Origin of the sequence: Prochlorococcus marinus str. MIT 0917, assembly GCF_027359575.1 — a bacterium.
GTDB lineage: Bacteria > Cyanobacteriota > Cyanobacteriia > PCC-6307 > Cyanobiaceae > Prochlorococcus_B > Prochlorococcus_B marinus_D.
In genome coordinates this window covers 1,756,579-1,811,769 of the sequence record NZ_CP114784.1, presented here as the reverse complement: position 1 = coordinate 1,811,769, position 55,191 = coordinate 1,756,579, and the positions used below count along the sequence as shown (strand labels likewise).

72 protein-coding genes (2 of these 72 cut by a window edge) are annotated in these 55,191 nt (G+C 36.8%); 30 read left to right on the top strand and 42 right to left on the bottom strand.

The window, feature by feature from the left end; translation table 11 throughout:
- The 4 genes in view from O5637_RS10135 to topA are tightly spaced (at most 43 nt apart) and all read right to left on the bottom strand, a layout consistent with a single transcriptional unit that may run on beyond the window.
- Positions 1-1,142 carry the 5' portion of a nicotinate-nucleotide--dimethylbenzimidazole phosphoribosyltransferase gene (locus O5637_RS10135; RefSeq protein WP_269604711.1) on the bottom strand. The gene continues 58 nt to the left of window position 1, outside the view, so 1,142 of the gene's 1,200 nt are visible here — the first part of the coding sequence; it begins with the start codon at positions 1,140-1,142; its stop codon lies off the left edge, out of view.
- A gap of 6 nt (positions 1,143-1,148) precedes the next feature.
- Complete coding sequence (locus O5637_RS10130) at positions 1,149-1,796, bottom strand: DUF2232 domain-containing protein (RefSeq protein WP_269604709.1); 648 nt, start codon at positions 1,794-1,796, stop codon at positions 1,149-1,151.
- A 43-nt stretch (positions 1,797-1,839) separates the two neighbouring features.
- Positions 1,840-2,319: a hypothetical protein gene (locus O5637_RS10125; RefSeq protein WP_269604707.1), complete on the bottom strand. Its 480-nt coding sequence runs from the start codon at positions 2,317-2,319 to the stop codon at positions 1,840-1,842.
- A 4-nt stretch (positions 2,320-2,323) separates the two neighbouring features.
- Positions 2,324-5,230 (bottom strand): type I DNA topoisomerase, encoded by a 2,907-nt coding sequence (topA, locus tag O5637_RS10120; RefSeq protein ID WP_269604705.1) that lies wholly within the window; start codon positions 5,228-5,230, stop codon positions 2,324-2,326.
- Positions 5,231-5,360: 130 nt separating this feature from the next.
- Between topA and O5637_RS10115 the strand changes: the two genes are divergently transcribed.
- Positions 5,361-6,923 (top strand): NAD(P)H-quinone oxidoreductase subunit N, encoded by a 1,563-nt coding sequence (locus tag O5637_RS10115; RefSeq protein ID WP_269604702.1) that lies wholly within the window; start codon positions 5,361-5,363, stop codon positions 6,921-6,923.
- Positions 6,916-7,623: an ABC transporter ATP-binding protein gene (locus O5637_RS10110; protein WP_269604701.1), complete on the top strand. Its 708-nt coding sequence runs from the start codon at positions 6,916-6,918 to the stop codon at positions 7,621-7,623. Before O5637_RS10115 ends, O5637_RS10110 begins: the two co-directional genes overlap by 8 nt.
- A gap of 9 nt (positions 7,624-7,632) precedes the next feature.
- Here O5637_RS10110 and O5637_RS10105 read toward each other — a convergent pair whose 3' ends face one another.
- Positions 7,633-8,397, bottom strand: a complete 765-nt coding sequence (locus O5637_RS10105) for a biotin--[acetyl-CoA-carboxylase] ligase (protein WP_269604699.1) — start codon at positions 8,395-8,397, stop codon at positions 7,633-7,635.
- Between the two features lie 29 nt (positions 8,398-8,426).
- The gene (locus tag O5637_RS10100) at positions 8,427-9,203 is read right to left on the bottom strand and encodes a PspA/IM30 family protein (RefSeq protein ID WP_269604697.1); all 777 of its coding nucleotides are present in this window, start codon (positions 9,201-9,203) and stop codon (positions 8,427-8,429) included.
- Between the two features lie 73 nt (positions 9,204-9,276).
- Here O5637_RS10100 and O5637_RS10095 point away from each other — a divergent pair, with 73 nt between their 5' ends.
- Positions 9,277-9,759 carry a DUF721 domain-containing protein gene (locus tag O5637_RS10095; protein ID WP_269604695.1) on the top strand — a complete coding sequence of 161 codons (483 nt, stop codon included), beginning with the start codon at positions 9,277-9,279 and terminating at the stop codon, positions 9,757-9,759.
- A gap of 11 nt (positions 9,760-9,770) precedes the next feature.
- Here O5637_RS10095 and ubiE read toward each other — a convergent pair whose 3' ends face one another.
- Positions 9,771-10,469, bottom strand: coding sequence for a bifunctional demethylmenaquinone methyltransferase/2-methoxy-6-polyprenyl-1,4-benzoquinol methylase UbiE (gene ubiE, locus O5637_RS10090; protein ID WP_269604693.1), 699 nt, complete (start codon positions 10,467-10,469; stop codon positions 9,771-9,773).
- Between the two features lie 80 nt (positions 10,470-10,549).
- The gene (gene hisF / locus O5637_RS10085; RefSeq protein ID WP_269604691.1) at positions 10,550-11,320 is read right to left on the bottom strand and encodes an imidazole glycerol phosphate synthase subunit HisF; all 771 of its coding nucleotides are present in this window, start codon (positions 11,318-11,320) and stop codon (positions 10,550-10,552) included.
- Between the two features lie 27 nt (positions 11,321-11,347).
- Between hisF and O5637_RS10080 the strand changes: the two genes are divergently transcribed.
- Together O5637_RS10080 and chlG are read left to right on the top strand one after the other, a co-directional pair.
- Positions 11,348-11,596 (top strand): DUF2862 domain-containing protein, encoded by a 249-nt coding sequence (locus tag O5637_RS10080; RefSeq protein WP_420063713.1) that lies wholly within the window; start codon positions 11,348-11,350, stop codon positions 11,594-11,596.
- Between the two features lie 15 nt (positions 11,597-11,611).
- A complete protein-coding gene (gene chlG, locus O5637_RS10075; RefSeq protein WP_011294392.1) occupies positions 11,612-12,562 on the top strand; it encodes a chlorophyll synthase ChlG in 951 nt (316 codons plus the stop codon).
- Between the two features lie 47 nt (positions 12,563-12,609).
- Here chlG and O5637_RS10070 read toward each other — a convergent pair whose 3' ends face one another.
- Positions 12,610-13,968 (bottom strand): 16S rRNA (cytosine(967)-C(5))-methyltransferase, encoded by a 1,359-nt coding sequence (locus O5637_RS10070; RefSeq protein ID WP_269604689.1) that lies wholly within the window; start codon positions 13,966-13,968, stop codon positions 12,610-12,612.
- 201 nt (positions 13,969-14,169) lie between these two features.
- Between O5637_RS10070 and O5637_RS10065 the strand changes: the two genes are divergently transcribed.
- Both O5637_RS10065 and trmH read left to right on the top strand, forming a co-directional pair.
- On the top strand, positions 14,170-15,180 hold the full coding sequence (locus tag O5637_RS10065) for a porin (RefSeq protein ID WP_269604687.1): 1,011 nt from the start codon (positions 14,170-14,172) through the stop codon (positions 15,178-15,180).
- A 178-nt stretch (positions 15,181-15,358) separates the two neighbouring features.
- Positions 15,359-16,048, top strand: coding sequence for a tRNA (guanosine(18)-2'-O)-methyltransferase TrmH (trmH, locus tag O5637_RS10060; protein WP_269604685.1), 690 nt, complete (start codon positions 15,359-15,361; stop codon positions 16,046-16,048).
- Positions 16,049-16,069: 21 nt separating this feature from the next.
- On the opposite strand, the gene O5637_RS10055 is transcribed toward trmH, so the two are convergent.
- Positions 16,070-16,828 carry an ABC transporter permease gene (locus O5637_RS10055; RefSeq protein ID WP_269604683.1) on the bottom strand — a complete coding sequence of 253 codons (759 nt, stop codon included), beginning with the start codon at positions 16,826-16,828 and terminating at the stop codon, positions 16,070-16,072.
- A gap of 190 nt (positions 16,829-17,018) precedes the next feature.
- Between O5637_RS10055 and O5637_RS10050 the strand changes: the two genes are divergently transcribed.
- Positions 17,019-17,186 (top strand): hypothetical protein, encoded by a 168-nt coding sequence (locus O5637_RS10050; protein ID WP_269604682.1) that lies wholly within the window; start codon positions 17,019-17,021, stop codon positions 17,184-17,186.
- 16 nt (positions 17,187-17,202) lie between these two features.
- On the opposite strand, the gene lepA is transcribed toward O5637_RS10050, so the two are convergent.
- Entirely contained in the window at positions 17,203-19,014 is a 1,812-nt protein-coding gene (gene lepA / locus O5637_RS10045; protein ID WP_269604680.1) for a translation elongation factor 4, read from the bottom strand.
- A gap of 84 nt (positions 19,015-19,098) precedes the next feature.
- On the bottom strand, positions 19,099-20,589 hold the full coding sequence (locus O5637_RS10040; protein WP_269604678.1) for a malate:quinone oxidoreductase: 1,491 nt from the start codon (positions 20,587-20,589) through the stop codon (positions 19,099-19,101).
- Positions 20,590-20,663: 74 nt separating this feature from the next.
- Between O5637_RS10040 and O5637_RS10035 the strand changes: the two genes are divergently transcribed.
- Positions 20,664-20,909, top strand: coding sequence for a NifU family protein (locus tag O5637_RS10035; RefSeq protein ID WP_011294385.1), 246 nt, complete (start codon positions 20,664-20,666; stop codon positions 20,907-20,909).
- 27 nt (positions 20,910-20,936) lie between these two features.
- On the opposite strand, the gene O5637_RS10030 is transcribed toward O5637_RS10035, so the two are convergent.
- From O5637_RS10030 to O5637_RS10010, 5 genes are all read right to left on the bottom strand, one after another.
- Positions 20,937-21,197, bottom strand: a complete 261-nt coding sequence (locus O5637_RS10030) for a hypothetical protein (RefSeq protein ID WP_269604674.1) — start codon at positions 21,195-21,197, stop codon at positions 20,937-20,939.
- A gap of 85 nt (positions 21,198-21,282) precedes the next feature.
- Positions 21,283-21,420 carry a hypothetical protein gene (locus O5637_RS10025; protein WP_269604673.1) on the bottom strand — a complete coding sequence of 46 codons (138 nt, stop codon included), beginning with the start codon at positions 21,418-21,420 and terminating at the stop codon, positions 21,283-21,285.
- Complete coding sequence (locus O5637_RS10020; RefSeq protein WP_269604671.1) at positions 21,417-22,100, bottom strand: hydantoin utilization protein A; 684 nt, start codon at positions 22,098-22,100, stop codon at positions 21,417-21,419. Before O5637_RS10020 ends, O5637_RS10025 begins: the two co-directional genes overlap by 4 nt.
- A 144-nt stretch (positions 22,101-22,244) precedes the next feature.
- Positions 22,245-22,481 carry a photosystem II reaction center protein PsbN gene (gene psbN / locus O5637_RS10015; RefSeq protein ID WP_225866589.1) on the bottom strand — a complete coding sequence of 79 codons (237 nt, stop codon included), beginning with the start codon at positions 22,479-22,481 and terminating at the stop codon, positions 22,245-22,247.
- Between the two features lie 484 nt (positions 22,482-22,965).
- Positions 22,966-23,100 (bottom strand): hypothetical protein, encoded by a 135-nt coding sequence (locus O5637_RS10010; protein WP_269604666.1) that lies wholly within the window; start codon positions 23,098-23,100, stop codon positions 22,966-22,968.
- Between the two features lie 176 nt (positions 23,101-23,276).
- On the opposite strand from O5637_RS10010, the gene O5637_RS10005 reads away from it, so the two are divergent.
- On the top strand, positions 23,277-24,479 hold the full coding sequence (locus tag O5637_RS10005; protein WP_269604664.1) for an aminotransferase class V-fold PLP-dependent enzyme: 1,203 nt from the start codon (positions 23,277-23,279) through the stop codon (positions 24,477-24,479).
- Between the two features lies 1 nt (position 24,480).
- Here the strand turns inward: O5637_RS10005 and O5637_RS10000 are convergent, their stop codons facing one another.
- The 3 genes from O5637_RS10000 to yidD all read right to left on the bottom strand — a co-directional run bounded on the left by O5637_RS10000 (position 24,481) and on the right by yidD (position 26,777).
- A complete protein-coding gene (locus O5637_RS10000) occupies positions 24,481-26,010 on the bottom strand; it encodes a UDP-N-acetylmuramoyl-L-alanyl-D-glutamate--2,6-diaminopimelate ligase (protein WP_269604662.1) in 1,530 nt (509 codons plus the stop codon).
- Positions 26,011-26,229: 219 nt separating this feature from the next.
- Positions 26,230-26,541: a glutaredoxin family protein gene (locus O5637_RS09995; RefSeq protein ID WP_269604660.1), complete on the bottom strand. Its 312-nt coding sequence runs from the start codon at positions 26,539-26,541 to the stop codon at positions 26,230-26,232.
- Positions 26,538-26,777, bottom strand: a complete 240-nt coding sequence (gene yidD, locus O5637_RS09990) for a membrane protein insertion efficiency factor YidD (RefSeq protein ID WP_269604658.1) — start codon at positions 26,775-26,777, stop codon at positions 26,538-26,540. Before yidD ends, O5637_RS09995 begins: the two co-directional genes overlap by 4 nt.
- A 91-nt stretch (positions 26,778-26,868) precedes the next feature.
- Between yidD and rpsD the strand changes: the two genes are divergently transcribed.
- Both rpsD and O5637_RS09980 read left to right on the top strand, forming a co-directional pair.
- Entirely contained in the window at positions 26,869-27,477 is a 609-nt protein-coding gene (rpsD, locus tag O5637_RS09985) for a 30S ribosomal protein S4 (protein WP_269604644.1), read from the top strand.
- A gap of 89 nt (positions 27,478-27,566) precedes the next feature.
- Positions 27,567-28,994, top strand: a complete 1,428-nt coding sequence (locus O5637_RS09980) for a tyrosine-type recombinase/integrase (protein ID WP_269604642.1) — start codon at positions 27,567-27,569, stop codon at positions 28,992-28,994.
- A gap of 39 nt (positions 28,995-29,033) precedes the next feature.
- Here O5637_RS09980 and O5637_RS09975 read toward each other — a convergent pair whose 3' ends face one another.
- A complete protein-coding gene (locus O5637_RS09975) occupies positions 29,034-29,243 on the bottom strand; it encodes a hypothetical protein (protein ID WP_269604640.1) in 210 nt (69 codons plus the stop codon).
- Positions 29,244-29,815: 572 nt separating this feature from the next.
- Between O5637_RS09975 and O5637_RS09970 the strand changes: the two genes are divergently transcribed.
- The 5 genes from O5637_RS09970 (at position 29,816) to O5637_RS09950 (ending at position 32,193) form a co-directional block, all read left to right on the top strand.
- Positions 29,816-29,980, top strand: coding sequence for a hypothetical protein (locus tag O5637_RS09970; RefSeq protein ID WP_269604639.1), 165 nt, complete (start codon positions 29,816-29,818; stop codon positions 29,978-29,980).
- 177 nt (positions 29,981-30,157) lie between these two features.
- Positions 30,158-30,331 (top strand): hypothetical protein, encoded by a 174-nt coding sequence (locus O5637_RS09965; protein ID WP_269604637.1) that lies wholly within the window; start codon positions 30,158-30,160, stop codon positions 30,329-30,331.
- A gap of 696 nt (positions 30,332-31,027) precedes the next feature.
- Positions 31,028-31,447 (top strand): hypothetical protein, encoded by a 420-nt coding sequence (locus tag O5637_RS09960; RefSeq protein WP_269604635.1) that lies wholly within the window; start codon positions 31,028-31,030, stop codon positions 31,445-31,447.
- Positions 31,448-31,662: 215 nt separating this feature from the next.
- The gene (locus O5637_RS09955; protein ID WP_269604634.1) at positions 31,663-31,863 is read left to right on the top strand and encodes a hypothetical protein; all 201 of its coding nucleotides are present in this window, start codon (positions 31,663-31,665) and stop codon (positions 31,861-31,863) included.
- Between the two features lie 168 nt (positions 31,864-32,031).
- The gene (locus O5637_RS09950) at positions 32,032-32,193 is read left to right on the top strand and encodes a hypothetical protein (protein ID WP_269604632.1); all 162 of its coding nucleotides are present in this window, start codon (positions 32,032-32,034) and stop codon (positions 32,191-32,193) included.
- Between the two features lie 124 nt (positions 32,194-32,317).
- Here O5637_RS09950 and O5637_RS09945 read toward each other — a convergent pair whose 3' ends face one another.
- Both O5637_RS09945 and O5637_RS09940 read right to left on the bottom strand, forming a co-directional pair.
- Complete coding sequence (locus O5637_RS09945; RefSeq protein ID WP_269604631.1) at positions 32,318-32,593, bottom strand: cupin domain-containing protein; 276 nt, start codon at positions 32,591-32,593, stop codon at positions 32,318-32,320.
- 292 nt (positions 32,594-32,885) lie between these two features.
- Positions 32,886-33,308, bottom strand: coding sequence for a hypothetical protein (locus tag O5637_RS09940; RefSeq protein ID WP_269604630.1), 423 nt, complete (start codon positions 33,306-33,308; stop codon positions 32,886-32,888).
- Positions 33,309-33,592: 284 nt separating this feature from the next.
- On the opposite strand from O5637_RS09940, the gene O5637_RS09935 reads away from it, so the two are divergent.
- Positions 33,593-33,766: a hypothetical protein gene (locus tag O5637_RS09935; protein ID WP_269604628.1), complete on the top strand. Its 174-nt coding sequence runs from the start codon at positions 33,593-33,595 to the stop codon at positions 33,764-33,766.
- Positions 33,767-33,924: 158 nt separating this feature from the next.
- Complete coding sequence (locus O5637_RS09930; protein ID WP_158466094.1) at positions 33,925-34,032, top strand: high light inducible protein; 108 nt, start codon at positions 33,925-33,927, stop codon at positions 34,030-34,032.
- A 97-nt stretch (positions 34,033-34,129) separates the two neighbouring features.
- Here the strand turns inward: O5637_RS09930 and O5637_RS09925 are convergent, their stop codons facing one another.
- From O5637_RS09925 to O5637_RS09885, 9 genes are all read right to left on the bottom strand, one after another.
- Positions 34,130-34,300 (bottom strand): hypothetical protein, encoded by a 171-nt coding sequence (locus O5637_RS09925; protein ID WP_269604626.1) that lies wholly within the window; start codon positions 34,298-34,300, stop codon positions 34,130-34,132.
- Positions 34,301-34,570: 270 nt separating this feature from the next.
- Positions 34,571-34,771, bottom strand: coding sequence for a hypothetical protein (locus O5637_RS09920; RefSeq protein ID WP_269604625.1), 201 nt, complete (start codon positions 34,769-34,771; stop codon positions 34,571-34,573).
- Positions 34,772-34,817: 46 nt separating this feature from the next.
- Positions 34,818-35,018, bottom strand: a complete 201-nt coding sequence (locus O5637_RS09915) for a hypothetical protein (protein WP_269604624.1) — start codon at positions 35,016-35,018, stop codon at positions 34,818-34,820.
- 56 nt (positions 35,019-35,074) lie between these two features.
- Positions 35,075-35,209, bottom strand: a complete 135-nt coding sequence (locus O5637_RS09910; RefSeq protein WP_269604623.1) for a Photosystem I reaction center subunit IX — start codon at positions 35,207-35,209, stop codon at positions 35,075-35,077.
- A 172-nt stretch (positions 35,210-35,381) separates the two neighbouring features.
- On the bottom strand, positions 35,382-35,507 hold the full coding sequence (locus tag O5637_RS09905) for a chlorophyll a/b-binding protein (RefSeq protein ID WP_269604622.1): 126 nt from the start codon (positions 35,505-35,507) through the stop codon (positions 35,382-35,384).
- Entirely contained in the window at positions 35,507-35,653 is a 147-nt protein-coding gene (locus tag O5637_RS09900; RefSeq protein ID WP_269604621.1) for a high light inducible protein, read from the bottom strand. The genes O5637_RS09905 and O5637_RS09900 overlap by 1 nt, the downstream gene beginning before the upstream one ends.
- The gene (locus O5637_RS09895; protein WP_269604620.1) at positions 35,653-35,799 is read right to left on the bottom strand and encodes a high light inducible protein; all 147 of its coding nucleotides are present in this window, start codon (positions 35,797-35,799) and stop codon (positions 35,653-35,655) included. The genes O5637_RS09900 and O5637_RS09895 overlap by 1 nt, the downstream gene beginning before the upstream one ends.
- Complete coding sequence (locus O5637_RS09890) at positions 35,799-35,918, bottom strand: high light inducible protein (RefSeq protein ID WP_011294968.1); 120 nt, start codon at positions 35,916-35,918, stop codon at positions 35,799-35,801. The genes O5637_RS09895 and O5637_RS09890 overlap by 1 nt, the downstream gene beginning before the upstream one ends.
- 172 nt (positions 35,919-36,090) lie before the next feature.
- Positions 36,091-36,300, bottom strand: coding sequence for a high light inducible protein (locus O5637_RS09885; protein WP_158466743.1), 210 nt, complete (start codon positions 36,298-36,300; stop codon positions 36,091-36,093).
- A gap of 237 nt (positions 36,301-36,537) precedes the next feature.
- Between O5637_RS09885 and O5637_RS09880 the strand changes: the two genes are divergently transcribed.
- Complete coding sequence (locus tag O5637_RS09880) at positions 36,538-36,840, top strand: hypothetical protein (RefSeq protein WP_269604614.1); 303 nt, start codon at positions 36,538-36,540, stop codon at positions 36,838-36,840.
- A 100-nt stretch (positions 36,841-36,940) separates the two neighbouring features.
- On the opposite strand, the gene O5637_RS09875 is transcribed toward O5637_RS09880, so the two are convergent.
- The 4 genes from O5637_RS09875 to O5637_RS09860 form a co-directional block, all read right to left on the bottom strand.
- Complete coding sequence (locus O5637_RS09875) at positions 36,941-37,126, bottom strand: hypothetical protein (protein WP_269604612.1); 186 nt, start codon at positions 37,124-37,126, stop codon at positions 36,941-36,943.
- 510 nt (positions 37,127-37,636) lie between these two features.
- Positions 37,637-37,777 carry a hypothetical protein gene (locus O5637_RS09870; protein WP_269604610.1) on the bottom strand — a complete coding sequence of 47 codons (141 nt, stop codon included), beginning with the start codon at positions 37,775-37,777 and terminating at the stop codon, positions 37,637-37,639.
- Complete coding sequence (locus O5637_RS09865) at positions 37,770-37,901, bottom strand: hypothetical protein (RefSeq protein ID WP_269604608.1); 132 nt, start codon at positions 37,899-37,901, stop codon at positions 37,770-37,772. Before O5637_RS09865 ends, O5637_RS09870 begins: the two co-directional genes overlap by 8 nt.
- 1 nt (position 37,902) lies before the next feature.
- A complete protein-coding gene (locus O5637_RS09860) occupies positions 37,903-38,076 on the bottom strand; it encodes a hypothetical protein (RefSeq protein ID WP_269604606.1) in 174 nt (57 codons plus the stop codon).
- 792 nt (positions 38,077-38,868) lie between these two features.
- Between O5637_RS09860 and O5637_RS09855 the strand changes: the two genes are divergently transcribed.
- The 6 genes from O5637_RS09855 to cysK all read left to right on the top strand — a co-directional run bounded on the left by O5637_RS09855 (position 38,869) and on the right by cysK (position 45,369).
- Positions 38,869-39,066 carry a hypothetical protein gene (locus tag O5637_RS09855; RefSeq protein WP_269604604.1) on the top strand — a complete coding sequence of 66 codons (198 nt, stop codon included), beginning with the start codon at positions 38,869-38,871 and terminating at the stop codon, positions 39,064-39,066.
- 20 nt (positions 39,067-39,086) lie between these two features.
- Positions 39,087-39,617, top strand: a complete 531-nt coding sequence (locus O5637_RS09850) for a PAP/fibrillin family protein (RefSeq protein ID WP_269604602.1) — start codon at positions 39,087-39,089, stop codon at positions 39,615-39,617.
- A 94-nt stretch (positions 39,618-39,711) separates the two neighbouring features.
- Positions 39,712-39,852, top strand: a complete 141-nt coding sequence (locus O5637_RS09845; RefSeq protein ID WP_269604600.1) for a hypothetical protein — start codon at positions 39,712-39,714, stop codon at positions 39,850-39,852.
- A gap of 1,810 nt (positions 39,853-41,662) precedes the next feature.
- On the top strand, positions 41,663-42,832 hold the full coding sequence (locus O5637_RS09840; RefSeq protein ID WP_269604598.1) for a trans-sulfuration enzyme family protein: 1,170 nt from the start codon (positions 41,663-41,665) through the stop codon (positions 42,830-42,832).
- Positions 42,829-44,295 carry a PLP-dependent transferase gene (locus O5637_RS09835; protein ID WP_269604596.1) on the top strand — a complete coding sequence of 489 codons (1,467 nt, stop codon included), beginning with the start codon at positions 42,829-42,831 and terminating at the stop codon, positions 44,293-44,295. Before O5637_RS09840 ends, O5637_RS09835 begins: the two co-directional genes overlap by 4 nt.
- 87 nt (positions 44,296-44,382) lie before the next feature.
- Positions 44,383-45,369: a cysteine synthase A gene (cysK, locus tag O5637_RS09830; protein WP_269604594.1), complete on the top strand. Its 987-nt coding sequence runs from the start codon at positions 44,383-44,385 to the stop codon at positions 45,367-45,369.
- A gap of 9 nt (positions 45,370-45,378) precedes the next feature.
- Here cysK and queA read toward each other — a convergent pair whose 3' ends face one another.
- The 5 genes from queA to lipB all read right to left on the bottom strand — a co-directional run bounded on the left by queA (position 45,379) and on the right by lipB (position 51,355).
- Positions 45,379-46,476, bottom strand: a complete 1,098-nt coding sequence (gene queA, locus O5637_RS09825; RefSeq protein WP_269604593.1) for a tRNA preQ1(34) S-adenosylmethionine ribosyltransferase-isomerase QueA — start codon at positions 46,474-46,476, stop codon at positions 45,379-45,381.
- 53 nt (positions 46,477-46,529) lie between these two features.
- On the bottom strand, positions 46,530-47,900 hold the full coding sequence (locus O5637_RS09820) for a dihydrolipoamide acetyltransferase family protein (RefSeq protein ID WP_269604591.1): 1,371 nt from the start codon (positions 47,898-47,900) through the stop codon (positions 46,530-46,532).
- 191 nt (positions 47,901-48,091) lie between these two features.
- On the bottom strand, positions 48,092-48,526 hold the full coding sequence (locus O5637_RS09815) for a YlqD family protein (protein ID WP_413677368.1): 435 nt from the start codon (positions 48,524-48,526) through the stop codon (positions 48,092-48,094).
- A gap of 80 nt (positions 48,527-48,606) precedes the next feature.
- Entirely contained in the window at positions 48,607-50,583 is a 1,977-nt protein-coding gene (locus tag O5637_RS09810) for an AMP-binding protein (protein WP_269604590.1), read from the bottom strand.
- A gap of 49 nt (positions 50,584-50,632) precedes the next feature.
- Positions 50,633-51,355: a lipoyl(octanoyl) transferase LipB gene (lipB, locus tag O5637_RS09805; RefSeq protein ID WP_269604588.1), complete on the bottom strand. Its 723-nt coding sequence runs from the start codon at positions 51,353-51,355 to the stop codon at positions 50,633-50,635.
- On the opposite strand from lipB, the gene hpf reads away from it, so the two are divergent.
- The 4 genes from hpf (at position 51,338) to O5637_RS09785 (ending at position 54,812) form a co-directional block, all read left to right on the top strand.
- Positions 51,338-51,922, top strand: a complete 585-nt coding sequence (gene hpf / locus O5637_RS09800) for a ribosome hibernation-promoting factor, HPF/YfiA family (protein ID WP_269604586.1) — start codon at positions 51,338-51,340, stop codon at positions 51,920-51,922. The two genes, lipB and hpf, sit on opposite strands and share 18 nt — an antisense overlap.
- 14 nt (positions 51,923-51,936) lie before the next feature.
- Positions 51,937-52,620, top strand: a complete 684-nt coding sequence (gene deoC / locus O5637_RS09795) for a deoxyribose-phosphate aldolase (RefSeq protein ID WP_269604584.1) — start codon at positions 51,937-51,939, stop codon at positions 52,618-52,620.
- Positions 52,620-53,420 carry a DNA repair protein RecO gene (gene recO / locus O5637_RS09790; RefSeq protein WP_269604582.1) on the top strand — a complete coding sequence of 267 codons (801 nt, stop codon included), beginning with the start codon at positions 52,620-52,622 and terminating at the stop codon, positions 53,418-53,420. Before deoC ends, recO begins: the two co-directional genes overlap by 1 nt.
- 117 nt (positions 53,421-53,537) lie before the next feature.
- The gene (locus tag O5637_RS09785; protein ID WP_269604581.1) at positions 53,538-54,812 is read left to right on the top strand and encodes a glycosyltransferase family 4 protein; all 1,275 of its coding nucleotides are present in this window, start codon (positions 53,538-53,540) and stop codon (positions 54,810-54,812) included.
- Here O5637_RS09785 and proC read toward each other — a convergent pair.
- On the bottom strand, positions 54,703-55,191 hold the 3' portion of the coding sequence (gene proC, locus O5637_RS09780) for a pyrroline-5-carboxylate reductase (RefSeq protein ID WP_269604580.1). The gene runs 354 nt beyond the window's last position; only the last 489 of its 843 coding nucleotides appear in the window; the start codon falls outside the window, past its right edge; its stop codon occupies positions 54,703-54,705. The two genes, O5637_RS09785 and proC, sit on opposite strands and share 110 nt — an antisense overlap.

The window sequence follows — 55,191 nt, the reverse complement described above, 5'->3', positions numbered from 1 at the left end:
ATATCACACCTTTCAATCATTTCTTTCTGAGTCAATCCTTTAATTTGAGCAAGCAAAGATAATGCACCAGCCCCAACACCCTCTTTTATATAACCAATCTCATAATCTCGAAGAACCTTTTGATTACTATCATTAAATCTATAGCCACTAGCTAGACCAAGGATATTTACTTTAAAATAATTAGCGACATGATTCATTAAATGAATAAAAGAATTTCTATTTTTCGCAGAAGAAAGTGATTCATCAACTAACCATGAGGTGGTTCCTATTGAAATTTTACCAAGAAATTCAGATCGCGATTCAGGTTCAATTTCATTTAATGCCAAAGACAAAACTGCCAACATTTGACAGCCTCCTCCTAATAAAATCTCCTGGCCAGATTCTCTAGCTCCCATTAAAAGACCAACTGCAATTGGCTGGAATGGATCACCAACAGCAGCCATGAGTTCAACAGAAGATGGGTTCTTCTTTAATTTCGCTGCTTGAAGTCCTTGTTTAACTACTTTTGTTTTTAATTCTGAAGGTGGATTTTTATGGCTTCCACTTATCAGACCATTAACATTTATTCCTAGCCCAGAGAGAACTGCAAAAGCTGTAGATGTACCTCCTGGGACACACTCTGTGATCAAAAGAGATTTTTTTAATTTCTTACCTATCTTAAAACCACCATCAAGTAAAAGTTCAACCCTAGTTCTTTCCATTGCATTGCCTGAACTCAAGCATCTAGCTGGACCTATCTCAGGTGACTCTAGGGAAAGATGAGGGAAGGGGGGCGTTTGTAGCAGTCCTGCAGAAATGATAGTTGGTTTAATTTTTAAGAACCTTGAGGCAACATAACTAATCAATGCGGGTGAGACACCCGCAGGCAAAGGAGGTAAAGGCCATCTTTTTGGAAGATTAGGTCCTCTCAATAAAAGCTCAGCATCTGCAACAGCTGTATAACGTCTAGAAACAGCCGTTAAGCCAGCAGCAGAAATGCCCTCAATCTCTGCAGTTTGAGATCCAGCAAGAATTAAAAAGAAAGCCATATTCGTAATATTTTCTTGCCATCTTTGAACTCTTTCATCAATATTTTGCTCTTTGAGTCCTGTCCCAAATGCTAATACTCCTGACGGCAACAAAACATAGTTATCTTCTAACATTTCTAATCAATTAGATTCTAGAGAAATTAAATTTTCTAGCAAAGCGGGTGGTTCAGGTATTGATGATTTGAGCCTAGGGAAAATCCAATAAGCTAAAGCATGTAAACAAAAAACGTAAACGATTTCTTGAGTTACAATTAGACATAGTGCAACTATTTGAACTTGTCTCATATCGGGAGTAAAAGAAAGATTGAAAATGTCTATTCCTTTTTCGAGCAATCCTGCCCCAGCACGAGTAAGAATAACCCACAAATTCTCACCAACCAAAACAGATAACGCGAAGACCCTAACTAGAAAACCCATTGTTCCGATTGAGACTCCAACACTCCAACTTAACCACCAATTCCATCCCTTTTGCCAACTATATCCTAACCATAAGGAAAGTAATCCATACGGAAAAAGCACTAAAGGTCCTCTTAACGGACCCATCAGAGCAATTAATAACATTACGCATATTGTCACTCCCTCAAGGCCTGTCTTAACACCTCTCCGAATTTGAAGTAGAGCTAATGGCAATGGTAACGCAAGACGAAAAACAGCTCCACCAATAGGCAAATAATAAAGTGCTATCCAAATCAAAGCTGTTGCAGCAGCAAGATAAGAGGACTCAACGATTTTTAAGGCTTTTCTCTTGCTAAGAGGAGCTTCATACATAGATCGACTTTTAAAAAAGTTTTTTTTATCTAAGTCCAAATTGTTATCTTTTCATAGATGTATTCTTTGAGAAATTCCCCTCATCAAAACGTTCAATCTTTTCCACCTCAAACTGGACACCTGCTTTTCTTAGAGCCTCAGTAACAGTTTCAGCTGGAGCGGAGGGATTTGCACCTGATAATCTTAAAATAATCCTGTATGGCTGTGGATTAAAAATTGTCTTTTTTATTGGTTTGGTTGATTTTTGACTAAGCCTCTCTTTATTAGATATCGAATTTTCTTTGATAATGTTGCCAAAATCATTTTCTTTCTTATCGTCTTTTTTTCTTGATTTAATTTTTATTTTTTCATTAATTTTTTGTGGCTTATTAGTTATTTCTGAAGTTTTTGGGGTTTCAATAAGGTCAAAACTGTTTTCCAACTTTTCGCCTATTAGAGTATTTGAGCATGATTGAAGTGGCAAAAGCGTAACTATTAGAAATGATCTAATAAATATTTTCTCAACAATTCCTGAAATATTCAAAATTTTATTTTGTTTTAATTACCCTAACTTTACTGGCTCTTAGACGTCCTGTTTTAGTTGTAGAAGGCGTTTTTCGAGCACTACTTTTTTTCGATGATGATGAATCTAACTCTTTCTTGGTTGAATTTGTTGTCTTTTTAGTAGAATTTTTTTTCTTAGATTTTGTGCTTTTACTTGATTTCTTAGCTGCCAATAATTCAATAGCCTCCTCAATTGTGATATCTTCAGCGCTTTTGCCCTCTGGTAGAGAAGCATTTACTTTGCCCTGTTTAACATATAAACCATAAGGGCCATTAAATAATTGAATAGTTTCTTTGGCTCCTTCTGGGATACCAAGTTCCTTCAAAGCAGTTCTTCCTCCTCTCCCCCTTTTAGGGATAGATAAAAGCTCAAGAGCTCTATCTAGACTTACTTGAAGAACGTCATCTTCGCCCTTGATTGATCGATAGTCTTTCTCACCATCATTTTTGCTCCAAACCACATAGGGACCAAATCTACCCAAACTTGATTGAACTTTTCCACCCTCTGGGTGCTCACCAAGTAGGCGTGGCAATTGAATTAATCCAAGAGCCTCTTCAAAAGTCAAGTTCTCTGGTTTTAAATTCTTAGGTAAGGAAGTCCTCTTTGGATTTGGAGCTTTTTTTAAAGATTTATCATCTAGGTATTCAAGGGCTTTTTTCACATCTATCTCTTCCTCTTTTATATTCTCTGGCAACAAAACCTGAACCTTTGAAGAATCCTGCTTCAAATAGAGTCCATATTGACTACTTTTAAACAAGCGAAGATTTCCCAGCTTTTTCTTACCTTTTGGGATTCCAAGATCTTTCAATTCGACTACCAAGCCTCTTTGAACGAAATGACCATATCTACCATTTAATAGATATAAATTCTGTCCACTATCAGGGTCAACCCCAAGTGATGCAGGACCTTCAGCTTTTTGTTTTAATATCATCTCTGCGATATCCTCGTCCAAATCTGCAGGAGTTATTTCCTGAGGGAGAGTAGCTGTTATAGGTTTACCATTTTCACCAAGTTGCTTTGATTCAAGATATGTTCCAAATTTACCCAGCCTAACAAGAGATGACAGCCCCTCCAAGGAAACAGATCTGAATTCCCCTCCATCTATGTCTCCTTCTCTTTGTTGAACTTGATTCTCTAGACCAGAATCACCTTTATAGAATCCCTTAAGGTATGGGAGCCAACTCACTTTCCCTGTCGATATTTCATCAAGTGTAGATTCCATGCGAGCTGTAAAACTAGTATCTACGAGATCAGGGAAATGTTCTTCAAGAAGTGCCGTAACAGCAAATGCTGTAAAGCTTGGAGTCAAAGAATTGTTATTTAGAACTGAATAACCTCGATCTACGATTGTTCCTATAATGCTTGCATATGTTGACGGACGACCTATACCTTCTTTTTCAAGTGTTTTAACTAATGAAGCTTCACTATATCTAGCAGGAGGCTGAGTTTGATGCCCCAACGCCTCAACATTCTTAGCCATTGGAGAATCTCCTACAGCTAATTTAGGCAAAAGTACTTCTTGCCCTTCAAGTGCACTATCAGGATCATCAGTACCTTCAACATACGCTCTAAAGAAGCCAGGGAAATCTATTCTTTTTCCACTAGCCCGAAAAGATACATCTGATGCTTGTAATTCCACTCCAAGCATTGTCAACCTTGCATCGGCCATTTGACTAGCAACTGTTCGTTTCCAAATGAGTTCATATAAAGAAAGGTCCCTCCCTTGCAAGTTGGACTCTTTTGGTGTTTTAAAACTTTCACCAGAGGGACGAATTGCTTCATGGGCTTCTTGAGCGTTTCTCGTCTTGTTGGAAAATTGACGAGGCTTTTTACTTAAATATTCAATTCCATATTTTGATTCAACACAATTTCGTGAGGCATCAATTGCCTGATCGGAAAGGTGAACAGAATCTGTTCTCATATATGTAATAAAACCTCTTTCATACAAACCCTGGGCACATCTCATGGTCTCCCTAGCTGATAATCGAAGTTTTCTATTAGCTTCTTGTTGTAATGTGCTTGTTGTAAAAGGAGGTACTGGTTTGCGGATTGACGGTTTTTCCTCGACATTGATAACTTTCCATGTATCGGTAGTCAATTTTTTAGCAAGTTCCTTAGATTCTTCTTCCTTTAGTAATTTGACATTCCGCCCAGATTTCAATAATCCAGTTGATTCATCAAAATCACTACCACTGGCAATTCTTTGGCCCCCAATCGAGGTCATTTTTACCTCAAATTCACTACCTTCTTTTTCCAATTTTGCCTTTAAGTCCCAGTAACTTCCGCTTTTGAAAGCTCTCCTTGCTCTCTCTCTCATAACAAGCAATCTTACTGCAACTGATTGGACTCTCCCTGCAGACAAACCCCAGGAAACTTTCTTCCATAAAAGAGGAGACAACGTATACCCAACTAATCTGTCTAATATCCTCCTTGTTTCTTGGGCATGAACTAATTCCATATCAATTTCTCTTGTTTTCGATAGTGCTTTGGAAATAGCTTCTTTAGTTATCTCATGAAAAACCATTCTTTTCACAGGGATTTTCGGGTCAAGTACATTCATTAAATGCCAACTTATGCTTTCCCCTTCTCTATCTTCATCAGTGGCAAGCAATAACTCACTAGCACCCTTCATAGATTGTTTTAATTCCTTGACAATCTTTTTCTTGTCTTTGGGTACCACGTACAAAGGATCAAAATTAGCAGTTGTATCAACCCCAATCTTTGCCCACTTTTCTCCTTTGTGCTTTGCAGGGATCTCAGAGGCATTATTAGGCAAGTCTCTTATATGCCCCATTGACGCAAGAACTTGAAAATCCTTAGGCAAAAACCCTTTAATGGTTTTTGCTTTTGTGGGACTTTCAACAATTACCAGAGTATGGTCAGTGGGCATCAGCTCAGTTTTCCTCCTTCTTATCTAACGTACTGAATAGTAAAATGCATAGCCCAAAATGATAAAAAAGGCATATTTCATAACTTCGCTAGAGTTATAAAATCAGACACAGCTTAAAAACAATACATAAATGGGAGAACTTTTGTCTTTTCATATATTCATAAACGAGCCTGTAGAGCTTTTAAATCTCTCTTTAAATGCCAAAGCTGTGCTTCCAGAGGCAGCAGTTCTATTGGCAATGCTAGGGACTCTTTTAGTTGATTTGGCTGGTGAAAAGGTTTCAGCCCGTTGGTCCCCTCCAATTTGTTATGCCGGTCTTGGAACATCTTTGATTTTGCTAACAATGCAATGGAATGGAGAAATTCAAGAATCTTTCCTAGGTGCATTTGTAGCAGACAATCTTGCTATTGCTTTTAGAGGAGTAATAGCCCTATCAACTCTTATCTCTCTGCTAATCAGTTGGAGATTTGCTGATCAAAATGGAAGTCCTATTGGGGAATTTGCAGCCATACTTTTAGCTGCAACTCTTGGAGCAATGCTTCTCTGTGGTTCAACTGATTTGGTAAGTGTTTTTGTTTCACTAGAAACACTTTCCGTTGCTAGTTATTTACTTTCTGGATATCTCAAAAGAGATTCGAGAAGTTCAGAAGCAGCTTTAAAATATTTATTAGTTGGTTCGGCTGCCGCCGCTGTATTTCTTTATGGGGCATCCCTGCTTTATGGAATAAGTGGATCTACAAATTTAAAAGAAATAGGAATAACCCTGATAAGTGCTCCCACACCTTTATCTGCCTTAGCACTTGTTTTTGTATTATCTACAGTAGCCTTCAAAATCGCGGCAGTTCCATTTCATCAATGGACACCAGACGTTTACGAGGGTTCTCCTACTCCAGTAGTTGCCTTTTTATCAGTAGGGTCAAAAGCAGCAGGTTTTGCACTTGCGATAAGGATATTAGTCGGATGTTTTAGCGCTTTTGACACACAATGGAAATTGCTTTTTACTGTTTTAGCTGTTTTAAGTATGTCCCTAGGAAATGTTGTAGCGCTAGCTCAAAAATCAATGAAAAGAATGTTGGCTTATAGCTCAATTGGACAAGCTGGATTTGTGATGATTGGATTGGTTTGTGGAACTGAAGATGGTTTTGCTGCGATGGTTCTATATATGGCAGCTTATTTATTTATGAATCTTGGTGCTTTTGCATGCATAATACTTTTCTCAATCAGAACTGGGAGTGATCAAATATCAGATTATGCAGGGCTATACCAAAAAGATCCATTAATCACTTTGGGGTTAAGCTTATGCCTTCTTTCTTTGGGAGGCATTCCTCCAATGTTGGGATTCTTCGGAAAGATTTATTTATTTTTTGCTGGATGGGCTGATGGGCAATACTTGCTTGTGAGTGTTGGTCTAGTTACTTCTGTTATTTCTATTTACTATTACATCTCAGTTATAAAAATGATGGTTGTAACAGAGCCTAAAGAAGCTTCAGAGGTTGTTAAATCCTATCCATCCATTGAGTGGTCAATTCCAGGGATGTCATCTCTCAAAGTCGCTTTGATATTTTGTGTTCTCGTAACTGCTATTGGTGGGATTATTTCAAACCCTCTTTTTGACTTTGCTGATAGTGCGGTAAACGGAACTCCATTACTTCGAGAAGCTATTACTCTTGCAAGTAAAAGTTCAATTGGTTAACCAATTAAAATCATTGAAGAAATCTGTAGCTCGTTTAACGAATGTAAATAAATTTTATGGAGAAGGCTCTGTCAAAGTCAAAGCTCTTGACGAACTAAATCTTGAGGTTTTCCAGGGCGATTACCTTGCAGTTATGGGTGCAAGTGGATCTGGTAAAAGTACTGCAATGAATATACTTGGATGCCTTGATCGTCCTACCAACGGGACTTATGAATTAAATGGAACTGCAGTAGAAAAACTTGATGATGACTTGCTAGCTGATATAAGAAACAAAGAACTTGGTTTTGTTTTTCAGCAATTTCATCTACTTCAAGAAGTTTCAGCACTTGAGAATGTAATGCTTCCAATGATTTATGCCTGTGTCCCATCACTAGAAAGGGAGCAGCGTGCTGAAGAGGCTCTCAATCGAGTAGGTCTAGGGAACAGGATGACCAATCTGCCTAATCAATTATCAGGAGGACAACAACAAAGAGTTGCCATAGCAAGGGCAATAATCAATCAACCATCTCTGTTATTAGCAGACGAACCAACTGGTGCGCTTGATTCCAAAACAACTGAAGATGTTTTAAATCTTTTTGACCAACTTCATAGTCAAGGAATAACGATTGTCTTAGTTACTCATGAAGACAACGTTGCTCAAAGAGCCAAAAAAATAGCAAGATTTAGAGATGGCAAGGTGACAGAAATTACTCATAATTAACTCAGGTAATCAGATGTAAGCAGACAATACTTTCTCTTTATCTTCTTTACGAAGAATTAATCTTCCGCTTGAGTCAAGACCTTTTATATCCCAATGATATCCAGTTTCTTTTTCAATGTATTTTCTTGACCATAATCTTTGTTCGACCTGAATGAGCAGAAATTTTTGGTTATCTAGAAAATCCAAAGATCTTTCTATTGCAAATAAAACTTCTGATGACCAAAAATTTATATTCATCGTTTTTTCTACAATAATTTTTTTTAGTGAAATCCCCTCTTTAGGAACATTATTTGAAACGTTTAAGCCTACTCCAACTCTTAGTAATCTAAGCTCTCCTCCTCTAAAAAATAATCTAGGTAAGATTCCAGCTAGTTTTTGACCTTCAACCAATAGATCATTTGGCCATTTTATTTTGACATTAACTCCTATCCGTTCAATTCTTTCAACCAATGCTAATGCTACCGCTAACCCGTAAAGCTGAGAATTATTTTCACACCTACAGTCTCTCTTAATAGCTGCACTAACCCAAACCCCTCCTTTTGGTGCATGCCAAATTCGACCAGCTTGTCCTTGAGCAAATCTTTGGCAAGAAGAAAATATAGCTATTGGTTGACTTTGTTTTACTGGTTTCTCTGCAATCCAATTTGATAGCTCTATTTCTGTACTAGCACAAATAGGTTTAAGCATTAATCTCCAAGATCTAGGAGATGGATGATTTAATTTGTGATATCTATAAATCATCCCAACCCCTCTATCAGATTTTTGATTATTCATATTTCAAAAGTAATGTGATCTTAAAAAAATCAAGAATTATCCATTGACTTTTTCATCTCCTCTAATTCAACTTCAACTTCTTGGATTTCTACTTTCTTTACTTCATTCATATCTAAATCAGAAGGAGGCAAAGCTATTGCCTCAACCCCTGATTTCAATTGAGTCCTCAATACCTCTAATTCTTTCTCTATATCCTCACCTCCTTCTAATGCTGCGAACTTGCTTTCTATATCTTCTCCAGCCAACTCTAATGCTGCTTGCCCAGAAGCTTCCAATGCCTCTACTTTATCTTCCATTCTTTCAAAAGCAGCCATAGCAGACTTACTACCTAAATCACCAACTGCACTTTGAATTTGTTGCTGAGCTTTAGCTGCCTGAGACCTTGCTTTAAGCATATCTTTTTTAGTTCGAGCCTCCGCAATCTTTCTCTCTAATAACAAAAGGCTTTTCTTTAGTCTTTCAACTTGACCATTTTGTGTTTGAAATTGAGTCGATAAAGATTCAAAAGTTTCTTGAAAAGTTTTTTTTCTACTCAATGCTTCTCTAGCGAGTTCATCCTCTCCTTTTTTTAAGGCTAATTCAGCTCTTGATAACCAATTTTTAATTTGATCTTTCGCTTGATCAGCCTGATTCTCTAATCTTTTTTGACTTGCAATAGCCATAGCGACTGCTTGACGCAGCTTAACCAAGTCTTCTTGCATATCAGCAACAGACTGATCAAGTATTTTTGCTGGATCTTCTGCATCACTGACAAAAGCATTTATATTTGCCCTTATCAAGCGACTTAACCTATCTAATAATCCCATTAAGATCTTTTATGCAATCTAAAAAATATTAGCTAGATTTAAGCACTAACTTACCAATAGTGTCTAATTAAAATTGATTTTAGAAGATTTAAAGCATAAAACAAAAGCAAGAAGAGAGCAGTCAATTTATGCATGCTTGGAAGAAATCAAGTCTTCGTGGGAAGGTAACGTCGGTGGACTTATTCATGATTGGATAGAAATAGCTGGGGAGCAACTCGCATTGAATTGCACACCACTTAACATTCACAATAAAGTTTTAACGATTGGAGCAAGTCATCCGCAGTGGAGACAGGCGCTACAATACAACCGTTTAGAATTAATTGAATCTTTAAAATCATATGGATATCAAATAAAAGAGATTCGCATTAGACAACATTATCCTCATGATTTAGTTACTGGACAAAGTGAAAAAGAAATATGGGAAAATCATCCAAGTAGAACTGATAAAAATGGAATCGCAAATTGTCCTTTTTGCAAAGTGCCTTCTCCCAAGGGAGAAGTTAAATTGTGGGGTAAATGCAGTTTTTGTAGAAGAAAAGAATTGACAATAAATTGAACGATTTTGATTCAGGCTTCAAGTAATAAAATCCCCATTTGTCCCATTGCTAATGTTTTGTATTTTGCTTTTTTGAAGCCCGCAGAAAGTGCCAAATGAATTTGTTTTTCACCTGAAGGAAAATTAACTAAGCTTTTTTTTATATATGAATATTCTTTTCCTAAACCGAAAAGAGATGCAATTGGAACCACATAAAAACTTAAATAAATTTTCTGGAATAACCCTTGTATTGAAAATCCTTCAAAAGATCTAAAATCCAGTATCCCTGCTCTTCCTCCTGGTTTCAAAATTCTAAAAGCCTCTCTAAGTCCTAGATTATAATTGGAAAGATTTCTTAAGCCATAGGCCATTAAAAGTCCATCGAATTGATGTGATGCTAGATTTATCTCTAGAGCATCACCATTTATCCACTCAATTGAAGAATAATTTTGCTTAGATCTTTCTCTCGCAATTAATAATGATTGAGAAGCTGAATCTATCCCGATAATATTTTCAGAATTCTTCATATATCTAGCCAAAAGTATTGACATATCTCCAGTTCCACAACAAATGTCTATCCATTTTTCTCCCGAAATTGGATTAAGAATATCCAACAATCGACTTTTCCAAAATCTATGCAATCCGAAGCTAAATATATCATTTAAAAAATCATATTTTGAAGAAATTGAATTAAACATTTCCTCTATAGCTTTAGTATTACCAGGCCTCATATAAATCTAAGAAATTCTTTACTCGCACAAAAAGCTTAATGTGGAGAGATTTATTTTACCTCTTTTAGTGAAAATATTAATCATTCAATTGGTCTGATAGGTAAATTTTCCTTAATTAAATATTCTTTTATTTCGCTGATAGTTAATTGTCCATCATGCAAAAGGGATGCCAAGAGAGCAGCTGAAGACTTCCCAAGAGTAAAAGCCTCTTTAATGTGTCTCAAGCAACCAGCTCCTCCTGAAGCTATTACTGGAATTGGAACCTTTTCAGAAATAGATTTAGTCAGTTCTATGTCATACCCATTTTGAGTTCCGTCACCGTCCATGGAAGTTAATAGGATTTCTCCTGCTCCTAGCTCAAATACTTTTTCTGCCCATTCAATCGCATCCAAACCAGTATTATTACGTCCACCACTCACATAAACGTCCCACTTATTGGGAATATTTTTGTTCTTTTTTGCATCTATTGCGACCACAATACATTGAGATCCAAAACGATTAGCTCCTTGAGAAATCAACGAAGGGTTTTTAACAGCACTGGAATTTAAACTTACTTTGTCAGCTCCTGCTCGTAATAATTCATTTATTCCATTAATAGAACTTATACCACCTCCAACAGTGAAAGGAATAGTTACTGCCTCGGATGTTCGTCTAACCATATCAACCAAAGTTGATCTTTTCTCGTGAGTGGCTGTTATGTCTAGAAAGACCAATTCATCAGCTCCAGCCTTACTGTATCTACATCCCAGCTCAACTGGATCACCTGCATCACGCAAGCCAACAAAGTTAACGCCCTTTACTACTCGTCCATTTGAAACATCAAGACAAGGGATCAATCTTAAAGCAACCATGATTTTTAAACAGGGGAACTGTTATGGTTGCCCAAACTTAAGCATTTTGATGCCATGGCTAAGCCAACCTCCCTTGCAAGGATAGGTTCAAAAATTAAGATCAATATTGAACGTGTAAGAGATCGCATACCTTCTTATTTGATCAACCAACTATCTGAGGATCCAAGAGGCACTGTAATCGATTACAAGATGACTGATGGTATTGGTGGCATTGGTGTGGTAATTAAAATGAATGATGGAAGCAAACATTGGTTCTTCGAAGATGAAGTTTCTTAACCCTGAGATTACAAAGTGAGCGATGCTAGGCAACTCCTTGGGATAAAAGGAGGTTCTGAAACAACAAACATTTGGAAGCTTCGTTTGCAATTAATGAAGCCCATCACATGGATTCCTTTGTTATGGGGAGTCATATGTGGAGCAGCTGCCAGTGGTAATTATCACTGGGAACTAAGCAACATTCTTGCTTCTATAAGTTGCATGTTTATGAGCGGGCCACTCTTAACTGGATATACCCAAACAATAAATGATTACTTTGATAGAGAAATTGATGCAATAAATGAACCTAATCGACCAATACCTTCAGGAGCAATTTCACTTTTCCAAGTAAAGTGTCAAATTTGGGTTTTATTAATTGCCGGTCTTGGAGTTGCCTATTTATTAGATTTGTGGGCACATCACACAATTCCTTCCGTCCTTCTTTTGGCATTGGGAGGTTCATTTGTAAGTTTTATTTACTCAGCACCACCTTTAAAACTCAAACAAAATGGCTGGCTTGGGAATTATGCACTTGGTGCAAGCTATATAGCTCTTCCCTGGTGGGCTGGACAGGCTCTATTTGGACATTTAACGTGGACAACTGCTCTCCTTACTCTTGCCTATAGCTTGTCAGGCTTAGGAATTGCCGTAATAAATGATTTTAAAAGCGTGGAAGGGGATAAAAGCCTTGGACTTGAATCACTTCCTGTTGTTTTTGGTATTAAAAATGCAAGTCGTATCAGCGCAGGAATGATAGATATCTTTCAGCTGGCGATGGTAGTAGTTTTAATAGCGATAGGACAACATTTTGCATCTGTCATTCTGGTTTTGCTAATAATTCCTCAAATCACATTTCAAGACATATGGCTATTACGTGATCCATTAAAATTTGATGTTAAATACCAAGCGAGTGCACAACCATTTCTAATTTTAGGAATGCTTGTGACTGCAATAGCCATAGGACATAGTTCATTAATTAGTTTATAAAATTAATTATTAATTCTAAAAATAGAGTAATAACTATTTTAAAAGGGTTAAAACCCTATATCCTTTGATTGATTTTTTAATTTATTTAAAACAGCAATATAAAAACCATCTCCATTACCTTCCTGACCAGGCCATATTTGTTTTTCATATTCCAATAAAAACTCGGATTTTAATTGAAGAAAATTTTTTATCTGATTAAAATTTTCTTCAGGATGAATTGTACAAGTGGAATAAACCAGTGTGCCTCCATTTTTCAATAAAGGGGCTAACGAATTGAGTAGCTGACTTTGAAGTAAAACAAGCTGCTGGATATTATCCCTATTCATCCTCCATCTTGCATCAGGGTGGCGAGCAAGAGTACCCAATCCTGAGCATGGTGCATCTATTAATATTCGATCAAAAAAATTTTTCCATTCTGGATATTTGACTAATAACTCATTGGAATCTGCGACCAATAGATGCAAACAGTTAGTCCCTAACCTCTCTGAGTTAGCGAAGATTTTTTTAGATCTTCTGGATGATCGATCAACCGACCAAATCTTGCCCTCATTATTCATTAATTCAGCAATATGTGTTGATTTACCACCTGGTGCAGCACAAGCATCAAGGATATTTTCTCCAGGCAAAGGACCTAATGATGGGGCAATTAGCTGAGAAGATCTATCTTGAACACTCCATTTACCTTCTTCATAACCAGGCCATTTCCTAGGTTCACCTCCACCAGCTCGTACTTCCAATCCGGAAGGACAGTTTGGGATTACTTGATTTTGAATACCACAGGAATCAAAAAGTTCTTTTACATCTTTTAAATCTGCACGCAATTTATTTACTCTTATATCAATAGGACTAACACTGTTGAATGCTTTAGCAATCTGCTTAGCATGTTCGACTCCCTTCCAAGAAATCAATTCCTTTGCCAACCAAATAGGAAGAGACTCGTTTTTTGCCAATTCCAAACTCGGATTATTTGATATAGGTAGCAAAAGACCTTTCTCTTTTCTTCTAAGAGCAGATCGCAAGATCCCATTAACAACAGGTGCAAGCTTTTTTAAATGATGGGTTTTCGCAAGCTCGACAGTTGTGTTGATTGCAGCAGCAGGAGGAATCCGCTTCATTTTCAAAATTTGATAAAGCCCAAGATGTAATAACCATCTCAATAAAGGAGGTTGTTTGTTTGCCGGTACTTTCCCTAAAGAATCAATCCAACAATCTAAGAAATATCTTTGGCGAATTGCTCCATAAGAAAGTTCAGTTATCAGGGCTTTATCTAATGATTTAAAAGAATAGAGATTAAAAATCCTTTCCAAAGCCACATCTGCGAATGCTCCTCCACCCACTGCTTGGATAACCTCCCAAGCAGCTTTTCGGGCATCTAAGCCTTTTATGGATGACAGTTCTTCACTCAAAAGCGATCATTTAAAATTAAATTCACAGTAAAGTGTTTATTGAAATAATCATAGCTCAAAACACCTAAAAAGTCTTTTACTGCAGTGACTTTCAAAGGATTAGTCGAGACTAGGCCAACTCAAGAGGTGTAACATAAGCTACTTTTGGATCCTCTTGAGATAGTTAAATTTGATACAACTTCTTTAATGTGTGAGGACACTATGAAGCTTTTTTCACGTTTATTAGTAGCTCCTGCAGCTTTGGGCCTAATGGCTCCAGTTGCAGCTAATGCAGACACTGCATTTACATCAACAACAACTCTTTCTGGTTCTGCTTTTTTCACAACAGGTTCAGTTGCAGATGGCGGAACATCTGATACAGAAGAAGAGCTATATATGCAGTATGCGTATGGCCTTGACATAAATTCTAGCTTCACAGGCGAAGACCTTTTCTCTGCTGGTATTGAAGCTGGTAACGCAAGTGGTCCATTAGCAAGTATGGATAGCGCTGTTGAAGGTGGTGACGGCTTAAACGTTACTTCTCTTTTCTACAACTTCCCTGTTGGCGATCTTTCAGTAACTGTTGGCCCTTTGGTTGATCAGGATGATGTTGTTGCTGCGACAACTTCTGCTTACTCAGATGCTTTCAGACTAGGTAGCATGCCTTATTCTTTGGCTGGTAACGAAACCGGTCCTGGAGTTGGTGTTGCTTACTCTAATGACAACGGCGTAGTTGCTTCTGTAAGTTTCGTTTCTGTCGGTGGTTCTTCTTCAACTGTAGGAATCGGCGCTGATGATGGTGATGATGTTTCAACTTTCACTCTTGGCTATAACGGCGACGGCTTTGGTGGCGGTCTCGTAATCGCTTCTAATGACGGCGAAGGTGGAACAACTGGATACGACACATTTGGTGGTGGTATCTACTACAGCCCAGAGTCAATTGATGCAACATTTAGCGTTGCTTATGACACAACAGACCCAGAGACAGGTGCTGATGCAACTGACTTGTTCGTTGGCGTTGACTATGAAGTTGGACCAGGAACATTAAGTGCTGCTTACAACTCAACTGATGTTGATGGTAGTGACTCTGAAGATTCAACAGGATTTGAAGTTTCTTACACTTATTCATTGAACGACAACGTTACACTCACTCCAGGCTTCTTCACTGTTGAAGATACAAGTACTGGTGATGATGACACAGGCGTTGTTCTTGAAACTGCATTTAGCTTCTAGATTTAATAGAAACTAAATTCTTTTAGACAAGTAAAAAGCTCTTGCCCATTGGGCAGGAGCTTTTTACTTGATTTTTTATCAAATATTTTTTAAAAATCACTGATATGTATTTTTTATATATGAAATAAATACCACTATCATCATCAAAGAGCTATAACTATTCCATCAGTCATAAGAAATGCCTCTACTACCTAGACGTTTTGAACGTATAAAATCAGTACTAAATAGGAGGATTTCCAATCTCACCGTCTTAATTGAGAATGTTGAAAAGCCTCATAACCTATCAGCGATAATACGAAGTTGTGACGCAGTTGGTGTTCTTGAGGCATATGCCATCTTCAACAAAGAGAAATTTTTAACATTTAATAGTACCGCTCAAGGAAGTCAAAAATGGGTACAAATAAACCAATATAAAGGAACCACTGAGGCAATAAAAGTTCTTAAAAACAAGGGATTTAAATTGTATGGCACAAACTTGAATACCAAATCAATTGACTATAGAAAATGTGATTTCAAGGGACCAACAGCATTTGTACTAGGTGCCGAGAAATGGGGTATCAGCGAAGAAGCAGCGAGTCTAATGGATGAGCATATTCATATTCCAATGAGAGGTATGGTTGAATCTTTAAATGTATCAGTTGCAGCATCGGCATTATTATTTGAAGCGCTAAGGCAACGACAAGTAGCAAATATAATTCCTGAATCTGGAGAAGGTATGAGCGAAGAAACATACAAAGAAAAGATCTTTGAGTGGGCTTACCCAGAGGTTGCCGAATGGTGTAAAAGCGAAGGTAGAGAATATCCAGAAATTAATGAAAAAGGTGAAATTATAGATGATCTACCAAGAACAGAAAAGATGAGGTATTAAATTCCAAACCTCAAGTACAATTCAATCCTGCAAACCACTTTCACTGATAAATTTCTCTAAGCCTTCTCCAATAAAAGACAGACCCAACACTAAAACGAACATAGCCATGCCAGGATAGATCGCTGTCCACCAGATTCCAGTAGGTAATGCAACTAATGCCATATTTAAATCACTTCCCCATTCTGGAATATTCTCAGGAAGACCTAATCCAAGAAATCCTAATCCCCCAAGAACCAATACAGCATCTGCGGCATTAAGTGTTAAGACCACAGGAACAGACGTAAGGACATTTTTAAGAAGGTACTTTCTTATCACCCAAATAGGGGAAGCCCCCATTGATATTGCTGCCTCAATATAAAGTTCTGATTTAACTTGTGAAGTCTGGTTTCTAACAAGTCGAAAATATTGAGGAATATAAACGACACACAATGCTATTGAGGCATTTAATATGCCTCTCCCCAATAAAAATGCCATCACCACAGAAAGGAGGAGGACAGGAATGGTATAAAGAGTATCCATGAAAAGAACTAAAATCCTATCCAAAAGCCCACCAATATAGCCACTCAAAAGTCCCAAAGGGATTCCTACGAGAACCGCAAGAGATACGGCAACAAAAACAACCTGTAACGCAACCCCACTCGCAGCCAAAGTTCTAATACAAACATCTCTTCCTAATCGATCTGTTCCACACAAGTGATCTATGGATGGGGCTGAAAAAATCGGATTCCCTAAACCAAATTCACCATTAGGTATGATCTTTAAAGAGATTAATAGTGGCATAACAATAGAGATGCCTATATATACAGATAGAATTATCAGCCCAGCGAACAATAACCGTGTCGATAAATTCTTTCGTCTTAAAAAACCTCTCAGATTCAATAGTCAAATAAAAAGACCTATTTAAATTTAGCGGTAAAAGGTAGAAATTAAAAAAAAAATTGCTTAAATAAATGAATACATACAATTCAAGATGCATTTAAAAAATGATGGTCTCACCGTAGGGGAGCTCTCAATAACCATTGCAGCATTAATAATTATAGGTTTTATATGGACAAACCTAACCAAAGATAAAGGGAATCAGGAAGTCTCAATGTTTATAAACAATTCAAGTGAGATAAGCTATACGAAACAAACATAGATCTTAAAAACATCTATTAATCATTATTTAATTTCAATACAGCCATAAAAGCTTCTTGGGGAACATCTACTTTCCCCATAGACTTCATTCGTTTTTTTCCTTTTGCCTGTTTCTTCAATAATTTCTTTTTTCTAGAGATATCACCTCCGTAACATTTAGACAAAACATCTTTTCGTAAGGCACTAATACCTTCACTTGCAATAATTCTACTCCCAATTGAAGCCTGTAGAGGAATCTTAAATTGTTGTTTTGGAATAAGTTCTTTTAATTTCTCAACAAGTCCTTTCCCGACACCATAAGCATTATCTTTATGAACAATTGTAGTTAAAGGATCTGCTCGCTCTGAATTAATTAAAACGTCCAATCTAACTAAATCATTTTCTCTATAACCAATCAAGTGATATTCCATAGAAGCATATCCCTTAGTTCTACTTTTCATTTGATCAAAGAAGTCGGTGACAACTTCAGCTAAAGGTATTTCATAAATAAGAGTGACTCGATCGGTCGTTATGTACTTCATATCTATAAAGTCTCCTCTTCTGTCCTGACAAAGTCCCATCAAAGTTCCGTTGTAATCATTAGGAGCATAAATTTCCATTCGGACGTAAGGTTCTTCTATGGTTTCACGTTTTTGAGGGTCTGGAAGTGTGGCGGGATTATCGATCATCAAAATTTCTCCATCAGTCATTTTCACTTTATAAATAACTGAGGGTGCAGTAACAATTAAATCCAAATCATATTCGCGTTCTAAACGCTCTTGAACAATTTCCATATGCAATAAACCTAAGAAGCCACAACGGAAGCCAAATCCCATTGCACTACTTGTTTCAGGTTCATACTTCAATGCAGCATCGGATAGCTGTAATTTATCTAGAGCCTCTCTTAAATCTGGATATTGATCTGCATCAGTTGGGAACAACCCACAAAATACCATTGGCTTGGCTTCGGTATAACCGGGCAAAGCTTCATCAGCAGGTCTATCTTGCAAAGTAATTGTATCCCCGACTCTCGCATCTGCAACTGCTTTTATAGATGCAGCTAAATATCCAACTTCACCGGCATGAAGCGAATTTACTTTTACTTGATCAGGAGCCATAACACCTATTTCATCTAACTCATAACTTTTTTTACTAGCCATAAGTAAAACTTTGTCTTTCTTACTTATGCCACCACTCATGATTCTGAAATAGACGATCACCCCTCTATAAGGGTCGTAATAAGAATCAAATATAAGTGCTTTTGTCGCTTGATCAGCATTATCTCTCGGAGAAGGTATTCTATCTACTACTGCTTGCAGTATTTCTGGGATACCAACCCCTGTCTTAGCAGAACAGGAAATTGCCTTAGATGTATCTAAACCAATAATTGATTCAATCTCATTTTTGATTTTCTCAGGATCAGCACCCGGTAAATCAACTTTATTGAGAACAGGAATAATTTCTAAATCGTTTTCCAAGGCGAGATAAACATTTGCCAACGTTTGAGCTTCAACTCCTTGACTAGCATCAACAACCAGCAAAGCTCCTTCACAAGCCTGCAATGATCTACTCACCTCATAAGAAAAGTCAACATGACCAGGAGTATCAATCAAATTCAGGACATATTCCTCTCCATCATCCGCTTTATAATTCATTCGCGCAGCCTGTAATTTTATAGTTATTCCTCTCTCTCTCTCAAGGTCCATATTGTCCAAGAATTGTTCTTGCATGTCTCTAGAGGAGACAGTGCCAGTGTCCTGAAGAAGCCTGTCTGCCAAGGTTGATTTACCATGGTCAATATGAGCAATTATGCAGAAGTTCCTCAAACGAGAAATGGGCACATTAGTCATACGAAAGCAATCAAAGGAGCAAGATCTTCATTTATCAATTCAACTCTGAATAAAGATTAAATATAGCTCACCAGTACTAAAGTTTTAAATTAATTTAAGTAAGAAATCGTTTCTTTTGCGAATTGCCAAAAGTGCTTCTTGATTTGAATTGATATCAGTCCCAATACTTGGAAAGAGCTCTAACATTTTATTTTTCCATTTACTTGATTTCATTTTTTCCTGCCAGCACCGGTTTAAAACTTCAATCATGATTGTTACTGCTGTGCTTGCGCCAGGAGAAGCCCCAAGCAAAGCAGCTAAAGATCCATCTGATGAAGTAACAACCTCTGTCCCCATTTTTAAAACACCACCCTTAGATGTTTGTTTAATTATTTGAACCCGTTGCCCTGCAATTGAAAGCTTCCAATCATTGTTTGAAACCTTAGGAAGAAATCTTTTTAAAGTTTTTATTCGATCCTCATTTGTTTGTATTAATTGATTTAATAAATATTTTCCTAGATCTATATTGTCTAATCCTGCTTGCAACATAGAGAAAAGATTAGTTGTTTTAATGGATCTAAACAAATCCAATTTTGATCCATATTTTAAAAAATTTGAACTAAAGCCTGCAAAAGGTCCAAACAAAAGAGATCTTTTTCCGTCTATCCATCTTGTGTCTAAGTGTGGGACAGACATTGGTGGTGCTCCAACTGCTGCGTTTCCATAAACCTTTGCATTATGTGTTTTTGTTAATTCCTCCTCATCACAAATCAACCATTTACCGCTTACAGGGAACCCTGCATATGACAACCCTTCTGGAATTCCCGATTTTTGCAAAAGAGATAAAGCTCCTCCTCCTGCCCCAAGGAAGACAAACTTTGATCTAACGACTATATTTTTTTTTGGCCCTTTTAAAGATAAATACCAATCTCCTTCGCTATCTTGTTCAAGATTTTCAACATTAGTAGAGTAGTTAATCTGAATAGATTTTGCCCCTTCAATTTGACTAATATATGAGCGAGTTAAATTACCAAAATCAATATCAGTTCCTCTTTGAATTCTAGTCGCAGCAATCTTTTCACTCTGTTTCCTACCATCCATAATCAATGGGATCCAATCTTTTAATTCACTATGATCCTTGGTGAATTCCATTTGAGCAAAAGCGGGTCGTGAACTAAGTTCAGAAAACCTTTTTTTAAGCAAAGAAATATCTTTTTCACCAAAGACGAGGCTGATGTGTGGCAATTTATTTAAAAAAAGATTTGGTATCAATTTCCCTCTTTCTGCCAACGATGCCCAAAACTCTAAGCTTTGCTCAAAGGATTTATTTATTTCAAACGCTTTGGTGGTACTAAGAGAGCCATCCTCTTGAATTGGAGTGTAATTAAGCTCACAGTTAGCTGCATGTCCTGTTCCAGCATTATTCTTGGCGCAACTACTTTCCAAACCGGCAGAAGATAATCTTTCAACAACCAGTAATCGTAAATCTGGATCAAGCTCATGCAGAAGTACTGCAAGAGTTGAGCTCATAATTCCTGCTCCTACTAATATTGCGTCATAAGTATTTTCTGACTCTGAGGAACTGATATTAGACAAAATCTTTATCAAGATTACATACAGACTATCCTGCAATTAACTAAGCTAAGCAAAATTAAATTAAGTAAACCGAAATGAGCGACGAAACTCTTGCACTGACCACAGAAAACGTTGAAAAGGTTCTTGATGAATTAAGACCATTTCTCATGGCCGATGGAGGAAATGTAGAGATAGCTGAAATAGATGGCCCTATCGTCAAAGTTAGACTTCAGGGAGCTTGCGGAAGTTGCCCGAGTAGCACAATGACTCTAAAAATGGGAATTGAAAGAAAGCTAAGGGAAATGATTCCAGAGGTTAGCGAAGTAATACAAGTTTTATAAATTAACTCTCTAATTAACCTTTTTTATTTAATTGAGAGAATTTAATTCCCTTTTAATTGCAGACTTATAGTTAAGACAATCTAAAGGGAGTCCATTATAAATGAGATAACCGATTGGAGCTATTAAACCAACTGTAAAAATAAGGTTAGACAATTCTAAACCAATATTTCTTAACAAAAAAGTAATTCCATATATACCTAAAAGATAAACATGCAGAATCAAAAATTCTTTAGCATTTTGAACAGGCCATCTAAAGATAGAACCTAAGAAAAACAAAACACCTTTCATTAATCTTATTTATAGTTGAATAATCATACATAATCTTGAATCAATTTCACTAATAAATATGTATCTAAAGATGAAAAATGATGTATCAATTATTTTTGAATTTTGATTTATTCAGAGAATATTCTTTTTTAAGCTTTCTCATTCTTCTTGCCCAAATAAGCGTCGCGATAACAACCCATAAAAAGAATCCACCTAAAGCAAGAAGGCTAGCTGTGTAATTCATGAAGCAAGACTTTTAAAAGTTAGAAATGAAGTCTTTTGAAGCCAAAATATTCCTGTCACTATTGATAGTGCTCCTATTGATCGCATCAAGAAAGGATAAAACATTTTATTAGCTTTACTAGTTGCGAAAGATATACCTAAGACAACGCATCCCATTGCGAAGACTGATCCAAGTAAATATGCAACAAGATAAGCAAATGCTCCAAACAAAGGCAATGCCAATGCAGGAATAACTGCAACCAAATGACTAGCGCCAGCAAACCCGTGCAAAACTCCTAATCCCGTTGCAGCATGAGTATGACTTCTATGAAGGTTATTTCCAGGTGAATGGAAATGAAAATGTTTATGAGACTTTTCTTCTCCATGCATATGCTGATGCATGTGAATGTTTACTTTTAAGGAAGTCCTAATAGCTAGGCCCCCCACAATCAAAAGGCTTATACCAACAAGAAACTCTGCAAAAGAAGACATTAATTCAATATTTATAAAATCCTTAGCTAAAATTCCTAATATTGAAAGGATTAAAACCCCTGCTGAGTGTCCAATACCCCATGCCAAGCCATCAATTAAAGCCACTCGGGGTTTTCGGATAGAGGAAGGTGCCATTGCAACCATATGATCTGCTCCACTCACTACATGTACTGCCCCAGCAGCAAATCCAGTTAATACACTGATCAACATGAGAACTGATCAGATGAATTGATTTTCATCAAGTAAATATTGTCTACATATAAAAGAATCAATTCTAGAACCTCTTAATCCTTTAATAGTATATCTCAGGGGTTTGATTGTTTTGATGAAAATTTTTTATGTACTTCTTGATTTTTAAGAAATTTGATCCTTTTGAAGTTTTCCAGACATCTCATAGGCCTCTGAACTTCCACCATGTCCATGAGCGATACCTAATTCATGCATTTTTGCGTGTTCATCAATAGTATCTCTCAGCTCCTTTGAGCCTGAACCGAATGTTGAATAAACTCCATAGGCTACTGAGCCAGCTAGTAAAACAACTATTCCACCTATGAGCATCAACAATGTTGGATCAGTAGTTGAGGTTTCCATTTGTATTAATCAAATTCTTCTAATCCTACTGTATGAATAAAGACATCGAGAGCTGAAAATGGAAACTACTTAAATTGTCTTATTATAATCTTTATTTTCATTAATCAAAAAATCAAAAAAAATTGATATTTAAGTAATCTTTAAATAATAAATATTTTAGAGATAAATTGACAACTAACTATGTAAACCAATTTAATTACTAGCTATAAGATTAAATTGTTTGATAATTAAAGAATTAATTAAAGTATTATTAGAGAGTAGAATTATAAGCTAAAAGCCCAAAAAAACCGAGTATCAAAAGGATGCTAGCAATCCTGCTAAAAGTTACAGGGCCAAAATCAATTTTCATCTTAAGACTTAATTAGGAGTTTCATCTTAATATAAAAAGCCACAAAAAGTGAAGCAGCTTAAATAGCAAATAATTCAAAAGCTCAATAGAAATATCATTGTCACTAATTTGCCCGACAGGAGCAAAATCTAATCACTATTCACTCTTTTGATTGTTAACTTCCAAATGATGCTCATAAGCATCAATCTCTTTCTCACTTTTTTTTATTTGCCCATCGAACATGACCACCCATTCTTGAGCTTTGATTTTTTGTTCTTTTTTGATATTCATAAACCAATTAAAAATTAAAAACCATCATACTTTAATGACGCGCTCAATAATTTAAATTGCTCCAGAACATAATAAAAATGGTAGACGTCTAGGTTAACATAACTAGAAGATACAATTAAATTGGTAAGTTGGCAAAAAAAAGATATTCTTAGTTGCCACACCAAAAGATAAAAGATATGTCACCAATATTGTTCAAAGACAATATGCCAGCTCTACAAAATAAAGACTATTTTAATTATGGAGGGCAAGGTCCACTGCCAAATCAATCATTAAATGCAATAACTTCGAGCTGGCAAACAATTCAAAACTTAGGTCCATTTACAAATAACGTTTGGCCATACATTATTAAAGAAGTCATAACTACGAAAAATCTTATAGCAGAGATTTGTGCTATTCATCCCAAGAGAATTGCCTTTACTGAAAATGTTACCTCCGGTTGTGTCTTACCTTTACTAGGCCTGCCATTTTCTAATGGTGATAATTTATTACTTAGCGATTGTGAACATCCTGGGATAATCGCAGCATGTAAAGAGTTAGCTCGAAAAAAGAATCTAACAATCGCCATACTTCCCGTATCAAAATTATGTAATGGTAACGACAAGGAAGATGAGACGTATAAAGAAGTACTTAAATTGATAGATGAATATCTAAAAAAAAATACAAAGCTCGTTGTCCTCTCACATCTACTTTGGAATACAGGACAAATTATGCCAATTGAACTTATTTCCAAAAGACTTAAAGGGCATTCAAGCAAACCTTATTTATTAGTTGATGCTGCTCAAAGTTTTTGTCACATACCAATTAAAGGTGCTTGTGACCATGCGGACATCTATGCATTTACAGGACATAAATGGGCGTACGGGCCTGAGGGACTGGGAGCTGTTGCTCTTTCAACAAGAGTACTAGAAGAGTCAACCCCAACATTAATTGGCTGGAAAAGCTTAAAAGCTGAAGAAGGCATATATGTCAACAATAAAACTCCTTTTCATTCTGATGGCAGACGTTTTGAGATAGCAACTTCTTGTGTCCCTCTTTTAGCTGGTCTCAGGAGCTCTCTAATAATGCTAAACAATGAAGGTCATGAGACTGAGCGCTTTTCTAAGATTAAAAGCCTCAGCTCTATACTTTGGAAAAAACTAAACAAAATCAAAAACATTGAACTTGTTTTAAACAGTCCTCCACCTGCAGGGATTATAAGTTTTACTATTAATGGAATCAATTCTCCTGAAGAGGTTGTCAACTACCTTGGCAAAAAGAATTTATGGATAAGAGTTCTCGAAGATCCCAAATGGCTTCGTGCTTGCGTTCATATCACTACAGATTCAAACGAGATCGATAACCTTATTACTGGTCTGAAAAATTTAATCTCTACTAAATAGTCTAAGTAAAAACCTTTTTTAAAGATAGCGCTTTTCTTGCTTGCTCACGATCATCAAAATAAATTGTCTGATCTTTTAGAATTTGATAATCCTCATGACCTTTCCCTGCAATTAAAACAACGTCGTTTTTCTTGGCTTTTGCTATGGCCAGTTGAATTGCTGAAGATCTCTCTAGCTCAACAGAAATTTCGGAATCAAAAGTTATACCTTTTTTAATATCATTAATAATTTCATTTGGGTCTTCTTGTCGAGGATTATCAGATGTCACAACTACATAGTCTGCAAACTTAGTAGCAACTTTTCCCATCTCAGATCTTTTACCTTTATCTCTATTACCACCACAACCAAAGACACAAATTAATTTTTTTTTCGTCAATGATCTCGATGCGATCAAAGCATTTTGCAAACCATCTGGTGTATGCGCATAATCTACTATCACTAGTGGATAGCCGTCTTTGACTTTAAATCCATCCTTATTTATCAGTTGCATTCTCCCTGGCACACCGGGGAATTTTTCCAATGCGACCAAAAGATCATTTAAAGGAAATCTTCTTTGAACTAGAATTCCTACTGCTTGCAAGATATTCATCAAATTAAAATCACCTATTAGTGGTGAAAAAAAGTTTTCATCCCCAAAAGGCGTATGCAATTTACCCTTATAGCCATCTTGCAAAATTTGAAGATTACTAATAAATAAATCTGGTTTCTCACTGGATTGAGAGTTCTCTTTTAATGAGCATGTCCAACATTTTTGGTTTAACTCTTTCGCTAATAATGCACCCCATTTATCATCAATATTAATTACTGATCTAGGAGCATCATCTTCTATTAAATGTGATCGAAAAAGACTAGCTTTAGCCTCAAAATAAGATTCCATAGAATCGTGATAATCTAAATGTTCTCTTGAAAGGTTTGTAAATATTGCCCCACTAAAATCACAACCAGCAACTCTATTTTGAGATAAAGCATGTGAACTTACTTCCATTGCTGCATATTCAACTCCTGCCTGAACAGCTTTACTAAGTTGTGCCTGCAAAGAGACAGCAAAAGTAGTTGTATATTTTGAAGTTTCCTCATGATTAGGCCATCGATTAATTAACGTTCCAAACAAAGCTGATGGATGGCCAAGCGATGCAGTCAAAAATTCAATTAAAAATGATGTAGTCGTTTTACCGTTAGTACCAGTGACACCTATCAAACAAGTCTCACTAGATGGTTTACCCCAAAATTCTGCAGCCAATTTGCCGATAAATAGTGATACGGGATCCGGTATAATAACTACGGGGTCTTCGTTAGATGGTGGATTTAAAAAAGAAGCCTTTTTACTAATGATGGCCGCACAAGCACCTCTTTCAATTGCTTTTACCCAATAGGTCCCTCCATCAATTTTTTCACCATTTAAACCTAAGAACAGATCACCCTTTTCAATTTCTCTAGAATCACATGAGAGATTTTTTATTTCTGGATTCGCTAACCCTGAAGGGACTTGAAGATCAATTGCTTTCAATAAAGTGTGTAGATAACGCGACAAAACAAACCTCTGATGATGAAAAATCAATGAAGGATCACTTCAAGTATAAAAAGAACTGCATAATTTTCACCACAAAATAACACTAATTATGATTCAGTAATTAAAAAGAAATTTAAAATTCTTTCTAAAAAGAATTTTAGTTATTTAAAAAAAATAAATTATATCTTTCTCTTTGAAATGAATAAAGCAATTGACTAAAAATAGGGATTGATTATTTTCTTAAGATGTTTTGTACAAAATATTCAAATTCTTTTGTATCCAAGACAAAAGCATATCTTCCTTTAAACGTGGAGGAACCCGAGGTAATTCAATCTTTTTAGATAATCTATTTGAGTCAAGAACTACTACTGGGACTTCATTTGTATACTTCATTTTAATATCTAATGACACTTTTTTGCTATCTATATCGATAATGTAAAGTACAATAGAAGGTTTTAAATTTTTTAGACATATATTAGACAATTTGTTTTCAACTGCTTGACACAAGCAGCACCCTTTACGTGAATATAAAATCAATGTCTCTGAGTTCATTTGTCGGGAACGGGGTCACACCCACAAGGAGTAAAAGGATGACATTTGCTTAACCTTTTCAAGGTCAACCAACCACCTCTCCAAGGACCATGTTTATTAACGGCTTCTATTCCATAAGCACTGCAACTAGGGATAAATCTACAACTCGGGGCAAACAACGGTGAAATCCACTTCTGATAAAAGAAAATCAAACCAACAAAAACAACTGCAATAGCTCTATTGATCTTTGTAAGCATCTTTAGATAGAATAATGAACTGGTAAAAAAGGTACCAATGGATTTACGTCCAGACTAACCTTTCCAGTAAACTTTTTCTAAATTAACCCCTATGTCTAGATACCGCGGACCTCGCCTGAGGATCACGCGACGCTTGGGAGACCTACCTGGTCTCACCCGGAAGGCCGCAAAAAGGTCTCACCCTCCCGGTCAGCACGGCCAAGCCCGTCGCAAGCGCTCTGAATACGCGATCCGACTCGAAGAAAAGCAAAAACTTCGATTCAACTATGGTATTTCCGAACGCCAGCTTGTTCGCTACGTAAAGAAAGCTCGTGCTCAGGAGGGTTCTACAGGAACAAATCTCTTAAAGCTTCTGGAAAATAGGCTTGATAATGTTTGTTTTAGACTTGGATTTGGACCTGCCATCCCAGGTGCAAGGCAGCTGGTAAACCATGGACATGTAACTGTGAATGGCAAGATCACCGACATTGCAAGTTACCAATGTAAGGCTGGAGATGTTATTGCTATCAGAGATAACAAAGCTAGTAAGCAGTTGGCTCAAGCCAACTTAGAATTTCCAGGTCTAGCGAATGTTCCTCCACACCTTGAGCTTGATAAAACCAAACTCTCGGCAAAGATATCAGCAAAAACAGATAGGGAATGGGTTGCTATTGAAATCAATGAATTGTTAGTTGTTGAGTACTACTCAAGAAAAGTTTAGAACTAGTCTATTACTGGCTTTTCTTAACCTCAGTCCAACTTTAGTCAAACTCTTGCTGCGCTGCTTTCAGTACGGCAAGAGTTTTTTTCATGCCGAATATTGCAGGAAAATCAAAAGTTTTCGGAAGTAAAGGCGTTGTCTTGTCTTTCACAAGAGCTCCTGACGTTTTCTTATATCGTGAGCTAATCCCAGGGATTAAGAAGTACAGATACAAAGTTATTGATGGAGCCAATACGTTAGAGGCTGCCATTGATAATTCACTCGATGCATATAACGCATTAAGAAGCGAGATCTTAGAGCATGCGCAAGAGGTAGCGATCAGAAAAGCTCAGCATGAAATCGAAACCAATAGTCCAAGAAGACGCGCAAGAATGATTACCGAGAATATGGTTAGGTCAAAGAAAGTCAGTATTAGAAAGTGCCTCAATAACTTCCTTGATGAAGAGCAAAAAAAAGTAGATGCTGATCTGTTAAAAGAAAAATCTCTACAAAATAAAGCACAAGGTTTAAAACAGCTCGAGAAGTATCTCAGCGACAAAGGAATCGAGAAAACCCACCAAACAGATAACAACACTTTTCATGAGTACATAACTTGGAGAAAAGCAAAAAAGTCGACTAGAAGAATTGAACTGATTTACTTTAAAGATTTTCTCATTGGCTACTGCAAACCAAGAGGATTATTAATCAACTCACTAGATGAAAAAAGATTAATGCCAAAGATAGTCATTAAAGAATCCGAAGTAGATGCCAACCCGCCTCTCATAGAAGAAGGGAACTGGAATTTAGTAGAAAAGACTTTGAAGCAGATGATTAAAAACAGAGAGACAGGAAGAGGTCCCGCCAAGTATTCAGTAAAAGGTAGAGGTGTCTACTTCAATCAGTTGTTTTATCGATGGTGTTTAATTTGTAAAAACAGTGGCTTACGTCCAAACATTGAACTGAATAAGTTGAGATTGTGTGATGTCAAAAGAGAGAACGTAGGGCGATGGAGCAAGTCCAAAAGGGAAACAGAAGATAAATGGAACGCAATTATTTATATGAAAGATACTAAGACTGGGAAACAAAGAGCCGTACCCACTAATGGAGTGGATAGTCAATTACTTGAATGGAGGAAAGAACAAAAAGAGTACTTAAGTCGATACTATCCAGGTCAAAAGATTAAAGATAAAGATTTAATCTTTGGCAACCCAGCTAAGGAGATGAAGCAATTTCCATACTCAATGTTCCATACAATATGGATAAGGATGATCGAACTATGTGGAGACGAATTGAAACCCTATGTCTTTAGATATAGGAACTACACCCCATACAGCTTAAGATGCACTTTCATTTGCAATTTGATTTTGCAAGGCAAGGATATTTTTGAAGTCGCTAAGCTTGCGGGTCATAGCATTGCAGTCTGCGAAAGATATTACGCAAAGCTTGATATGGGTAGAAAATCGAAGGAGCTAACAGAAATTGAATATGGAATCAAAGGACGAAGAAAGACTAATATAGGTAGCTATCTAGAGGATTAAAAAAACAAACTCATATATTTTCCTTGCACTAAAACCTAGTCAAGAAGTAAGTTTTTCCCAGATACCCTCTGATTCTTTAATCAATTCAATCGCATCTTCCTTTCCAAGAGTCTTATGAACATCTCTCATTAGCTGTATATATCTCAGTCGTAGTTCTCCCATTTCTATTTCTCGGTCTAATTCACTTAAAGAAGCCTTGTTCTTATATGGTGCATGAGAGAAATTAAGGGTGGCGTTGTGGTGACTCATTGTTCTAGATTTCAATAACTACTTAGCGAGAAGAGGAAGACTGGCTTTCGACAGAACAGTCTTCCTATCTCTCGTTGGCGCTGATCCCAACGTTTAAATATTCTGGCTAAGTGATTTTACGATTGCGTTGATTGTCTAGTACGGTTTTCCTTGTTGAAATCTGGAACGTTTAGCGTTGCAGCTTTAAGTCCTTCTGGATAGACATTCAAACAGGTAGTCCATTCACAGAATTCTTGGCTAACAGCGTAGCTATCTTCGTACCTCTTAAGGCTATCGAGATAAGAAACCCTCTGAGCCGCACATGCAATAGTAATACGTTGACTTATATTCATGTATCTAACTTATTTAAACCCTGAAAGGACTGTGGTTATAACTTCTTAAATGAATATGGAGAAACCAACTATCAAATAAAGACAACCCCTCAGAGATTCGATAAGACTTCAACCTGGCTACCCATGGATAAGCAATCAAACTATGACTTGCTTTTCGGAAGAAAATGTTCATGTTGTTACATTTAATACAATCTGGTTTCGCGTCTTGATAGATCCTTTTGTCAGTCGACATTAATGGTTATGACCAAAAAACTCACCTATCGATACGCATTCACATTATTGAAGATGAAGAAGGCTGAAGGCAGAAGTGAATATATTGATTTAGCGAAAGAAGCCAATCTTTTATGGCATCAAATAGTTAGTCAAAAGTCTAAAAATGCACCTCGGATTGATTCTCGAACTTAGCGTTTAATTGCTCCATTAAGGCTCAAATTTTTAACGCAAATTCCTGAAGCCTCATAACGTCTATTCATAGATTCAAAAGGCACCTCATAGGGCTGATTCTTTACATACTCAGCTAAGTAGGTAGCCTAGGGTAGCTACTTCTAGCCAATGGAATCCCTTCATTCCATTGAGGAAACAATGTCAGAAGTTATATGCCATGCCTTAAGAAGAACCGATCAGCTAAACACTGGAGATCAATTAGCGATTGGTCAAGAATATAGAGAATGGATTCAATCTGTAAAGAATAGAGAACTGATCCCACAAGATATTCTCTTCATTAACACCTCCTCTTTTGGAAAGAAATTTCAATAGAGAGACCGAGTCGTCATCGATACAGGGAAAGACCTAAGACCTTTGTCTTTGACTGAGGATTTCAAGTCTACGCTTATACAGGGAGATGCCTAAAAACTATTCCTATCACTACCTTCTTTGCGAGTCGTCCCCTATACAGGGAGAAAAGATAAAACTCTGCCTAACAATTGATCAACTATCAGACGTAACTACCTGATCTACCAACCGTGTTAGGCGGCGGCTGGTTAGCAAAGAGACAACAGATCTCTACAGGCTGCAAGCTTCTGAGCGTTAGCGAAGAAGTCAATGAGACTCCAAGACGAGGCGTAAGCCGACGATTGGTAAGTCGAATTGATTACCAACAAGAGGATAAGCGAACGTAATGTGAATATTACTTATATGCCTTGATTGGCTATATCTAATATACGTATTACTTACGTTGAACCTCTTTGTATATATCTATTTACCTTTAACTATTACCTATCATCTATGCGTACCAAAACTGGATTAACTACAAAAGATCAAAACCTCATTAATTAATCTTGTCGTTCCATAGCCAAATTCTATAAGCACGCATATCTGAACTAGCACTAAGACATTAAATTTATATACTCGGTTTCTTTACTTTCAGACAATTTTATAAAGCTGGATTTCCAAGCAACTACAAGAATCCAAGTCAGAAAAACTTATCCAATGTGGGTCATTAAGAACTCACCCATGAAACAACCAATACAAGTCAGAGGCTGGATGTCAACAGCAAACATAATTAATCCTCGAAAATTATTTACTGATGAATTACCCAGGTACTACTTAGCCATACAGCCAGAGAGTCCAATGTTTTTTGATGAGCTACAAGAACAAGTAGATCAAAAGAAATGTGAAGCTGAGACTCCATATTCACCAACAAAGATCATTGCAGACAAGATTTTCGATAGCTGCAAAGTCATCTTCCAAACAACGATTGAACCTCGATTAGAAGGAGAGTTAATGGATAAAACCTATGACGATGAACTAGTCGGAAAGCTTGTTCAAGTTGTAGGTCATATACATATTCTTGAAGTTGGTAATGCCATACTCTCCATGCATATCGTTGAACCTGCATTCAATTCATTAGACGGATTTGATCCGATTTCATAAAAACTTTTAATTCACAATCAACAACCATGAAAGGATCAACCCATAAAAACAATCTTAAGATTGGCAAGAAGATAAGTAGAAACAAGTCTCTTTTGATCAATCCGAAGCAGGTACTGCTAAGAAAAAAGGATCTTACGATTAATAACTAAAATATTTCATTCATACTTGACAACACCTCCTTACCATTGCTAGTACATGTGTACTGCTATAGACACATGGCTCCAACGTCCTCACCCTATGCCGTTTTTTGTGCATCAGATTGGAAGTCAGTTGTAGCAGAACCTATTGGATTAAGGCAATGTCTTCGTATCGCACCCAAAAAGTACTACTCCAGAAGCGTTACAACCCAGCAGAGGAGTGGGACTATCTCGAAAAAGACACTCTTAAGCACACACGTTCAGCTAGCGTTTGCATGACATGTCAACATTTTAATTATTGCTGCGACAGGCATTGCAGAACGATTCTTACTTGTCATCTTCACCAACGTCTTATTTCTCATGGAGACCATCTGACTTCAAAGTGTCAGTGCTGGATGCAGCGACTAGAGAAAAAGATTGGATGGTGTCCCGAGGCGGCTTGATCAAATGACAAAAGAACAGCGTGCACAAAAGATCGCTAGAGAGTTCTACAAAGGGAAAGGAAAGCTAGAAAGCTTTCACGCCTTTCAATGTATTCGTAGTTATTTTTATGATCTTTCCATGGATAATCTAGAAGGTATAGCTGGACAGCATGGAATCAATATTTAAAAAATTCAAAGCACCCCAGAGACAGTCAGCATCTGCCTTATAACCACCCCCACAACACAGAAGAGTAATAATCGGCTTAAGACGTAAAGGGGTAAGTTATTCATCCAACTTCTAAATCAATCAATCATTCACCAAAACGATAATGCTTTCGGACTGCCTTATGAACATCCCATCTACAGTCCATTCCTGCGGGGAAGACAACTAAATCACCTGCACAAAACTTCACAGGGTCTCCTCCCTCAGGAGTGACGGAGGCTTCTCCCTCAAGCAACAAGCAAGTTTCCTTGTCATCATATGTCCAATCAAAAGAGCTGGCATCACAAGTCCAAATTGGCCAGTTTTTAATTCCTAATTCCTCAATAGTGCTCTCAGGACAAGGAGAAGTTACTGATATAGCCAAGAGATAAAAACATAGTGGACTTCTTTTTAGCTACTAATAGAAACAGTTGTCTAATAGCTACTCAAATTTTGACAAAAATGTTTGAAAGCGTATTACGTATAGAGCGAGGATCTAGAGTCCCCCATACACCCTTCTAATAGCAAGATTATACATCTTATAATACTGTTACCTTAGTGTTACCCCATTGATCAATACTCTCTAAATCCACTGCTATAATTACATTCTTGAGCTAGGTTGTATAATCGGCATTAATTTAGACGTAAGAATTTGACTGTATTTTACAAATCAGCCTTCACCTCAACAGTAGTCCTAATTCGCTTCTCTTGACAGAAATCTTATTTCCTTTAGGAGTTAAGAAAACCTTCTCCATTATTTTGCCATCCCTTACAACGATTTGTATTGTTTGTCCTGAGAATCTACCTCGTGTCCAATCAATATTTTCTTGATAAGAATTAGATCCTTTTTTAGTAGACGTTTTAGAGAAAATAGATGTTTTACTTTTTGATTTTATTTTCCTATCAACAGATGCTGTAGATTTTGCTATTAAATCATTAAGGCTTGAACGAACGAGTTCTATTTCAGGTACTTCTCTATGAAACCTTGAGGTTACCTTCCGATGAATTAACTCATATTTCGATTCCAATTGTTTGGCAACTTGATGATATTTTGATTCAATTTTCTTTTGCTTATCCTTCAGATACGTGGCCACAGGCATCTTAAATGTCTTCTATTAAGCTTGTTTATCGTATATGTGAATACAAAACCAGATAATAAATACTTATAGAAACACTATTAAACATAAATCGAACCTCTAAAAAAAGTTAGCGCGATGAAGGTATTGAAAAAGAGAAACAAGTTTCTCTACTCGCATCAACTCATCTTTGCCTGTTCAGGCTTATAGCAGGCAATATCTTGACATAAGCAATCCATAGGGGACTATCCATATAGACCAGTGTTTTATATGCTCAGAAAATTGAATGCACTCCTAATCGTAGGCATATGATCTTCTATTTTCCAGCACATAGCAAAGACATATCAAAGGGCCAAGAGTTTCGATCTTCGAGTATGGAAGAAATCGCAGAAGGAATGGTTAATCTCAATGCAAGTTTAGAATCATTAACCACGACAGTTTCAAACCTATTTCCTAGAAGACAACTAGAGTCAAAGCTTTGATAGAAGAGTCACAACGATCTAAGAAACCATTGCAATAACTGACTAGCTGAAGCATACGTAATTCAGTATTTTTCCATTATTACTCTGATTGATGATCGTTCGGTATTCCGCTCTCGAACACTCAACACAATGATTAAAATTTATTTTTCTAAAGAGTCATGAATTCTGGTGCTGAACGTTTTAATGGTTTGATGGCGATGATAGGCATCGTTGCCGGAATAGGCGCTTATGCAACAACTGGTCAATTCATCCCAGGTATTTTCTAGAAATAATTAAAAATAAAAAATCAGTGAATAGACTTTTAAAATCTACTAACTGATTTTTTAATCAACCCAATATTTGAGATACTAATCAAGAAATGATTTAGCCTTGATTAATATCTTTGGAATCTCCTAATGCGGGCGCATTCATTCCGTCATAGTCAGGTCCAACCATAACTCCAACGATTGCAAACAAAGCAATAAAAGCAATTCCTACAATTGGAGCAGTGGGAGCTGGGGTTGATAACAAACCACCAAAAATTAAATGACTCATATCAGTAGAGTTGGGAATTATGTTTTAGCGACTTAACGTTCTGACTGTGATTCATTTGGAAAGTTTTACTCTTTTATTTAACTTTTGTTCCTTTCACATTCGGCTAATACAATCGATAATATTTAATTCTTCCCTGTTCAAATCTTGAGCATTTAATTGGAATTATACTTTCTAGTGACTTGTCAAACCCAAGACGAATAGAGGCCAAACCAACCTAGACAAACGTTGCAATCACTGACTGCTTATACCTAGGTCATGTAGGACCTAACATCAACAATCACATAGATTGGGGTGTTCACCAGTAGCACAATAGTGATCATGGAATGAAGTATTTTCACAAGTACGCTCCTCTGGAACCCCTGGACCCATCGCAAATCCTTTTGGCAAGGATCCAAAACCTCCACCGTGATTAGTGCATGCGGTTAGCAATACTGCTAACGATAGAAAAAATAAATTACGCAACAGTGTCAAAGCTCGTCCACATATATAACCACCTGTTTAAGAAATAGACCACAGCCTAGCAATCACATAAGTTCGGATGTTCACCTGTGGCACAATAAACAAGTGAATTACTACCAACATCCTCGCAAGAGTAGTCCCCTGCTTTACCCGGTGGATAAGGATTCCAACCTGCTGGATAGCTTCCTCCAGCGCCACCTCCAGATGAGATACATCCAATCAGCAAGATAGCAAAAGGAAGAAGAAATAAATTTCGCAACAGTGTCGAAGATCGTTCAAGTTATATAAACATCCCTCCAAGCCTTCGACCACAAGTTAACTCATCGGCATAAATAAGTAGTCGGGAGCAACATAATTCACTCCAATCAGGATGACTGCTGTACTAGAAAGCCATAGTGTTGCGACTACTGGCGCGGTCTTAAACCACTTTGTACGAAAGATTTTAAACATTGTCCAAATATTTCTTAGATGCTAAGAGATCGACAATAGAAGCGAAGGTTCGGTTTTAAGTAGACGATCATGTCTTAATCGATCTCTTGAAAATACGTATTTAATTTCTAAAGTCAAAAAGCCTCTCCCTTGCAATAAAAGGAGAGGCTAAAGAAAGATTGTAAATTAACTCCTAGACAATTCCAGGAACAATCCAACCCGTGAATCCGTAGTTAATGACTGCAGCAAAGAAGCCCATCATCGCAAGGCGACCATTCATTTGCTCTGCTGTTTTCCAGTAATTCGTTTCTTTATTCATTACACAAAACCTGGAATGATTTGACCGGTTGTTAGGTATGCGCCAATGAGAGCTAAACAGCCAACAGAAGCAGCTAGACCATTGAGTCGTTCAGCAAACAATTTGCCTTCTTCTAATCTTGGCGTTTCAGTGGTTTGACTTTTCATTAAACGAAACCTGGGATGATTTGACCTGTTGTTGCATATGCACCGACTAGAGCGATGCAACCAAATAATGCTGCATAGCCGTTAAGTCTTTCTGCAGTTACCTTTTCAGGATCAATGTTTCTGTTGTTGTTGTTTTGAGTAGTCATTAAACGACACCTGGGATTAGTTGACCGGTTGTTAGGTAGATACCTGTTAATAGAACGAATGCCATCATGGCTGGTCTGCCGATGCTTCTTTCTAGGATTGTTTTGTTAGATGGTTGCATGATTAATTGTTTTAAAAGATTCCAGGAATGATTTGGTGGGTTATTGAGTAGGCACCGAGTAGAGCGATCATACCGAGCATTGCCCAGCGTCCATTCGTTTTCTCGGCGTCTTCTGGTTTGAACTTCTCAACTACGTTGACGTAGTTGCCAGATGCTGAAGGTGATTCAGAAGTCAAAAGATTCCAGGAATGATTTGACCAGTTGTGAAGTAAGAAACGAGAAGACTAAAAAAGCCAATCATCGCCCAACGACCATTTGTCTTTTCTGCTTCTTCTGGATAACTTGTGTAATCCTCGACAAGCTGGGGCTGTGTTTCACGGCCAAAGATGTTTTGCTTGCCGTACTCAGTGATTACCTGAGAAGAAGAAGAAGAAGAAGTCATTACTGAAAATAATTTATGTAAAGAAATGTAAAGCATCAGCTTTCTAGGGTAAAGATTCGGTCCGGTACGGCTTCTTCTAATCCTTGATAGATATAGACCTCAAACACTAATGACAGCAACTAATTAGAGAGATCTTTATTCAATGATTAGATCCACTGATGATCCTGATAAGTATAAATAACCCAAACACGAGTGTGTTTACCCATCCTTGATATTTTTTTTACGAGTTAGATTCCGTTGGTCAATAAATCACTTTTCATGCGTCCCGAACCTGATGATATACAAATACTTATAAGCAAGTACAGGACTATGGATATTGAAGAATTAGAAGCAAGTATCAACGACTGGGAAGGAAAGAATGATTGCTCTATTCAACAAGAAAACCTTGCTATTGCAAAAAACGAACTAGATCTTAAATATCAAGAGAGACAAGAACAAATAGAACTTTTAACTAAATCACTTACTTCTTCATCAAGAATAGGTAGATGGATTTCAAGTTTTAAAGCAGTTATCAGCCAATTTGTAGATTTAAAGAGTTAAAAGCTATAAAAGTTTTAATTGAGCCGGGAAAAGATCGCTCAAATATATGGAGTAAGTCCTACTAGTGTCAGGAGATAGTCTAGGGCTTAAAAAGATCTCTTTATTCTTCCCTTTTCCACTCTCTGTACCACTGGCGATCATCAAGCCATCTAATTAGAGGCCAATTAATGAGTATGGATACAATCAGAACTAAATAAGTAGAAAATCTTCCTGAATTAATAGCGAATAGAAGAGTCGGCGGTAAAGACATAATTGCCGCTGTAAGACAAGCTCTTCTAGCGGACATCTTTGTTCTCATAACTAGATCCTATCGTTCTTTGGTCCTACAACTATTCGGCGATGGAGTAATTGAATATCTTTTTTAATTAGTTTCCTTAGATAGCTTAAACATATAGTCTTCCCATTCGTCATAGTCGTGATTGCATAACGATCTTATAGCCTGATTCTTTAAACGATCTTCGTGATTATTGACTTCATGAAGAGAGTCAAACCTTGACCCATCAAAAGTTTCGTAGATAGTAATTTCTTTGACCACATTTTTAAATCACCATTCTATATCTATAGACAAAAATCGATTAAAGACAAGGCTTAGGTAAGACCTGAACAGAAAAAATACCAAAAAAAACGATTGCATTTAAACCCAATGTAACTGAAATTACAATGATCTTGAATATCGTTCCTACATCATCTGAATCAGAATTTAATTTAATATCAACCATAAGGGCCTTTTCTTTTGCTTTCACTTCATGAGAAAAAGCATCATTAAGTAGACCGTTAAAAAAGATTATTTCCGTGACTAAGTCCCCAATCCTTGCAACTCTGGGAAAGTCATACCATCACCATCATTATCGTCATCATCAAAACCAGAAATCAATACCCATATACCACCCAGGGCAAGCAAACCCGCTGAACAAATAACAATTAATTGGCTAAGCATTATTAAGATTAAAATCAATTTCTAACTGAGTAGGAGTATTAGAAGGTAATTCAACCCCCCAGAGCTCACCACGTTCACAGGCTTCGACAATTGATTCGTAAAAATCAGGAGTGTGAATTGACATTTTAATTGATTCGATCTTCTATTAGTTTCTTTTCACAATCAATATCACCTTCAGCACAAACCACCTCGGCTTTGTTGGTAGATGAATTGCAGCCCATAGCATTCATAGGCAATGTACCAATCGTGGAGTAAAGAGTTGCAGATGAAAGGAGTAATAACGGAATTAATTTCTTCATTGATTTATATCGAATATATATATGATCAGAGAATCAAATGAGTTTCGTGAGATTCAATCGTTCGGTTAACTATAAAAATAAGACGATTTTAGAATTCTTTTACCCATTGATTCCCTTTCTGCATATGAAAGCTGTTTCGCATCTTCCAGAATTAGAACTACAAAATGATTAAATGTATTTAGTTTTCTTGACCTATTCGTGTCTAGATAAGTAAGGATAAATGAAAATGAATCTGAACAATATTAGTTAAACTTGTTATGACTAACTAGGTTCTGCTGTAGACATTTGAACAATTAAGGCTGAGCTAATTATTATCAGGATCCCGAAAAAAAAAATTTAGAGAGATTTGATGATCGAAGGTTGTAGTGCAAGTACTACTTTCTATTAGGGGGTTCTACACATCTAAAGAACCTCCGAATGCCCTAAAACATAGGAGTAAAAGGGAGATTTTTATGAAATTGTTTACCCCTTTCAGCATCCCTAAACCAGAGATGACTGAACTTTGCCGTATACAAAAAGCAGCAAAGAAAAAAGCAAACAATCATTTTAAATTGTTTTAGCTATCCACATGAAGTCAACTACTTTCTACCTCTCATTCTTTAGTCGTAGACCATTAGAAATGAGTTTGTTTTTTATCTATTGCGGAGCTTTAGCATGCTTCGTTAGCTCAATTGGTCACTACTAATAAAATCCAATGAACTCTTCTAATGATTTATTTCAAAAACCACTAGCGATGACTTTCGCTTTTGTTGTTTGTAATTTTTTAGCTGACTCTCTAATTGGTAACTTTGTATGAAAATTCCAACTATCAGCTTAAAAAGGACTCTTGAAATAACAATGAATGATGCTTCAAAGAGACTTATGGAACTTGATGGGCTTGATAAAAAAGCTCTTAAAGAAGAGTACAAAGAATGGATTCAAGCAAGTGAGGGTAGTAAAGACCAGCCACACGTTCTTTATGCCAACCAGATAAATATTGAACAACTGTAGATTTTAAACAAATAATAATCATGAGTTCAATATCAAAATTGATAAAAGTTCTTAAACATACCCCTAAATCAAATCAGATCGTCGAGCTCATTAAAATAGCTGCAAGCGAATCCTCTGTAGACATAACAAAGCAAATTGATCTTCTCACAGGTGTATGGGAACTTAGATGGAGTACTTCTAACTCACCTCTTTTAAATTATTCACCGCTATTAGATAACTTACAGATACTTGAGCCAAAGAGAAGTAGAGGACTAAATTTATTAAGACCAAAAGGTTTTGCAGGAAAGCTATTTTCTACTAACATTCTTGCTAGCTTAGAAATTATTGATCAGAAACGTATAAACGTTAGCTTTATAAAAGCAGGAATAATAGGTCCAAAGTTACTAACTAAAAAGATTAGTTTCCTATCAGAAATAAAAAAGACTCAAAAAGGTTGGCTAGATACAACTGTATTATCTCCCGACTTACGTATATGCAAAGGTTACAAGGGTACAACTTTTGCTTTGTTAAAAAGAAATGATTTATCACTTACTGAGTTTTTTAATGCTTAGCCTTTGTCGTGTTAAGCGTAAAAATTTGTCGTACAAGCCTCAATCAAAAAGCATGCAGATGCTTTAGAACATAATTGTCATCATTTATATCATTATGACTTCAATTCCTACTTATGATTTTCCATCATTCTCTCCAATCCTAGTTGTAGGTTTTTTAGGGATCGCTGTATCTCTTTACACACTTTATACAGTTAACAAGGCTTATTACAACTCACCTTTTCGAGGTGAAGCGTGAATTATTTTAATCGAATCACTCTGGAAGAAGTATTAGAGGAAGACCTATTTTTTAATTACAACGAGTATTCAAATCTTCTAGAAGACTCTGATTGGAAACAAGCATAGTCTTCTAAAATAGATTACCAATTTTTTTGGGATATCATCTGAAGGAGAAGGTCTCAGCATTGGAAGATGTAAATGTATTTTGCTTGGCTAATAGCCTCTACTTATAACGTATATTTTGTTACTTAAATAATCAATTCCGGTCTTAAGTTATCTATAACATAAGATTCCGTCATGAACTCTGTTCTAACTAAAGCGACAAATTTCAAGCTGAATAAAGGCTCCAAGATCGCTATTACGTTGACATCATCAATATTCATTCTGTTTGGATTAGGCCAAACACCAATAATTAAGAGTTATCTTGCAAATGTTTTTTTATGCTCTGGTTCATAGTGAAAAACTAAAAGTGAAAATTTGCGAGAAGTCTCTTTAGGGGCATCAAGCCACTTTTCTTACTCCTAAAGCAACTCAAAAATCGATCACTCACACTTCTATTTTAATTACTCGATTATTTATGTTATGGGAAAGACAACCATGACATATTTCAATCGAATCGCTTTGGAAGAAGTCTTAGAAGAGGATATTTTCTTTGATTATCATGAGTATTCAAATCTTCTAGAAGACTCTGAGTGGTAAAAGTAACTTAAATTCTTAAAAAACCTATCAAAAAATTTTCAGTGTTTGGAAAAACTTCTTAATAGATTTCACTTCTCGTTCTTCAAGTATTGAATAAGAGTTTGTAGTTCTTTAATTCGTAGTTCAGCAGCTTTAATTCTTTCTTGTGTTGTCATTTCTTACCCCTGCATCATGTAGAGAAGAAACCCAGTAAATATTGCTAGTTTTCCAACAACAAAAAGAGGAATATACTTTTTAATTTTTGATTCAATAAATCTTTCCTGAAATGAAGTCATAATTATGCAAGTACTGAAGAACCAATTTCGAAAGCCCCGGCCAATAAAAGGATTGCCGGCAAATTAAAAAGAAGCAACAGCTTAGTAGCAGTAATTCTAGTTATTGCGTGCATAGCTAATCGTTTTCTAGTTACTTATGTGAGGATGTTGATAATATAGAAGTTAGTTCTTTTTTCTCATAGGTCGGTCGATGTAGGGCTAACCAGTTCGGGTTGTTTTTACCTAATTAGGTTGTTGTAAAAGTTAGTGCGATAAATACTTGGGTTATACCAATCACCTAAGGGGTTTTGCTTGATATCTTGAGAGTCTTTCATCAATGATTAAGCTCGCAATTTTTTTTCAGGACGATGTACTATTACTTTTGACCTTTCTCAAACTATGAGGAAGGATAAAGTTTTGACACTCTCTTAGATTGTCTTGCAAGTTCTCTTCGCTTGAATTTTTGATTTGTCATTCTGGTAAATACAAAACCTGGAACGATCCATATTGATGCAATCAGGAAAGTCATCAAGACTTGATTATGAAAGATACTTTCGAATAGATTCATCACAAACTAATTTGGTTACTTAGTTTCATTAATGCTCGCTTCTAAATAAGATAGTCGTGATAATGAGTTTGTACGGATAGCCACTCAGATAAATTGCGCGTGTATTGTGCGATCTGTGGAATAATCAGTCAAATCAAAGTCCATCTTAATTTTCTTTAGAATTAACTGCTATAGCTGAATTCAAGTATTACTCAAGCAAGGTATGAGAGTACACATAGCTTCTTTCTCATTAAATTTAATTATATAGCCCTTTTTTTAGGGGCTTTTTCATGTTTTTCTATAGCCTATAGAAAAACAACTCAAAGGATATGGGATCAATAAAAAGAGATAAGGAGTTCAACACTGGAGTAAACACAAGAGTTATTCATCACAAAGAAAATTTTTCTGAAGAAACCGGGTCAATAATGCCTCCCATCTTCCCAACCTCAACTTTCGCACATGGAAATGAGGGTGGCTTTGACTACACTCGTTCAGGAAATCCAAACTTTCGAATACTGGCATCAGTTTTGTCTGATTTGGAAGAATGTCAGTTTGCAAGTGTATTCAGTTCTGGAGTCGCAGCAATTACAGCAATAGTTTCCTCTCTTAAGGCTGGAGACTTAATACTTTGCGAGGAGAACCTATATGGGTGTACGGTGAGATTATTTGAACAAGTTTTTAATCGTTTTGGATTAAAAACTCTATGGATAGACTTTACTAAGCCCAATTTTCAAGAAGTCATTTCAAATCACAACCCCACAATGATTTGGCTCGAAAGTCCGACTAACCCACTCCTAAAAGTTATTGATATTGAGGGGATTTGTAATTTCTCAAATAAAATGCAAATTCCTGTTGTCGTAGACAATACTTTTGCAACGCCTCTAATACAAAGACCTCTTAAACTTGGAGCGACCTTATCCTTAACTAGTACGACCAAGTATATAAATGGTCATTCAGATGCACTTGGAGGTGCTGTTTGCACCGAGAATACTGCATGGAGAGACAAGTTAAATTTCGCCCAAAAATCTCTTGGCCTAAATCCTTCTCCTTTTGATTGTTGGCTTATTACTCGAGGGATCAAAACTCTTCCACTACGATTAGAAAGACAAATAAATAATGCATCTAAAATAGCTAATCAATTAGCCAACAATCCAGCAATAAAATCCGTTCGATATCCCTTTAGAAGTGATCATCCACAATGGAAGTTGGCAAAAAAACAAATGGCTATGGGGGGAGCAATTGTTACTGCCACAGTTAACGGAACTCAAGACCAAACTTATTCATTTTGCAAAAGTCTTCATTATTTCAAAATGGCAGAAAGTCTGGGAGGAATTGAAAGCCTTGTTTGCCACCCAGCAACAATGACACACGCTTCAGTCCCAAAAGAAACAAAATTAAAGATTGGAATTACTGATTCACTTATCCGATTCTCTGTCGGATGTGAAGATATTGAGGACTTAAGTGCTGATTTAAATCAAGCATTGGGAACAATCTCTTGACTGAAAGAAATTTACTAAATGATCCTTGCTGGAGCGCTAAAGACTTAGGAGAGCCTCTCCCAAGTAGGCCACATGCCGTATCTGTTGCCTTACCTAGATGGAAAGACGTAATCGCCTACGAAGAGAAGGTTCCAGCCTGTATCAATTCATTAAAAGCAATTTATCCAAGATTCGGATTTAATCCTTTTGTTGCTGAGGTGTCTCGTAAATCACTTGAATTTGATGATGAATCACAGCAAAGTAGTTGGCCCTTTCCCAATAGAGCTTCAGCTTTGAGTGCCCAAAAATATTGTCATCGAAAAGATTCTGATTGTTCTTCAACAATAAAAGATTTTCTTGGTATCTCCTGTCTAATTGTTGATCAAAGAAATACTCCTTCAGCAAAAGCATTCTGGCAACACACTGGGCTTGGATTGTCATCACGTGAGGCGGCAATTGCGCTTGGGAGAGAGAAAAAGCCCTCCACTTCAGATGGTCATTGTGCTCGAGCTAAACTACTTAATCGTTTAGCTAATATATATAATTGTGATCGCAGTTTAATACGACTACATCGATCAGGCATGGCTGCCTTAACGACTATTCTTAAAGCGATAAAGTGTATCAAAGGGAGCAATTCAATACTTCAAATTGGCTTCCCATATGTTGATGTGCTTAAACTCCCTCAGATTATTTTCCAAGGAAGCGATCTCATTGTTAAAACAAAATTAAGTCATATAAAAGAAGAGCTGGATAAAAAAAATCCAGCTGCATTAATCATAGAAATACCTAGTAATCCTTTATTGCAATGTGTTGACCTCATATCTATTTCAAAATTAGCTCAAGAAAAAAATATCCCAATCATCGTTGACGACACCATCGGTTCGTCTCTAAATGTTCATCTAACTCCTTATGCAGATATAGTTTTTAGTTCACTTACAAAAAGTTTTGCTGGAAGAGGGGATATTCTTGCTGGCAGTACTGTCATAAGTCCTTATTCCAAATGGGAAAAAGAATTAGCTGAGATGATTCCTAAAGTTGCATTATCTACCCTATCCGATTCAGATGCTATCGAGTTAGAAAAAACTAGTCGAGATGTAGAATATCGCTTGAAAAGGTTAAATATATCTTGCTTAAAGCTGAAAGAAAAATTAGAAACAAAAAAAGAAATTTCAAAGGTTTTACATCCTCAATATTGTAAAAATTTTAATTCGCTATTGAAGAAAGGAGGAGGTTATGGGTGTCTATTATCGTTTGAACTTAAAGGGGGAATTGAAGAATCAAAAAGAGTTTATGATTCATTAAAAGTAAACAAAGGACCAAGTTTAGGTACAAATTTTACATTGGTTTGTCCATATGTTCAGTTAGCTCACTTTAAAGAATTAAAATGGGCTGAAAGCTGTGGGGTCCCAGAACACTTATTAAGAGTATCTGTAGGGTTAGAAAATGAAGATGAATTATGGTCAAGATTTAATTCAGTAATCTAAAAAAATCACTAATAATGATTATCTAAATAACCAATTACCGAGATTTTTATATAGATTTAGTGTATTAGCTAATTAAGTCATTTAAAAATGTCCAGAATCTATGAAGACAATAGTTTTGCTATTGGTCGTACACCATTGGTCAAGCTTAATTCGATTACAAAAAACGCAAAAGCAACAGTACTCGCAAAAATAGAGGGTCGTAACCCTGCCTACAGCGTTAAATGCAGAATTGGAGCAAATATGATCTGGGATGCTGAGAAGAAAGGTTTACTCAATAAAGAAAAAGTTATTATTGAACCAACATCTGGAAACACAGGAATAGCACTTGCTTATACAGCTGCTGCTCGAGGTTATAAGTTAATCCTCACGATGCCTGAGTCCATGTCAATTGAACGTCGGAGAATGATGGCTGTTCTCGGCGCTGAATTAATACTTACTGAAGCAGCAAAAGGCATGCCTGGTGCAATAGCAAAAGCGAAAGAAATCGCAGATAGTGACCCTAAAAAATACTTCATGCCAGGACAATTTGATAATCCAGCGAATCCAGAAATACATTTCAAGACAACAGGTCCTGAAATTTGGGATGATACTGATGGCAAAATTGATGTTTTAGTTTCTGGAGTCGGCACAGGTGGAACAATCACAGGTGTTTCTCGTTACATAAAGCAAGAAAAAAATCATTCATTATTATCTGTTGCCGTAGAGCCTACTCATAGTCCAGTGATAACACAAACTCTTAATGGAGAAGAAATAAAGCCCGGCCCTCACAAAATCCAAGGTATTGGAGCTGGGTTCATTCCTAAAAATCTTGACTTATCTGTAGTTGATAAAGTTGAGCAAATCTCTAATGATGAGTCTATCGCAATGGCATTACGTTTGGCGCAAGAAGAGGGTCTACTAGTAGGCATCTCATGTGGTGCCGCTGCAGCTGTGGCTTTAAGACTGGCCGAAAAAGAAGAGTTCTCTGGAAAGACAATCGTTGTAGTTCTACCTGACCTTGCCGAAAGATATATCTCATCCGTAATGTTTGAGAATGTTCCTACAGGCGTTATCAAAGAACCATCATTAGCTTGACTTTTGACTTTATATAACTGACTCCGGCGTTATCAACATCGCGTCTCCATAAGAAAAAAATCGATATTTGTTAGAAATAGCATGTTTATAAAGTTTCAACAAACGTTTTCGACCAATTAGAGCGCTAACTAAAAGTAATAGGGAACTTTTAGGTAGGTGGAAATTAGTGAGCAATCCATCAATGACGGAAAATTTAAATCCTGGTTTAATTACCAAATCTACTTTGCCCTCATACGGCTTCAAAGTTCCTTTCCCTGAAAGGTAAGCAGCCTCAAGGGCTCTCACACTTGTAGTGCCAACAGCAAAGACTTTTCCCCCATCCTCCTTACAATTAGTTATCGCTTTGGTGGTCTCTTCAGTAACCTCTACCCACTCACTATGTAAATGCAACTGAGATAGATCTTCTTTCTCTAATGGTCTAAAAGTTCCTAAGCCGACATGCAAAGTGATTTGTGCAATTCTAATACCTCTGATTTTTAAAATTTCTATAAGTTCATCACTTAGATGTAAGCCCGCCGTGGGAGCAGCTATAGCTCCTGGTTTCGAAGCAAATCTAGTCTGATAGCTTTCCTCATGACCACTAGATTTGTCTTTATCTATATAAGGAGGCAATGGTACTTCTCCACATAAATCAAGTAAATTTTCAATTTCCATCCAACTAGTAAACTCATTTGAAAATTGAATAATTCTTCCGCCTGTTCTCTCATCCTTATCAATAACTTTTAAGGTTAAAGAATTATCTGGTGACGTATCTAACCATAATTGATCACCTCCTCTCATACGTCTAGCAGGACGACCAAGACAAAGCCATCGGCCATTACCCCTCGGCTCCATTAGCAATAATTCGCCTAAACCTCCTCCTGACAATCGAATTTGCAATCTTGCTTTAACAACTCGCGTATTATTAACAACTAAAAGATCACCAGTCTTCAAGATATCCTTTATGTCCCAAACCTTTGCATGCACAAGGTTTAAAGAATCATCTAGGCCATCTTTAATAATCATCAATTTGGCATCATGCCTACTCTTGGTAGGTGATTGAGCAATTAAGTCATTTGGTAAATCATAGTTATATGAGCTTAAAAGATTATCTTTATGATCTAACACATTAAATCAGATTAAAGTAAGAAAAAATCACTTGTTGTTCGACTAATTAAATCTCAAGACGAGAGACTATAAGGGTTCTTTTCGATTAAGTATGCCAAATCCTTCAGGAATAGTGCTCCATCAGCCCCATAGATCACTCTGTGATCAGCGGTAAGATTTACTTGCATCTGTTTTTTGATTGAAATCGAACCATCTTTAGAAGCAACAACTTTAGACAAAGAAGCCCCTACCGCTAAAATTGCTCCAGTCCCTGGGGGCAGAATTGCATCAAAACGATCCACACCAAACATACCTAGATTCGAGAGTGTAAACGTTCCACTGCTATATTCTTGAGGTTCTAATTGCTTATTCCTCGCACGCTTAACAAGATCAGCCCATTGCAGGGATAAATCAGCAAGACTGGTCTTGTCAGCATTTTGAAGCACTGGAGTTATCAATCCTCCGTCCTCCATCGCAACTGCAACGGCTACATTTATTTGTGAAGGATAGGCAATCCCCTCAGAACTAAAAGCTGCATTCACCTGGGGGTGTCTAGCGAGGGTTAAGCCAACTGCTTTAGCAAGTAAAGCAGTCATAGTTACTCCATTAGGTTTAACTTGTTTATAAAGATCATCTAATTCATCAGTAAGAATTGAATATCCGACTCTGAAACAAGGAGTATTTAAACTTTCCTCCATGTTCCGATTTACAGCTTGTTGAAGAGTATTGAATGCAATTGTTTCCCCTCTGGATCCAAAACTTTTTCCTTGAGCAGGTGGCTTCTCAGAGTCAACAGATTTTTTTTCTATGGGAGGCACATCAGAAACAATTTTCGCTGGAGCATTACTTTCAGCAATCCAAGGAACGCTTATGGGTTGCCCTTTTGCACTTTGAACATCCTCAGCTTGTATCCGTCCATGAGGTCCTGAGCCCCTAACAGTTGCCAAATCTACTCCCATTTGAGAAGCAAGTTTTTTAGCTCTTGGGGAAGCGACTATTCGACCATCATTTAAAAACTGATCCTGATTTACAGAGGATTCTGAAACAAGAGGTGCAGGAGATGTATTTGTAATTACTGTTGCTTTAGGAGAGTCAACAGAGGCTTGTTTTTCTTGAACTTGAGTCGATGAACTCTCTTTTTCTTGACTAGATGGTTGGGGGGAAGGAGAAGGTGCATTGGCTTGAGCCGCTGCGATCTCATCTGCTGTCTCAACAATCAATCCAATTGTCTCTCCAACAGGTGCAGAGCTTCCAGCAGGCATCACAATCGATGCAAGAAAGCCATCTTGGAAAGACTCAACATCCATATCAGCTTTATCTGACTCAACAACTAAAACCGACTCGCCTCTCTCAACTTTATCTCCAGGTTTTTTTAGCCACTCAACTATTTTGCCCTCAGTCATTGTTGAACTTAAAGCAGGCATAAAAATGTCATGAGTGGCCATAATTTGTTCCTATTTCTTTTATGGAGAGTTTGTAGCAAGGCTTCAAAATTTTCTATCTAGAAGCTTTGCAAGTATCAATACATACCAATGTTAGTTCTACATGAGTGTCCTTACAACGATAGTTTTTTTTGTGTGGATTTCTTCTTAATTTCAAAAATTCTTTATTGGATAAATTGTAGTTCGACCCGATTTCAAACTTGATCAATTGCCTCTACAACTCCATCTCTTACCAAAATACTCACACCCATTTTACTGACTAAGTTATCACCAACTTTTAAATCACAAAAACTGTCAATTTGTCCTTGCTCGACGATTTGTTCCATCTCTAACTCACGAACTTGAGATTGCTGTAACAGAAGATTTCTTTTTTGTTCTTCAAATTCTGATCTCTTAGAAGCCACTTGATTCTGAACTTGAGCTACTTGCTCTTGAACTCTTGGATCAAGGGGATTAGAGCTCTGACGTCTAATACCATCAACAATTTGTTGTCCTTCTTTTTCTAATTCACCAAGTTGCTGATCTATTGCTGAAATTGCATTACTTAATTCGCGCTCAGCCTCCTCTTTCCATGAAGGTGTTACAACTGCTCTTACCGTTATTGAACGTTTTATAGAAATTGAGTCCACCTGATCAATAAATCATGATTAGATCCATAGGCTCTCAGTAAAAGAGAGTATTGGTCAATTTAATTGGCCAAACAAACAAATTACAAACCATATATTTCATCTATAAGTTTAAAATCACGTTGAATAATTTTTTCACGTTTTTGCTTAAGAGTTTGCGTTAACAAGCCATTTTCTATTGTAAATGGCTCTACTAAAGCAATTTCAAATAATCTCTCTTCTCTTCGAGATGCAAAACGATTTGCAAGAACTTTATTCATTTCCAATCTTAGAGATTGTCTTAATTCATGATTTTCAGGGGATAGTCCAAGAACAACTTGTGAATTCACACCTCTTTCTGCCTGCCATGCTTTTACGTGATCAATTCTTGGAACAATCAAAGCAGAAAGATGTTTTTGATCTTGACCCAGTAGCAAAGCTTGTTCAATCAATGGACTTGCAATCAAGCATTCCTCTAGAGGACCAGGCTCAATATTTTCTCCACTACTTAGCACAATCGTATCTTTTGCTCTTCCAGTCAGGATTAAGGATCCATCAGCAAGCAACATCCCTAAATCTCCAGTATTAAACCAGCCATCAGCATCTAAAACCTTCTTCGATTCTGATCGTTTTCCTAAATAACCAGCCATTATTTGAGGACCACGAGCAAGAACCAAACCTTTTTGAAGCAGCTTTTTGATTTGGAATGTTTCTGGATCTACAATCTTTATCTCAGTCTCTGGTAAAGGTTGGCCTGCACCTCCACGTATATTTCTCCAAGGTCTTCTACATGTGAGGACTGGACTAGTCTCCGTCAAGCCATAACCAACCAATAATTCAACACCTAAAGCTTCAAAGAAAGAATCAATATGCGGAGCAATTGCACCTCCACCACTAATCGGGAATCTCAATCTTCCTCCACAAATCTTGGTAAGGATTTTTGGCCATAAGTAAATAGAAGAAATTCTATGGATTGGGTACCGTATAAGAATCTCTATCAGAGAGATGGTTTGTTCTAAACTAGAAACACTATTTATAGTTAAAGAATAAAATTTTCGTCGTGCCAATTTATATGCCTTACTGTTAGAAATCGCAACTTTTATCAAAGTCTTTCTCAGCATTGGCATTTTATCAACAGCGTCATCAAAGCCTAACTTTATTGACTCCCAAAGCCTTGGAACTGTTGCCATTACAATTGGCTTAACCCTTGGCAAATCTTCTTTTAGATACCTTATTGATGTATAACTTTGAGTACAACCACAAGAAAAAAAATAATATTCTGCACTACGTTCATATGAATGCCAAATTGGTAAAACGCTTAAAACTGGCGCACCAGGAGAAGGGTTTGCTACGCAGGCGAGAGACCTAATTTGATGCAATAAATTAGAATGTGTTAGTGGAACGCCCTTTGGTTTACCTGTCGTTCCAGAAGTATATAAAATGGTTGCTATTCTTGTTGGTTTCCTCTCAATTATTTTCTCCCGTTTACTTACATATTCTTCTGTATTCAACCCTGTCTTCAAAAAACCCTCCCATTCAAAAACGCCTTCACAAGCTTTACCCTCAAGTTGAAGAACAAATTTCAAATTTTTTATTTGATCATCATTAAGCGCAAGTTTGTCCCAGACATCTGAGTTTTGAACAATCAGTCCAACCGCATTTGAATCCTCAAGAATATATCTAAGCTCACTTGGAGGAGCAGTCGCACCTCTAACAGAGTCTGCTGCACCTATTCGCATAAGTCCTTGATCGGCAATGAGCCATCTAGGACTATTTTCTGCAAAAAGAGCGACCACATCATCAGGTCCTATCCCGATATGAGCAAAGGAAGATGCTGCCTTAGAAATATTTTCAGCAAGTTCTTCATATGTAAATCTTTCTGGGTGGAAAGTATGTGGTGAATCAACTGCTAATACATTGCCCAACTGAACTTTTAATAGTTCCCAAATCTCATCAACTTGAGTGATCTTCTCAAGATGAGATCTTCTATTAATTGCCTTTTCTTCTTTACTATTTGGGATCCAAAAAGCTAAAGCATCTTTAAAAGCTAATATATTTTTTTGTGAGTTAGTTTTTGTCATATCCAAAAAAATAATTTTTTATTTTTTTTAGTAAAGCTTAAAGGTCAATTTATATGTTTTCCCAGTTCAATTTAAAACGTCTTTTCACAGATTCCCTTAAAAGAGGTTTAACGTCACAGACTTTGATGCCAGGTATCCAATCACTCAATTTACCTAATTTAACTTTATCCAGTCCACAAGGAATTATATTCTCAAAACCAATAAGATCACAATCTACATTTAGTGAGAATCCATGTTGAGTCACCCACCTCTTGCAACCAATTCCGATTGATCCAACCTTTTTTTCTTCACACCAAACTCCTGTTAAGCCATCGCACCTCTTCCCCTCGATTCCCAACAAGTAAAGAACATCAATCAGAACCTGTTCCAATTGTCTCAAATACCAAGATAAATCTTTTTTGTGCAGACTTAAATTTAAAACCAGATATCCAACGATCTGCCCAGGCATGTGGTGCGTGACTTCACCTCCTCTCTCAATACTAAAAACTGGTAAAGGAGATTTATTTTCTTCGAACAACAAATTTTTTTTATCGCTACCTCTACCCATTGTGAAACAAGAAAAATGTTCAAGAAGCCATACTGCTTGGGGTGAGAACGGTTCCTCAATAAGGCTTTTTTGAAAATTCTTCTGCCAACCTAAGGCAGTCTCAAATGGCACAATATTTTTAGGTTCAAAAAGAAAAGCGGAAGAAGATTGTGCAAGTTGAGGGGTTAGATCTAAGTTGCTATTAGGCCCTGATTCAGGCGAAACAGAATGAAGCTTCTTATCCATGGACGCAATCTTGAATTAACTCCATCACTTCGTGATTACACCAAAACAAAAATTGATAAAGCAACTCACAACTTCCAAGAAATGGTCCAAGAAGCTGATGTCCACCTCTCAGTCGCTCGAAATCCTCGCGTGCCACAACAGACAGCTGAGGTGACTGTTTTTGCAAATGGAACAGTGATAAGAGCCCAAGAAAGAAGTGAAAATCTATATGCAAGCATCGACTTAGTAGCAAATAAACTTGCACGACAATTACGTAAGTACAAAGAGCGACATAACAGTCATAATCCTCATAATAATCAGTCAACGAAATCAGTCCAAAACGAAGAAACTCAAAATTTTTCTTCCTCGGATCATTCTCTCATTGAAGGTAAAGAACCACATCTACCTAGCCCAGGAGTAAGACGCAAATATTTTGAGATGACTCCGATGACTATTGAGCAAGCAAGAGTCCAATTAGACTTGATTGATCATGATTTCTATTTATTTAGAGAGGAAGAAGGGTCAGCTTTGCGAGTTATATACAAGAGAAATCATGGAGGATATGGCGTAATCCAGGAAAAAATTTAAATAGTACTAGCCAAATGAGTAAAAACAGATTGGAAGAAGCTCATGCCAATATTGCTAGTGTGATTTATCAAGCAGTCCTAAATCCTCATTTTGATAAAGAAAAGATTGTTCAAGTTTGTGATGCATCTAAGCAAACTGGCTTTGCAGGTTTATGTACTAGTCTTTCCAATCTATCAATTGCACGTGAAAGGTTAGGAAGCAAAAGTAGTACAAAATTAATCTCAGTAATCGCCTTCCCTTTTGGGTTTATCCCAACTTCTAACAAACGAAAAGAAGCCGAGTATGCAATAGAGAAAGGAGCAGAAGAGTTAGATCTTGTTCCAAATTATTTTGCATTAAAAGAAGGAAAAATAGAACTATTTGCTGAGGAAATAAATCAAATAAGTGAACTTGGTATTCCAGTAAGAGTAATAATTGATGCAAATATACTCTTAGACTTATCAAAACTTTCCTTGGCAATTGATGCCTTAATTGATGCGGGCGCAATTGGAATTCAAATAGGTAATGGTTTTGGGCCATCTGCCTCAAAAGATCAAACTAATCATGTCTGTAAGATTGTTAAAAATCGCTGCTCAATTAAAACTGTTGGTGGTATTAAAACTTTTGATCAAGCAATAGAAATGATTGAAGCAGGATCTACATATATAGGGACAAGTTTTGGTTTTGAGATTACCCAAGAACAAAAGGAAAAGAAATAATGAGTTTAAATCAAAGAATGAAAGGACTGTCTTTAAAAATTGGACCTCTAGGTGAAAATGACAGGCTATTAACCATACTTAGTGAAGAAAATGGAATATCTCGTCTTGCCATACCAGGAGCAAGAAAACCCAAAAGTAGACTTGGAGCAACATCACCTTTTAATTTTTTAGACTTACACATAGTCGGAAAAAAAAATCTTAGGCGAGTTACACAAATAAAGATTCTTAAAAGTTATGGGAATCTTGGAAAAAACATCGAAACACTCTCAGCAGCACAAGCTATTTCAGAGCTAATTATGATTATGGTTGGGAACGAAGATCCTCAAAAAGATTTACTTAAATTGGTTTTAATCCATTTAAATAGACTAAATGACTTACATAAAACTGAATTTGATTCATTAGAAGCTTTAGCAATAAGCGTTCAATCGTGTGTTCATTTATTGGCTCTAGGTGGATATTGCTTACCACTTCAAAACTGTTGTCATTCTGGTGCCAGGCTGATACCCCCTATTGGCGAATGGAACTGGAAGTGCAGCTTTATCCCTGAAGAAGGTTTTGCTATTGGAAAAATAGTCAATTCAAGCTCAGAGCTGAATCCATCTGAACTTGCTTTACTCCAGAGACTATTACTTGAAAAAGTGCCTTTTCACAGTAATGGGAAATTATTAGGTCCTAAGAATGTCTGGTTAAAACTACTAAGAATTGTTGAAACCTGGATTGAAACTCATTTACAAAAAAAAATTACATCTCTTCAAATGATGAGAGAAGTAATAATTAGTAATGATCTAAATACCAAGTAGTGCCTTATATTTTAATTTTTATTAGAAAATCTTATTTATAAATTATTTAACTATTAACAATAGTTTGAAAAGAAATATAGGGTAGCTGCTAGTTTGAAATACCGATTTTTTTAGAGTTTGACCCATATCGCCTGGCTAGGCAAAAAAACACCATTTTGCGGGAACGTCTGTTATGGACTTAGCACAACGGAAGAGCTTAAAGAAAGAGGATATCAAACAAGTTTTATTCACTTTGATAACCCAATGAGAGATGGGAATAATAAAACTTCCCTACTAGCCAATGATCCTGATGTGAGTCTTCCTTATTTAATTAAATCTCAGGTTTATACAATCCCTTCTTTAAATGCTCAAAGAGAGCTTAGAGAATCTCTCTCAAGACTTAAACCTGATTTAGTTCATGCAAGTCTGACTCTCTCTCCATTAGATTTCCGATTACCTGAGCTTTGCCATCAACTTAATTTACCTTTGATCGCAACTTTTCACCCTGCTTTCGATTCAAAACTTAGAAATCTTACAGCCAATACACAGCAACTTACATACCAACTTTATGCACCATCATTAGCTAAATATGACAAAGTAATTGTTTTTTCAGATTTACAAGCCGAGGTTCTTGCAAAACTAGGAGTAAAAGAGAGTCGACTCGAAGTAATCCCTAATGGAATTGACATAAAGAAATGGAGTCCCCTTAAACCAAATAATTCACAAAATGAGCTTCAACTTGAAATAAGGGAAAAGCTAGGTTCTGAAAGAATATTTATCTATATGGGTCGAATAGCTTCAGAAAAAAATGTTGAAGCTTTACTGCGTGCATGGAGATTTGTCCAGCCAAAAGGATGTCAACTAGTAATAGTAGGAGATGGACCATTGAGGCCAACACTAGAAAATCATTCAATCTTTAATAAAGAAGATAATGTGGTTTGGTGGGGATACGAAGCCGATCAAAATAAAAGAGTCGCTCTTCTTCAAATCGCTGAGGTTTTTTTACTTCCAAGCCTGGTAGAGGGATTATCTATCGCCTTACTCGAAGCCATGGCAACTGGAACAGCATGTGTCGCAACAGATGCTGGAGCAGATGGTGAAGTGCTTAAGAATGGAGCAGGAATAATACTTAACACTGAGGGGGTCACTTCACAATTAAGGACCCTTTTACCTGTTTTACGAGATCAACCAGTACTTACCCACGAATTAGGTAGACGTGCACGTTTGAGAGTAGAAGAAAAATATACACTTCAACAAAATATTGACTCACTTGAAACTCTATATGCAAACGTACTCAAGTCATCTAACTCGAAACATCCTCAGCCAATTGACGACTCTTCTGAGCTGCCAAAACAACTGCTTCAATTAAGGCGGATCTCAACCCCGCAAGTTCAAGGTGTCGAAGAGCACTAATTGTGGTACCCGCAGGAGAAGCAACCATATCTTTAAGTTCAGCAGGATGCAAGCTCTTTTCTCTAAGAAGCGTTGCTGTACCTGAAAGTGTTTTGTGAGCTAATTGATTAGATAAATGTCGTGGCAATCCTGCGGCAACAGCCCCATCAGCCATTGCTTCAACCACTAAAGCTATATATGCAGGTCCTGAAGAAGTTAAAGCCAAAAAAGAATCAAGCTTTTGCTCTTCTAATTCGTACAGTTCACTAATGGGTTCAAAAATCTTTCTAACAACTTTCTTTTGATCCAAAGTTATGTCATCATCCCAAGCCAAACCAGTAAGACCCTGGCCAACAAGAGAAGGGGTGTTTGGCACTGCTCTTACACACGTGTGTCCAGG

Bases quoted from the DNA above. Each gene is read 5' to 3' on its own strand.
- O5637_RS10130 (WP_269604709.1), bottom strand. From the start codon at position 1,796: ATGTATGAAGCTCCTCTTAGCAAGAGAAAAGCCTTAAAAATCGTTGAG.
- topA (WP_269604705.1), bottom strand. From the start codon at position 5,230: ATGCCCACTGACCATACTCTGGTAATTGTTGAAAGTCCCACAAAAGCA.
- O5637_RS10115 (WP_269604702.1), top strand. From the start codon at position 5,361: ATGGGAGAACTTTTGTCTTTTCATATATTCATAAACGAGCCTGTAGAG.
- O5637_RS10105 (WP_269604699.1), bottom strand. From the start codon at position 8,397: ATGAATAATCAAAAATCTGATAGAGGGGTTGGGATGATTTATAGATAT.
- O5637_RS10100 (WP_269604697.1), bottom strand. From the start codon at position 9,203: ATGGGATTATTAGATAGGTTAAGTCGCTTGATAAGGGCAAATATAAAT.
- ubiE (WP_269604693.1), bottom strand. From the start codon at position 10,469: ATGAGGCCTGGTAATACTAAAGCTATAGAGGAAATGTTTAATTCAATT.
- hisF (WP_269604691.1), bottom strand. From the start codon at position 11,320: ATGGTTGCTTTAAGATTGATCCCTTGTCTTGATGTTTCAAATGGACGA.
- O5637_RS10065 (WP_269604687.1), top strand. From the start codon at position 14,170: ATGAAGCTTTTTTCACGTTTATTAGTAGCTCCTGCAGCTTTGGGCCTA.
- trmH (WP_269604685.1), top strand. From the start codon at position 15,359: ATGCCTCTACTACCTAGACGTTTTGAACGTATAAAATCAGTACTAAAT.
- O5637_RS10055 (WP_269604683.1), bottom strand. From the start codon at position 16,828: ATGCCACTATTAATCTCTTTAAAGATCATACCTAATGGTGAATTTGGT.
- O5637_RS10050 (WP_269604682.1), top strand. From the start codon at position 17,019: ATGCATTTAAAAAATGATGGTCTCACCGTAGGGGAGCTCTCAATAACC.
- lepA (WP_269604680.1), bottom strand. From the start codon at position 19,014: ATGACTAATGTGCCCATTTCTCGTTTGAGGAACTTCTGCATAATTGCT.
- O5637_RS10035 (WP_011294385.1), top strand. From the start codon at position 20,664: ATGAGCGACGAAACTCTTGCACTGACCACAGAAAACGTTGAAAAGGTT.
- O5637_RS10030 (WP_269604674.1), bottom strand. From the start codon at position 21,197: ATGAAAGGTGTTTTGTTTTTCTTAGGTTCTATCTTTAGATGGCCTGTT.
- O5637_RS10025 (WP_269604673.1), bottom strand. From the start codon at position 21,420: ATGAATTACACAGCTAGCCTTCTTGCTTTAGGTGGATTCTTTTTATGG.
- O5637_RS10020 (WP_269604671.1), bottom strand. From the start codon at position 22,100: ATGTTGATCAGTGTATTAACTGGATTTGCTGCTGGGGCAGTACATGTA.
- psbN (WP_225866589.1), bottom strand. From the start codon at position 22,481: ATGGAAACCTCAACTACTGATCCAACATTGTTGATGCTCATAGGTGGA.
- O5637_RS10010 (WP_269604666.1), bottom strand. From the start codon at position 23,100: ATGAATATCAAAAAAGAACAAAAAATCAAAGCTCAAGAATGGGTGGTC.
- O5637_RS10005 (WP_269604664.1), top strand. From the start codon at position 23,277: ATGTCACCAATATTGTTCAAAGACAATATGCCAGCTCTACAAAATAAA.
- O5637_RS09995 (WP_269604660.1), bottom strand. From the start codon at position 26,541: ATGAACTCAGAGACATTGATTTTATATTCACGTAAAGGGTGCTGCTTG.
- yidD (WP_269604658.1), bottom strand. From the start codon at position 26,777: ATGCTTACAAAGATCAATAGAGCTATTGCAGTTGTTTTTGTTGGTTTG.
- rpsD (WP_269604644.1), top strand. From the start codon at position 26,869: ATGTCTAGATACCGCGGACCTCGCCTGAGGATCACGCGACGCTTGGGA.
- O5637_RS09980 (WP_269604642.1), top strand. From the start codon at position 27,567: ATGCCGAATATTGCAGGAAAATCAAAAGTTTTCGGAAGTAAAGGCGTT.
- O5637_RS09975 (WP_269604640.1), bottom strand. From the start codon at position 29,243: ATGAGTCACCACAACGCCACCCTTAATTTCTCTCATGCACCATATAAG.
- O5637_RS09970 (WP_269604639.1), top strand. From the start codon at position 29,816: ATGACCAAAAAACTCACCTATCGATACGCATTCACATTATTGAAGATG.
- O5637_RS09965 (WP_269604637.1), top strand. From the start codon at position 30,158: ATGTCAGAAGTTATATGCCATGCCTTAAGAAGAACCGATCAGCTAAAC.
- O5637_RS09960 (WP_269604635.1), top strand. From the start codon at position 31,028: ATGAAACAACCAATACAAGTCAGAGGCTGGATGTCAACAGCAAACATA.
- O5637_RS09955 (WP_269604634.1), top strand. From the start codon at position 31,663: ATGGCTCCAACGTCCTCACCCTATGCCGTTTTTTGTGCATCAGATTGG.
- O5637_RS09950 (WP_269604632.1), top strand. From the start codon at position 32,032: ATGACAAAAGAACAGCGTGCACAAAAGATCGCTAGAGAGTTCTACAAA.
- O5637_RS09940 (WP_269604630.1), bottom strand. From the start codon at position 33,308: ATGCCTGTGGCCACGTATCTGAAGGATAAGCAAAAGAAAATTGAATCA.
- O5637_RS09935 (WP_269604628.1), top strand. From the start codon at position 33,593: ATGATCTTCTATTTTCCAGCACATAGCAAAGACATATCAAAGGGCCAA.
- O5637_RS09930 (WP_158466094.1), top strand. From the start codon at position 33,925: ATGAATTCTGGTGCTGAACGTTTTAATGGTTTGATGGCGATGATAGGC.
- O5637_RS09925 (WP_269604626.1), bottom strand. From the start codon at position 34,300: ATGAGTCATTTAATTTTTGGTGGTTTGTTATCAACCCCAGCTCCCACT.
- O5637_RS09910 (WP_269604623.1), bottom strand. From the start codon at position 35,209: ATGTTTAAAATCTTTCGTACAAAGTGGTTTAAGACCGCGCCAGTAGTC.
- O5637_RS09905 (WP_269604622.1), bottom strand. From the start codon at position 35,507: ATGAATAAAGAAACGAATTACTGGAAAACAGCAGAGCAAATGAATGGT.
- O5637_RS09900 (WP_269604621.1), bottom strand. From the start codon at position 35,653: ATGAAAAGTCAAACCACTGAAACGCCAAGATTAGAAGAAGGCAAATTG.
- O5637_RS09895 (WP_269604620.1), bottom strand. From the start codon at position 35,799: ATGACTACTCAAAACAACAACAACAGAAACATTGATCCTGAAAAGGTA.
- O5637_RS09890 (WP_011294968.1), bottom strand. From the start codon at position 35,918: ATGCAACCATCTAACAAAACAATCCTAGAAAGAAGCATCGGCAGACCA.
- O5637_RS09885 (WP_158466743.1), bottom strand. From the start codon at position 36,300: ATGACTTCTTCTTCTTCTTCTTCTCAGGTAATCACTGAGTACGGCAAG.
- O5637_RS09875 (WP_269604612.1), bottom strand. From the start codon at position 37,126: ATGTCCGCTAGAAGAGCTTGTCTTACAGCGGCAATTATGTCTTTACCG.
- O5637_RS09870 (WP_269604610.1), bottom strand. From the start codon at position 37,777: ATGCTTAGCCAATTAATTGTTATTTGTTCAGCGGGTTTGCTTGCCCTG.
- O5637_RS09865 (WP_269604608.1), bottom strand. From the start codon at position 37,901: ATGTCAATTCACACTCCTGATTTTTACGAATCAATTGTCGAAGCCTGT.
- O5637_RS09860 (WP_269604606.1), bottom strand. From the start codon at position 38,076: ATGAAGAAATTAATTCCGTTATTACTCCTTTCATCTGCAACTCTTTAC.
- O5637_RS09855 (WP_269604604.1), top strand. From the start codon at position 38,869: ATGAAAATTCCAACTATCAGCTTAAAAAGGACTCTTGAAATAACAATG.
- O5637_RS09850 (WP_269604602.1), top strand. From the start codon at position 39,087: ATGAGTTCAATATCAAAATTGATAAAAGTTCTTAAACATACCCCTAAA.
- O5637_RS09845 (WP_269604600.1), top strand. From the start codon at position 39,712: ATGACTTCAATTCCTACTTATGATTTTCCATCATTCTCTCCAATCCTA.
- O5637_RS09840 (WP_269604598.1), top strand. From the start codon at position 41,663: ATGGGATCAATAAAAAGAGATAAGGAGTTCAACACTGGAGTAAACACA.
- cysK (WP_269604594.1), top strand. From the start codon at position 44,383: ATGTCCAGAATCTATGAAGACAATAGTTTTGCTATTGGTCGTACACCA.
- O5637_RS09820 (WP_269604591.1), bottom strand. From the start codon at position 47,900: ATGGCCACTCATGACATTTTTATGCCTGCTTTAAGTTCAACAATGACT.
- O5637_RS09810 (WP_269604590.1), bottom strand. From the start codon at position 50,583: ATGACAAAAACTAACTCACAAAAAAATATATTAGCTTTTAAAGATGCT.
- hpf (WP_269604586.1), top strand. From the start codon at position 51,338: ATGAAGCTTCTTATCCATGGACGCAATCTTGAATTAACTCCATCACTT.
- lipB (WP_269604588.1), bottom strand. From the start codon at position 51,355: ATGGATAAGAAGCTTCATTCTGTTTCGCCTGAATCAGGGCCTAATAGC.
- deoC (WP_269604584.1), top strand. From the start codon at position 51,937: ATGAGTAAAAACAGATTGGAAGAAGCTCATGCCAATATTGCTAGTGTG.
- recO (WP_269604582.1), top strand. From the start codon at position 52,620: ATGAGTTTAAATCAAAGAATGAAAGGACTGTCTTTAAAAATTGGACCT.